We start from the raw sequence: 56,856 nt of genomic DNA on the forward strand, positions 1-56,856 counted from the left end.
TGGCGATGCCCGGTCCGAAGATGCCGAGGCCGAGCAGCGATAGCGCCGCGAGCACCACGGACATGGCCTCGTCGATCGTCGGCGTGACGCCGCCAAAACCGGCGGTGAATTGCGAGAAGAGGGTCGAGCCAATGCCGATGATGACCGCAAGGACCAGCACCTTGATTCCGGACGAGATGACGTTGCCGAGCACCCGTTCGGCCATGAAGGCGGTCTTGCCGAAGAGGCCGAAGGGGATGAGGACGAAGCCGGCGAGCGTCGTTAGCTTGAACTCGATCAGGGTGATGAAGAGCTGGATCGACAGGATGAAGAAGGCGAGCAGAACCAGCGCCCAGGCAAAGAGCAGGCAGGCGATCTGGATGAAGTTCTCGAAGAAGGCGACCCAGCCCATCAGATCGGAAATGGATTCGAGCAGGGGACGCGCCGCATCGAGCCCGGTCTGGGCGACACGGCCCGGACGCATCAGATCGGCTGCGGTGAAGCCGGTGCCCGAGGCCATCAGGCCGAGGCCGGCGAAGCTCTCGAAGACGATGCGAGCGAGGTTGTTCCAGTTGCCGATGATATAGGCGAAGACGCCGACGAAGAGGGTCTTCTTGACGAGCCGTGCGATGATGTCGTCGTCGGCGCCCCAGGACCAGAAGAGCGCGGCGAGCGTCACGTCGATGACGATCAACGTGGTGGCGATGAAGGCGACCTCACCGCCGAGCAGACCGAAGCCGCTGTCGATATAGTTGGTGAAGACCCCCAGGAAATTGTCGATGACGCCGGTGCCGCCCATGGATCGCTATTCCTCGTCTCTGGATGCGGCGCCGGACGGTGCGCGGCCGAGGAAACGGTCGCGGGTCTCAGCCCAGACCGCGAGACACTCGGCGTCGCGGACCGCAGCTTCGCCGAGTTGCTGGCAGCGGCGCTGTTCCGCGCGCAACGGATCGACGGCGGGCGCAAGCGCCGGAGCGGGGGCCGGCGGGACAGGCTCCTCTTCGCGCGTCAATTCGATCACCGTCGCCGTGATGGCGAAGGCGACGAAGATGATCGCTCCGATCCGCGCCAGCATCTTCCCCTCCATCGCTTTCTCCTTTCCGGCCATCGGCCGCGTCAGTTGTTGCCGGTGTTGAACATCTGTGCGTTGCCGGGCTGATAACCGCTGCCGGGCGTCAGGAAGCGCTCGCGTTGGACGCGCCCCTGTTCGGCTGCGGCCGCGCGCTCGGCGTCGGTCAGCGCCTGGGCGCGGCCGTTGGCGGCAATGACGGCCGTGAGGTCGGAGAGCTGCTGCGCCTGCAATGCGAGGAGCTGATTGCCGGCCTGGGTCGCCTGCAGCGCGCCAGTCGCGCCCTGGCTCTGGTCAACCAGCGCTTCCATCTGGGCGCGGTTGGTCGCGATATTGCCGATAACGCCAGCCTGGACGCGCATCGCGTCCTGCAGACCGCCAACGGTGTTTTCCCAGCGCGAGCGGGCATCGGCGACGAGCTGCTGCTCGGAAGTGCTCAGGTCGATATTGGCGTATTTCTGCTGGAAGGCCTGGTCGATCTGCTGGACGTCGAAGGCGATGTTCTGCGCCTGCTGAAGCAGGGATTGCGTGCGCCCGACCGCCTGCTGCAATTGCTGCAAGGAGGAGTAAGGTAGGCTTGTCAGGTTGCGCGCCTGGTTGATGAGCATCTGCGCTTCGTTCTGCAGCGATGTGATCTGATTGTTGATCTGGTCGAGGGCGCGTGCCGCCTGCAGCACGTTCTGCGCATAGTTGGTGGGATCGTAGACGATCCATGCCGCCGAAGCCGGTGGCGGCAGTACCATCGGCAGCACCGCGACCGGCGCGGCGATGAGCGCGGCGGCAAAGCGGGCCGCGCGCGAACGGGATTTACGTGTCTTCATGGTCAGTCTCCTTCTGGTGCTGGGGGGTGAGATTGCTGAGATCGGGAATGAGATCGGCCGCCCAGTCGGCGCCGCGCTCGCGCAGCCAGGCGGCGAGGAAATCCGAGCGGCCATGTTCGGCAAGGATGCGGGCGATCGCGGTCTGATCGGACTTGGCGGAGGTGGCGCAGAGCGCCAGCGCCACTTCGCTCAGCCCCAGCTCGAAGAGCCGGTTTCCGCGCCGCGACTGGCAGTAATAGTCGCGCTTGGGCGTGGCGCGCGCGAGGATCTCGATCTGGCGATCGTTGAGGCCGAAGCGCCGGTAGATGGCGGTGATCTGCGGTTCGATCGCGCGCTCGTTCGGGAGGAGCAATCGTGTCTGGCAGCTCTCGATGATGGCGGGCGCGATCGCCGAACCGTCGATGTCGCTGAGGCTTTGCGTGGCGAATACGACGGAGGCGTTCTTCTTCCTGAGCGTCTTCAGCCACTCGCGCAGTTGACCGGCAAAGCCCTCGTCGTCGAGGGCCAGCCAGCCCTCGTCGATAATGATGAGCGTCGGCGAACCGTCGAGCCGGTCCTCGATGCGGTGGAAGAGATAGCCCAGGGCCGCGGGCGCCGCGCCCGTGCCGATCAGACCCTCGGTCTCGAAGGCCTGGACGGTCGCCTTGCCGAGGTGCTCAGACTCGGCATCGAGCAGCCGTCCATAGGCGCCGCCGACGCAATAGGGCCTGAGCGCCTGCTTCAGGTCATTGGATTGGAGCAACACGGCAAGGCCGGTGATCGTGCGTTCCCCGACCGGCGCCGAGGCAAGTGAGGTGAGCGCTGTCCACAGATGCTCCTTCACCTCCGGGGTGATCTTGACGCCTTCGCGCATCAGGATCGCCACCACCCAGTCGGCCGCCCAAGCCCGTTCAGCCGTCTCTTCGAGACGCGAAAGCGGTTGCAGCGAGACGCTCTGCTCGTCGCCTTCGGTCAGGCCACCACCGAGATCGTGCCAGTCGCCGCCCATGGCGAGCACTGCGGCGCGGATGGAGCCGCCGAAGTCGAAGGCGAAGACCTGGGAACCGGCGTAGCGGCGGAACTGCAGCGCCATCAGCGCCAGCAGCACGGACTTGCCCGCGCCGGTCGGGCCGACGACGAGCGTGTGTCCGACATCGCCGACATGAAGGGAAAACCGGAACGGGGTCGAGCCCTCGGTCTTGCCGAACAGCAGTGGGGGCGCTGCAAGGTGCTCGTCCCGTTCCGGCCCCGCCCACACGGCACTCAGGGGGATCATGTGGGCGAGATTGAGCGTGGAGATCGGCGGCTGGCGGACATTGGCGTAGACATGTCCGGGCAGCGATCCAAGCCACGCATCGACGGCGTTGATGGTCTCGGGCATCGCGGTAAAGTCACGGCCCTGGATAACCTTCTCGACCAGACGGAGCTTCTCGTCGGCGACGCGCGGATCGGCGTCCGACACCGTCACCGTGGCGGTGACATAGGCGATCCCGGCATAATCCGCGCCGAGCTCCTGTAGGGCGACGTCCGCATCGGCGGCCTTGTTCGACGCGTCGGTGTCGACCAGCACCGAGGCCTCGTTGGTCATCACCTCCTTGAGGATTGCCGCGATCGACTTGCGCTTGGCAAACCACTGGCGCCGGATGCGGGTCAGCAGCTTAGTCGCATCGGTCTTGTCCATGAGAATGGCGCGAGTCGACCAGCGATAGGGAAAGGCGAGCCGGTTGAGCTCGTCGAGCAGACCGGGCGTGGTCGCCGTCGGGAATCCGGTGATCGTCAGCACGCGCAGATGCTCGTCGCCGAGCCGTGGCTCCAGTCCGCCGGCGAGCGGCTGGTCCGCGAGCAGCGCGTCCAGGTACATCGGCGTCTCGGGGACGCGGACACGATGGCGTTTGGTCGAGACGCAGCCGTGCAGATAGGTCAGCGCCTCGGCGTCATCGAGCCAGCGGCATTCGGGCATGAAGGCTTCGACCAGGCGGAGCACGCGGTCGGTGCGGTCGGCGAAGCCGGTCAGGATCTCATGCGGATCGACACCCTTGGTCTCGCGGCCTTCATAAAGCCAGCTCTCGGCGCGGGCGGCGTCCTCGGCCGGCGGCAGATAGGTGAAGGTCAGAAAATAGCTCGACTCGAAATGCGTCCCCGCTTCCTCGAAGCTTGCCTTGCGCTCGGCGTCGACCAGCGCGGAGGCCGCATCGGGAAAGCGGCTGTCGGGATAGAGGTTCGAAGGATGGCGTTGCGCTTCGACGAAGATCGCCCAACCCGAGCCGAGACGACGGAAGGCGTTGTTCAACCTGCCGGCAACCGCGATCAGTTCGGCCGGGACCGCGGAATCGAGATCCGGCCCCCGGAAGCGCGCCGTGCGCTGGAAGCTGCCGTCCTTGTTGAGGACGGTGCCCTGGCCGACCAGCGCCACCCACGGCAGATAGTCGGCGAGCCGGGTATTGCGGTTTCGGTATTCGGCGAGGTTCATCATCGGCGCGCTCCCTTCACACGGTCAGATGCGCGGGAATGCGCAGATGGCGGCGGCCGACCTCGACGAAGAGCGGATCGCGCTTGGCGGCCCAGACCGCCGCGAAGTGACCGATCGCCCAGATCGCGATGCCAACCAGCCAGAGACGCAGGCCGAGACCGACCGCGCCGGCGAGCGTGCCGTTCATGATGGCGATGGCGCGCGGCGCGCCGCCCAGCAGGATCGGCTCTGTCAGCGCCCGGTGGACCGGCACCGAAAAGCCGAGCAGTTCCCCGTCTTGGTCGGAAGCACCCGCCATCAGACCAGCGCCCCGCCGCCGAAGGAGAAGAAGGACAGGAAGAAGGAACTCGCCGCGAAGGCGATCGACAGCCCGAAGACGATCTGGATCAGGCGCCGGAATCCGCCCGAGGTGTCGCCGAATGCCAGGGAAAGACCGGTGATGATAATGACGATGACGGCAATGATCTTGGCGACCGGTCCCTCGATGGATTCAAGGATGGACTGAAGGGGCGCCTCCCAGGGCATGGAGGAGCCCGAGGCATGGGCGGCGGGCGCCGTCATCACGGCGATGACCGCCACCGACACGGCGGTCGCCAGTCTCTGACGGGTGTTATGCAGAATCTGGTTCATGGGAGCTTTCCTTTGCGGTTGCAGTGGGAAGGGGTGCGTCGGAGGTCTCGATTGCTGCGACGACGCGATAGTCGCCATCGGGCGCGAGCCCCTCGACACGGGCGAGTTCTGCGAGACGGCGCGCGGAGCCGCGTCCGGACAGCACGGCCACGAGATCGATGGTCTCCCCGATCAGGGCGCGCGGGACGGTGACGACAGCCTCCTGAATGAGCTGCTCGAGACGGCGGAGCGCACCAAGCGCCGTGCCCGCATGGATCGTGCCGATACCGCCCGGATGCCCGGTACCCCAGGCTTTGAGGAGATCGAGCGCCTCGCTGCCGCGAACCTCGCCGATGGGGATGCGGTCGGGCCGCAGGCGCAGGGACGAGCGGACGAGGTCGGAGAGCGAGGCGACGCCGTCCTTCGTCCGCATGGCGACGAGGTTCGGCGCGGCGCATTGCAACTCGCGCGTATCCTCGATGATGACGACGCGGTCGGCGGTCTTCGCGACCTCGGCCAGCAGCGCATTGGTGAGTGTGGTCTTCCCCGTCGATGTGCCACCGGCGACGAGGATGTTGGCGCGCGCGGCAACGCCGTCGCTCAGGGCCGATGCCTGCTCGACCGTCATGATGTCGGCGGCGACATAGTCGTCCAGCGTGAACACCGCGACGGCCGGCTTGCGGATCGCGAAAGCCGGCGCTGCCACGACCGGCGGCAGAAGCCCCTCGAACCGCTCTCCCGTTCCGGGCAGCTCCGCCGAGACGCGCGGGCTTGCCGTGTGGACCTCAGCACCGACATGGTGGGCGACAAGACGGATGATGCGTTCGCCATCCTCCGATGACAGATGCTCGCCCGTATCGGACAGACCTTCGGAGAGGCGATCTATCCAGAGCCGCCCGTCCGGGTTCAGCATCACCTCGACGACGCCCGGGTCTTCCAAGAAAGTCGCGATGGCCGGACCGAGCGCGGTGCGCAGCATCCGCGCGCCACGTGCGATCCCTTCGGAAGTGTGATGTGAGGCTGCCATTCGATCCCCGATTCCAGCGGGGACAAACAGGCGATCCCCATGCGGGGATGATTAAAAGAGCCTGATTTAGGGCCGATTCAACAAGGAATTAGCGTCGTAGTAGCGTAGCGTACAAAGACAGGAGAACGGCGGTGGTTCTGAGTTTCCTAGTATGGCGCAGGCAGACATGGAAGGTGACATGCCCACTCGGACACAGTCACCCACGGTGGCTTCTCCTGCTCGATTAGCCGAGCAATCATCTTGATGTCGAAACGGTTGAGACGCTGGAATCCGCGCTGAAAGCCTATGATGGCGCGACCCAGGTGGTCAGCCATGATCAGGCATTTCTGGATCGAATCGGCGTGGAGCGCCGGATCGTTCTCTGACGCACGGACGCCTGTGGCGAAAAGTTCGCACTCGTAACATCCATTATGCGGACATTCCGGCCACTCGCGTGGCGATGAAATTGACTTTTCTAACCTGACGGTCGATTCCGTTCGCATGGTTGAGAAGGACATCCATATAGTCGCCCGGTCAGCCGGTGTCCCCTTGGCGGGATGCCGGGATGACGATCACGCGACCTGACCACGCCGATTGCCAGCCTCGGCCTCGCCCTTTCGGACGAGGTGTTTTGGCGTGGAAAACGTGCCTCGTCCTCCCCTTTTTCTCTGAAGATGAACATGGCACAGAATATCTACGACAATCCCGATTTCTTCGCTGGCTACAGCCAGCTTCCCCGTCAGGTGCAAGGGCTGGATGGTGCGCCGGAATGGCCCGCCATCCGCGCATTGTTGCCGGAAGTCGCAGGCAAGCGCGTGGCCGATTTGGGCTGCGGCTTCGGTTGGGCATCTCGCTGGTTCCGCGAACAGGGAGCGGAAACGGTTCTGGGCATCGACCTGTCGCGGAAAATGATCGACCGGGCACTGGCCGACACGGACGATCCCGCTATCAACTATCGCATTGCCGATCTCGACACGCTCGAACTGTCAGATGCAGCCTTCGATTTGATCTATAGCGCACTTACCTTCCACTACGTACGCGATTTCGGGCTGCTGATGCGCACGCTCCATCGCGCGCTTACGCGCGGCGGCGATCTAGTCTTCACGATTGAGCACCCGATCTTCATGGCCGCAATCCATCCGGATTGGATTGAGGACGAGAACGGACGCAAGACATGGCCGGTCAACGGCTATTCGACAGAGGGCGAGCGCAGCACCAACTGGTTTCGCCGAGGGGGTGCTGAAGCAGCATCGGACACTGGCGACTACGATAAACACCTTGATCGGCGCGGGCTTCGCTCTGCGACGGATCGAGGAATTTGCACCGACATCGGACCAGATCGCGGCGATGCCAAAGCTGGCCGAAGAGATGGAGCGGCCAATGATGTTGATGGTTTCGGCATACAAGAGCTGATCTCGTTTCCGCCCGGGCCTACCGGCCGGGCGGCATGTTACCGAATGCCGTGAATGGCTCGAAGCAGACCTTCAGAAATCTGTTTCAGCTACGTCTTCAGGAATTTCCTGCCGGAGTTTCGGCCCCTTGGCGAGACGCCGGCCAAGCGTGGTGATGAATGTCTCGTATCGTTCCGCGGCCTTGGCGCGCGCTGCCTGGGCGGCCGGTTCTGGCAATGCCGGCGTGGTGTTGAGCCAGAATCGAACAAACACGGCCAGTGTTTCAACAGAGATACCGAGATCTCGCTCAAGACGGGTCATGCGGCGATCGATCTGATCCAGCCGCTTGGCAATGACGGCCTCGCGCCGTTCGGCATCGTCGGGCGACAGGAAGGAAGCGATCGCCGCCTCCGCGATCATCGACTGCGATTGCTCGCGGCGCGCTGCGTAATCTGCCAGCGTCGCCATAACGTCCGGATCGAGATAGACGGAGATCTGCGTCTTCTTCTTCCGAGTGGGCATCGGCTAGAGTTCCATTCCGTCCTTGGGGTCGAGCGAGACCTGCCGCGCCACTCGTTGCATCGTGCGGGTCATTCGGCTGTTGCGGGCGGCTTCTTCCTGATCGTCATCGAGGGGGGCTATCTCAAACTCGTTTTCGATTGGCTCCTTCTTCTCGACGGGCTGGACACGGTTGAGCTCCGGCTGGCGCCGTCGCTCGGACTCTGTGGTGTCCTCTTCGTCGCCAGCGCTGCCAGAATTGTCGGCGTGAAGCGTCGGCTTCGGCGGCAATGGTAGCGAGCTCCATTCATCATCTCCAGACTCGACAGGTTCTGCTTTGGACGGCGGCGGCAGAATGCGGTCCCGGAACCGCTGGTCCTCGTAGTAGCGAACCTTCTTCGCACGGATCGGCGATATGCCGGCGACCATGACGATTTCATCCGCTGGCGGAAGCTGCATGACCTCACCGGGCGTCAGTAGCGGCCGAGCCGTTTCCTGCCGCGACACCATCAGATGGCCGAGCCAGGGCGAGAGCCGATGCCCGGCATAGTTTTTCATCGCCCGCATCTCGGTCGCCGTGCCGAGGGCATCGGAGACGCGCTTAGCGGTGCGTTCGTCATTGGTCGCGAAGCTCACCCGGACGTGGCAATTGTCGAGGATCGAGTTGTTCGGCCCGTAGGCCTTCTCGATCTGGTTCAGCGACTGCGCTATCAGGAAACTCTTGAGTCCGTAGCCTGCCATGAAGGCGAGCGCGCTTTCGAAGAAGTCGAGGCGGCCGAGCGCGGGGAACTCGTCCAGCATCAGAAGCAATTTGTGCCGCGCGGTTCTGGATTGCAGGTCTTCGGTCAGCCGCCGGCCGATCTGGTTGAGGATGAGGCGGATCAGCGGCTTGGTCCGATTGATGTCGGACGGCGGCACAACGAGATAGAGCGTTGCCGGACGTTTGCCTCCGACCATGTCGGTGATCCGCCAGTCGCAGCGTCGGGTCACCTTGGCGACGACGGGATCGCGGTAGAGGCCGAGGAAGGACATGGCGGTGGAGAGAACACCGGAGCGCTCGTTGTCGGACTTGTTAAGGAGTTCGCGTGCCGCGCTGGCGATAACCGGATGCGGTCCGGCTTCGCCAAGATGCGCGGTCTTCATCATGGCGGCGAGCGTGGATTCGATCGGGCGTTTCGGATCGGACAGGAAGGCGGCAACGCCGGCGAGCGTCTTGTCCTTCTCGGCATAGAGGACATGGAGGATGGCACCGACCAGGAGAGCGTGGCTGGTCTTCTCCCAGTGATTGCGCTTTTCCAGAGAGCCCTCGGGATCGACGAGAATATCGGCGATGTTCTGGACGTCGCGCACCTCCCACTCGCCGCGACGAACCTCGAGCAAAGGATTGTAGGCAGAGGACTCGGGGTTGGTCGGGTCGAACAGCAGCACGCGGCCATGGCGGCGGCGAAAACCTGCCGTGAGCTGCCAGTTCTCTCCCTTGATGTCGTGGACGATGGCCGAGCCCGACCAGGTCAGCAGCGACGGGATGACCAGACCGACGCCCTTGCCCGACCGGGTCGGCGCGAAACAAAGCACATGCTCAGGTCCCTCATGGCGCAGATAGTCATCCTTGAGCTTGCCGAGGACGACCCCGTCGGGGCCGAGCAGACCGGCGGATTTCACTTCACCCGGCTTTGCCCAGCGGGCCGATCCATAGGTATCGACACTCTGAGCTTCGCGGGCGCGCCAGACCGACATGAGGATTGCAACCGCGATTGCGATGAAGCCGCCGGACGCGGCGATGATGGCGCCCTCGATAAAGATCGGCGGCGCATAGGCGTCATAGAAATACCACCACCAGAAGAAGGCCGGTGGATAGTAGATTGGCCAACCCCGGATCTCGAACCAGGGCGCGCCGAGTTGGGCTTGAAATCCAAGACGCCACGCGGTCCACTCCGTCGCCGCCCAGGTGGTGGTGAGGACGATCGTGAAGACGATGAGGATTTGCCCCCAGAGAATTTTCGTACCCAACATGGCTCAAGATCCATGCAAATACGGGTAGGCTGAGGGGCGCGAATGGAATCGACAAGCCGTTACCGTCTAAGGTCGCAGGAATGGCGGCCAATGGATAGACAACGGCGTGTTGAAGGTGGGAAGAAGCTCGTGAAGATGCGTCTTCTACGCGAGACGAAGCGGGCATTCGCTGCAGTCTTTCCAATGACTGCTTTTTCACCTAGTTTCTTGAAATCCGAGCGGTTACGTAGGCACCATCACCACACAATTTATTTAGATTTCGAGAGGTGTCGAGCATGCCCACTTGCTTAATCATCGGCGTGGGCACGGGCCTTTCGCGATCAACTGCGAGCCGCTTCGCATCCGAAGGATACGACGTAGGATTGATAGCTCGGAGAGCCGACGTCATCGCGCCGTTGTGCGCAGAGTTGAACGAAATGGGCATCCGAGCGGCCTGGAGTTGCGCCGATGCAGGCGACAGTGCAGAGCTCCTTGAAGCGATTGCATTTGTCGAAGGCTGCATCGGCGCGACTGACGTGCTGATCTATAACGCCTCCGTAATGCGCTCCGCACTACCGTTCGACCTGACGAGCGATGAGTTGCGTAGCGAGTTTGAGGTCAACGTTGTGGGTGCTTTCGTCGCAGCCCGTGCCGTCGCCCCGGCAATGACGAGGAAGGGTGTCGGGGCAATTCTCTTCACGGGTGGGGGGCTTGCGTTGGAACCATATCCTGAGTGGACTTCACTCGCAGTGGGCAAGGCAGCGCTTCGCAGTCTCGCCTTCTCGTTGTTCAAGGAACTATCGCCTCAAGGTGTGCATGTGTCGGTCGTCGCGGTGTGCGGGATTGTCGAACCAGGCGGGCCCTTCGATCCCGATCAGATCGCTGCAGAATACTGGCGACTGGCAACTGCATCAAAGGGAGTGGAGGACCGCGAGCTCATCTATCAACCCGATGGAACCGACCCGAACTATAACGACCCCGAACGCACCCACATGGCCACAACGATCACCCCGGCACATATCAAGGGGTAGCTCCCCGCGGCTCATCAAGCCAGCCGCTCGCTCAAGCCGCAGCATTCGCCAATTGAGCCCGAAGCTGCCGTCTGATCGTTTGCTGGCATAGCTCGCTTTGCTGGTTTAACGCCCCAGTCCCCGCTTGCGACCGAAGCTCCAATCGATGCCGCCATCGCCGCGCGCGACACCGGAGATGTGGCGGCCGAGATGCTTCTCCATCGAAGGCGTCCAGGGCACGAGCTGGAAGCCGAGCCCGTCGTCAATCATCGCGAAGCGCCCGGTGGCGAGCGTCAGGCGCTGGCGATAGGCCCCGGCGACGTGCTCACCGCTTCCCGCGCGCTGGAACGGTTGCCCTGTCTTCGCTGCCAGCTTCTCGCCGACTTCGTCCACCTCGCGCCGGCGGAGCGTGTCGATGAGATTGCGGCTGAAGACGATCCGTCGGCCCTGCCGCTCGGCGAACCCTTCCCCGATCAGATGGTCGGCCCGCCTCTCGAGGGCATTGCGCACCTCCGCTCCGAAGCCGCCTTGGGAGAGCGCGGCAGGCTCGCGCGCAATATTCTGCCGGTCGAGCCAGGTCGCGCCGGACGCGGTGACCTGCCGTTCGATGTCGAGATCGGAGCGGACCGCGAGCGCGACGCGGCGTTGGCCGCGGGAATCGTCATAGGCGCGCAGTTCAACGATCGAGCCTGGCGCGCTGTCGCCGGCGGCATTGAGATCGGCGAGCTTGACGTGATGGCTCCGCCCATCAATGCCGTCGACCACGGCATAGGCCGTGCCCTTGAGCTCGTCATCGAGCCCGCGCTCGACCAGGCGGCCGAGGATGGGGACGTCGAAGCTCTCGGCAGCCAGCACATAGTCCGCCGATCCGCGCTCGATGCCGCGCTCGGTCAGGGCGCGATGCATGCGCTTGATGATGTCGCCGCGCTCGCCGAGCTCGCGCAGTGTCGCCTCGGCCCTGTCGCCGATCATCCATTGACCGGGGCCGACCTGCTCGGCGAGGCCCAGTGTTTCCAGCTTGCGCAGCCGTCCAATCTTCAGCGCATGGAATTCGTCGGGTTGCTCACCCGGATTGGGTGCGAGATCGATGATTCCGGTGCGCCGACCGTCGCGCACGAGCTGACGGTCGAGTTGGGTCCAGCGCTCGGTCTCGATCTGGCTTTCGAGGGTGCGGCGAATATCGAGGTCGGTGCGCGGCCCTAGCTCCTGGGTGATGAGATCGCGTGCCCGGTCACGCATGCCTTCCTTGATGTAGTCGCGCGAGATGACGAGGTCTTCGCCATCGTCGCGTACGCCGCGCACGATCAGATGGACATGCGGGTGCTCGGTGTTCCAGTGATCGACGGCCACCCAGTCGAACTCGGTGCCGAGATCCTTCTCCATCTGCCCGACGAGATCGCTGGTGAAGGATCGCAGGTCGGACATCTCCAGCGCATCGTCGGGCGAGACGATGAAGCGGAAATGATGCCGGTCGTCCTCGCAGCGCTCGGTGAAGACACGGCCATCCGCTTCTTCCTCTCCCGGCCCGAACAGACGCGCCTTCTCCCCGTCCCGGGTGACACCATCGCGGCGCAGATAGTCGAGATGTGTGCCGAGCGGCGCGGCGCGCCCCGAATGGCGAACCACGCGCGCCTTGATGACCGCGCCGCGAGAGCGCGCGGTGATGAGACGATTGGCCTGGATACTGGCTCGCTGGCCGTGGCCGAAGCGCGAGCGGTTGCCGGATGTGACGCGCCCGGATCGTGACACGCTGCCGCCCGCCTTCTTCGCTGCTGCTAGCGCCTGGGCGATGAAGGGGCGCGCCGCTTGGGCGCGAGTCGAGCGGATGCGGCCAGGACGGACGCGGAACTCGCGGTCATCGGACATGGCATTGTTCCGCAATGTGCGGAAAAGGCAGGACATTCGGGAAGTTGAGTGCGCGGCGCACATTGCGGCGTAGCTGGACAATGTGCGGAACGCGCCAGAAAATCCAAACAAAACAACCGACCGACCGGCGCGCAATGTGCGCCCTTTTATCCTGCCATCGGTCGGTTGTGGTTCCTGCGGCTGCCCTTCGCACTCTCCATGACACGCCAGAGCCCGAAAGTATGCGATGAGAGCTGAAACGCGTCATCGCTCACCCCCAGTGTCATCCTGCGCCATGAAAATGGATTTGGGATGTGACTGATCCTCGGCACCGGGCTGCACCGGCATGGAAGCGGAGGTGCCGTCCGAGTGCTTCTCCGTGGCACTATCCGCGACTGTCCGGCGGTCAACTGAGCGCGGGACGAACAGCGGCGCTTCGCGCCAGTCGGGTGGCGGTGAGGGTACAGCCGGAGCGCCGGGCGATGGCACCGTTGCGCCCAGCGCCGGTGCAAGCAGAGCGACATAGGCGCGTGTTTCGGCGGGCAGCGGACGACCCGCTGCGAGGTGCTCGTCGTAGCGATCCGGCCCCGCATTGTAGGCCGCCAGCATCGCCGGGATCGTGCCGTAACGGTCGTACATCTCGCGCAGATAGGCCGCACCCGCCAGGATGTTGTCGCGCGGGTCGAAGGGATCGGAACCGAGCCGATGTCGAACCCGCAAATCATCCCAGGTCGCCGGCATGACCTGCATCAATCCCTGTGCTCCTGCGCGTGAGACCGCGCGCGGATTGCCAGCGCTTTCGGCATGCATGACGGCGACGATCCAGCGTTCGGGAATCCCGAACCGCTGCGCCGCCTCGGCGATATGGGCGGCGATGGGATCGCGGACTTCGTGTCGTCCGGTGGGCGTCGGCTGTGCGGCCGCGCCGCCGATTTCGAGCGCATTGATGACGAGGCCGGAAAGGAGAAGGAGGACGATGCGGCCGCAGGGAGCGCACCGCCGCAATGGTGCTGACGGACCGATGAGCGGCATCGATCAGTCCTGTTCGTCGCGCTTCTTCGGGCGCGTCCAGTGCAGGCCCCAGTCGCGTCCGTCCTCATCAGACTGGAACAGCCGGGCGCGCACCGGAATGGGAAAGGCGGGATCGTCGAGGACGACGGAGATGAACGTGCCGGCGCGGTCGCCGGTATGTTTCCAGCCGGCGCCGACTTCGGGGCCGGTCTCGTCGCCGAGATGGACGCGGTAGGCCGGCGCGTTCTCGCTGTCGGCATTCTCGGCCGTGACGAATGTAAGCTCGCAGTCGAAGGACAGCGAGCGCATGCGACCGCTATAGCCGTTTTCCGTGCGCGTGAATTGTCCGATCTGGGGCATGGTGAACTCCTTGGTTGGATGCGGTGGGATTGCTGGAAGGCGTGCGCCGTCACCGCGTCGGCGCGCGCCAGGCGAAGCGACCATCGCCGTCTTCGTCGGTGTAGAGAGGGATGGCCCGGCCGATGACGGTCGTCGCCGGAAGCGGTCCGAAATACCGCCCGTCGAGACTGTCGGGGACTTGCCAGTTCATGAGGAAGAGCTCGTCCTCGGCGACGATGCGACAGCCGCTCCAGACCGGCAGCGGCCGGTCGAGGCGATCACGGTCGCGCGCTTCACCCATCGCGATTCCGTCGACCGTGATGGTGCGGCCGATCCGGCATATGCGCTGTCCCGGCAGCCCGAGGACGCGCTTCAGGATCGGCGCGTCGCGGCCGATATAACCGCGCTCGACCATGAAGTCCTCGAGCGGCTCGGGCGGCATGACCGCGACGAGATCGGGGACGTCGAGATGCGCGGCAGGTTCGATGCGGTAGAGCCCGATCGGTGCGCTGGCCGACACGTTCCAGACGAGCTTCAGCGATGTCGGAACGATGGCGGCCGCGGCGACGCTCGTGGCGGTGAAGTAGGTCAGCATGACATAGCCGAAGCGGGTCATCGTTCGATCTCCCGCCGCTTGAGCCAGGCCTGGTGGCGCTCCTTCGTGTAGGGACGCGGTTCCTGGCCCGCGCTCATTCGGTGCGCCACATGGCGCCAGTGATCGGGCGCGGCGTCGCAGGGATCGACGTCCGCGGCTTCCACCGCGTCGATGTGCTGGAGCACCCTCTCGACCTTCGGCCAGCCTTCGATCTTGAGCAGGATTTCCCCGCCGGGACGCACGAAGGGTAGCGTTTGGTATGCGGCGCCGGGCTCGACGGCGCGCAGGATGTCGATGCGCGAGATGACCGTGCCGTAGTCGTTGGCCGCCCATCGCACGAAGGCGAAGACGGCGCCGGGACGGAAAGATACGACGCGCCGTCGGCGGTCGATGATCCGCTCGCCGGCCTCGCGGCCGAAGCGGATCCAGTATTCGATCCTGCCCTCGATCCAGGTCAGTTCGACATGCGTGAGTGCGTCGGAAGTATGGGCGGACGGCATCGGGCCGGTGCCGACACCGGGGGCTGTGGCGCCGGTCATGATGAATCTCCTTCGTCGTTCGGGAATTCGCGGGCGAGCAGGTCGCGCAACATGTCGGCGACGGTCACTCCTCGCTGGAAGGCGGCGATCTTGATGCGCCCGCGCAACTCGGGCGTGATGTCGATCGTCAGGCGCGCGGTGAACCTGGACGACATGCCTTCACGGGGAGCCGCATCGGCCGACCTGATCCACTGCTCGGGATCGCCCGGTCTCGCGGCGAAGGCGCGGCGGTTTGGGCGGTCGCTCATGGTGCGAGCCTTCCGATCTCGGCCGCGAGCGCCGCCACTTCCCGCGCGGCGATGCTGTCCGCGTCGCATTCGCAAACGAGGCGGCCGGACTGCGCGGCCGACGCAAAGATGACGCGCTGGCCGATGGTCGCGCGGAGCGCGGGCGGGTCCTGGTCGGCGAGCGCATCACCGGTCTCGCGCGCGATGATGGTTCGGGTCGGACCGCGGTTGAGGACGAAGCGCACGACCAGTTGCGGACGGAATATCCGTGCCTCCTCGATCAGGCGCAGGATCTCCGCCGAGGCCCAGCCATCGAAGGGTGACGGCTGAACGGGAATGAGGATGATGTCGGCGGCAAGTAGCGCCGAGCGCATCAGCCCCGCAACGCGCGGCGGACCGTCGATGACGACATGATCGGCAGTGCGGGCGAGTTCCGGCGCCTCGTGATGGAGCGTGTCTCGTGCGAGGCCGATGACGCCGAAGCCCCGCGGCAGGCCCTGATGGCTGCGCCGTTCCGACCAGTCGAGCGCCGATCCCTGTGGGTCGGCATCGATCAGGGTGACGGTGCTTCCGCCTCGCGCCCATTCACCGGCGAGATGCAGAGCGAGCGTTGTCTTGCCGACACCGCCTTTCTGATTGAGGAGCGCCGCGATCATGACGCGCCTCCCGAACCGTTTCGGGCAGGTGGATCGCTCGCGGCCCCAGCGTCGTCATCGCGTTCGGAGAACGCCGTATGCCGCCTCCGCTCATCCTCTTTTCGGCCCGTCGGAGAGCGGTTTTCCCCAGAAGGCGCGCTCCTACAAAAGTTAGATTCTTTGTTAGACTCTAAGTTAAGGCGTCGATTTTCGCTTTGTGCGGAAGAGGTTAGATGCGGTTTGGGTTCCTGATAGCACGATGGGTCGGTTCCCGATGGCACGATAGTCCGGGTTCCCGATAGCACGACGGCTTCCACAGCCTGTCCACAGGGCGCCGGCTCGAAGGCGAGCAGCGTGCGCCCGCCCGCTTCGATTTCGAGAAACAGCGTGTAGCCCGGCAGCGGTTGTCGCTGAATGATCGCGCGGAGCTCGAAGGCGAAGCGCTTGAATGGCGAGAGGCTCCCGGATTTGACGTAGAGGTGCCGGAGGTCGAACCGCCAGCCGCGCTTTTGTCGGCCGCCATGCTTGCGCACGATCCGGTAGAGCCAGCGTTCGATCCCGCCGGTCAGACTGAAATAGGCGCGGTCGATGGTGAGGACGAGTGCCTCGTCCAGCACCGCCTTGTAGAACCAGTCCGGCACGATGAGCTCGATTCCGTCCGGATTGCCGAACGCGTCGGCGCGCTCCGTCCATTCGTTGATCCAGGAGAAGCGATGCATGCGCCGACCGGTCGCTGGCGCATCGGATGTGCGTTCAATGCGGCTTCGAGGATTGGCCGGCGGCTGTCGCAAAGTGGTCGCGACCGTCGTCGATTGTAGCCGGTCGAGTGCGGCTCTCAGCCGGCGATAGTCGCGCGCGCCGGTGCCACGTCCGACGAAGGTCAGGATTTCGTATGGGGTGGTTGCGATCAGGCGCGACGTGCGAAAGCCGTTGTCGCGCGCCTCGACGATCTGGCTGGCCGCCCAGATCAGGATATCGGCATCCCAGATTGTGGCCATGCCGTGTTCCGGCACGGCTTCCACGCGGATGGCGATTTCGCCGGAACGGTATTCGATCGGCTCGACGCGGTGGGATTTGGATAGAGAGAAAAACGGATAGGCCATGAGGTCCTGCGCATCGCGCGGCGCGAGATCGCTCGGCAGAGCGCGGAACAGCTCAAGCTGCTCCCGTTCCGATCTGCGGGGCCGCGCCGTCATGGGAGTATTCAGCGGCTCTCGGCAGACGACGGATCGTCATGACGTTTGGCCGGAAGGACCGTGCCGACGCCGGGGTCGGAGGTGGATCGCTTGGCGCCACGCTCCGCCCAAGCCTGCAGGTCGTCGACGGAATAGACGACACGGCCACCGAGTTTGCGGTAGGCAGGACCGGTCCCGTAGGTGCGGTGCTTTTCGAGGGTTCGGGCGGAAAGGCTGAGAAAGCGCGCCGCCTCGGGCGTTCTCAGATAGCGCGGCGGGATGCCGGCGGTGGCTGCGGACATGATCGTGCCTCCGTGATCCTTGTTGGCGCCGCCGGATATCGGCGGAGCGTCAGGGTCACGGTGGCGGAGAAGAAAGGGCGTGGGGGAGTGCGAAGATTCGAAAGTACATTCGCACCCCGATGACCACTAGTTTCGGTCGGGACGGTGTCCGAGAAGAAGTCTGCGATAACCGCCCGCCACGAGGTCGAGGCCCGATCTCGTGCGACGCATCACGGTGTCGCGCAGTGGAGCGGATTTCCAGGTGATGGCGTTGACTGGCGCGGCGCCAAAGACAGCCTCGGCGATTTCCCGGTAGGTGGCTCCTGCACGTCGACCGTCGATTGCGCGGAGGCTCTCAATGAGGCGTTGTCTGCGTTGGGGCGTCAATCTCGTGTCGGGCGATATCCGGTGATGGAGGGCAGCATCGCGGAACCGAACAATCGCATCGACCCGATCCTGCATGAGCTGGTCGATGAGTGTAATAGCGGCCACCGATCCGTTGGGAGCTTTGCCGTCGAGGCAGATTGCTGAGAAGTGCTCGGTGCCGATCGCAAAGCGAATATAGAGACCTTCATCCGATGTTCGGGCATCGGCCGGATGGACTTTGAAAATCACCGTGGGCATGTTCGGGCCCGGTTGAGGGGCGAAGATCAGGACGCTCGGATCGACGGCAGGGCTCCAGAAGATGTCGGCATTGGGCGCGGACAAGTTCGGCGCTATCGGGAAAGCGCAACCCCCAGTGCGCCGTCAGCGCGGTCGCGGCGTGATCGTCCGCGGGATCGGAAGCCGAGACTTCCTTTTCGTATTCGGGATTGCGCCTGAGAAACTCCCAGGCGAGTTCGGAAGGATTCAGACCGTTCAGATATCGATAGTTCGTCGGCTCGCGCCAGTTCGTTTTCGCCACCATGCCGATTTCCTCCCCGACTCCACGCGGTGGTTCGCAGGTCGTTGGAAGATCGCGTCAAAATTGAAACTTGGATAGCCGGGCAACCGGCATATAGAGATGCGTTTTGCGCATCACCAGTCAGTGATAGGCGGATCGAAGAAGATCGCGGTAGCCGTTCTCGGTCATCCAGTGTGCGCGGGCGAGATGTGTCTGGTGAACGTGTTGAGCACGATCGGGCTGTTCTTCGGGGTCGAGTCCAAAGATGATGCGGACTGCTTCAGCCCAATGCGCGGCGTCGGCCTCCGCATCAAGCAAGCGAAGATATGTCGCAAAATGCGCACGATCGTATTCGGTCAGGTGTTCGCTGTGCGGCGGCTCGTCCAGAAAGTCAGCTTGCCCCATCTGTCCCCCAGTCCATTGGCGCGAGGCCTCGGTACATATGGTTAACGTAAATTGACAAAATTTGTAGTGGCGCGCCGAAAAACCGCTCCGCAAGATGTGGCGCATTGCGCCTGACACTTCCGTCGTCAGGCCAGCGCTTCCGACTTGTCAGGTTTCGTGGCATCGACAATCATCACTCCTTCTCCTCGGTCAGAGGACAGGAAGACGATGCCTGCTGCTTCGAGCGCCCGGCGAATCTGGTCGCACGTGCTCTCATGCACCTTGAGTCCATTGACGGATTCGAGGCGCTTGAGTGCGGTCAGCGAAACCAGGGCCTTCTCAGCGAGCATCTCTTGCGTCCAACCGAGCAATGCGCGCGCGGCCCGTGCCTGTCGGGCGGTGATCATGCATGATCACCTCCTACAGACCCCGGCATTCACGCCACTAAAACGACTATAATAGTCGCCTTGGGCTGATTTGAAAGCAAAAAAACTGTTTTGAATCGGGCAATCGGCGGTTGACGGCACATCTGATTCGGTCGGCACAAGAAAAGGTCCCGCCCGGACCTGCCGGGCGGGAATCTGTCCGGCTTCACTCGCCGTTGCGGCGGGTGGGACGGGACCAGATGAGGCTGTAACCTCCGTCCTCGTCGTCGAAGAGGTTGGCGTAGATCGGAGCGGTGAAGCTCGGATCGTCGAGCTTGAGGCCGAGATAGTCGCGGCCCTCGTTCGACTGCTTGGACCAGGCGGCTCCAATTTCGGCGCGGCCGACCAGGACGCGGTGGCTGGGAGCGTTCTCGCTGGTCTGGTTGGTTTCGGGAACGATGCGGACGTTCTTGGCCTGCACGTTGAGGGTGACAATCTCGCCGGTGAATTCGTTGCCGGACTTCTTGAAGGTGCCGATGGTCGCCATGGTAGTTCTCCTTGATCACTGGTTTCGAGCCCGCACCATGCGGCCTCGATGGCGATCGGAAGGGCCGGAGGCGATCGACGGCGCATCGCTTGCGACCGCAGCGTCAGCGGAGGATGGCGATCCGGCGGGTTTCTTGCCTCGCGAGGAATGGCGGCGTAGCCGGCAGGGGAAGAAATTTGACGGGCGCCATTGAGCCATAGGCGATCGAGGCGCAGCCGGTCTTCGGCCAGATCAGCCCATTGGAGAGGCCGTTTGGAGCGGTCGGCTCACAGGGATCGTTCAAGGAGAGAATGGCAGCTCTGAGTGCCCCGCTTTATGTCCGGCGAAGGCACGGAAATCGTCTTCGGCCCAGCAAGCCATTCCGCTCCGTATCCAGCCACACCGCCGGACACGAACCTACAGCCCACCCCCATGCATGTCTGGCTAAGCGAATCGGGACTGCACGCGCCATGCCGTCCGCGGAGGTGACCCACCATCGAAAACATCGATGCGTTCGGCACCGCGTCTACGCCTCGCTCAGCCTTCGATACGGACGCGGCACAAGACCTCAGCCCCTGTCCCGGCTTCGCCTGCAATGGCATTCAGATGCTGGCAGGCGTCTGTCCGGCAGGCCCGGGCGGGGTCATTGAGGTCACGCGCACGAACGCCGTGATGCCGACCGCCACCGCGCCGATCACGGAGAAGACGGTCTGCCAGGTCTCCGACGGCATGAGATGCTTGACGATGCCGTGGGTGGCGTGGAAGCCCGCAACGGCGGCAGGTGCGACGAAAGCGAGCGCTACGGAGAGTTTTACCCACATGGGCCGGGCGAACAGGATGAGGAACTGCGCAATGCCGAACACAAGGCCCGCGCCGACAAGTCCGACAAGGACGCTGCCCGGCAGGCCCGCGCCGGTCTGATAGGCCCACATTCCTGCCGCCACGCCGCCGAGCGCCGGCAACGCATAGATGGCGAGCGTGAACAGCAACCAGCAGAGGACTGCAATTGCAGTGATGGATCCGAGAATTGCAATAATCATGGTGGCATCTCCGTAAGATGAGGTTCGAACGGTTGCGCCTCCACCACCACCACGGCGCACAAGAACTATATCACAATTGTTGCTGAGCTGTGAGCCAGAAGGTCCGCTCCGAACCCTTTCAAGACATTCGGTGACATGCCGCCCGGCCGGTAGGACCGGGCGGCAACCAGATCAACTCTTGTATGCCGAAACCATCAACATCATTGGCCGCTCCATCTCTTCGGCCAGCTCTGGCATCGCCGCGATCTGGTCCGATGTCGGTGAAAACTCCTCGATCCGTCGCAGAGCGAAGCCCGCGCCGATCAGGGTGTTTATCGTAGTCGCCAGTGTCCGATGCTGCTTCAGCACCCCCTCGGCGAAACCAGTTGGTGCTGCGCTCGCCCTCTGTCGAATAGCCGTTGACCGGCCATGTCTTGCGTCCGTTCTCGTCCTCAATCCAATCCGGATGGATTGCGGCCATGAAGATCGGGTGCTCAATCGTGAAGACTAGATCGCCGCCGCGCGTAAGCGCGCGATGGAGCGTGCGCATCAGCAGCCCGAAATCGCGTACGTAGTGGAAGGTAAGTGCGCTATAGATCAAATCGAAGGCTGCATCTGACAGTTCGAGCGCGTCAAGATCGGCAATGCGATAGGTGATGGCGGCATCGTCAGTGTCGGCCCGGGCTCGGTCGATCATGTTTCGGGACAGGTCAAGACCCAGGACCGTTTCCGCCCCCTGTTCGCGGAACCAGCGGGATGCCCAACCGAAGCCGCAGCCCAGATCGGCCACGCTCTTGCCTGCCACGTCTGGCAGCAACGCGCGGATGGCGGGCCATTCCGGCGCACCATCCAGCCCTTGCACCTGACGGGGAAGCTGGCTGTAGCCAGCGAAGAAATCGGGATTGTCGTAGATATTCTGTGCCATGTTCATCTCCAGAGAAAAAGGGGAGGACGAGGCACGTTTTCCACGCCAAAACACCTCGTCCGAAAGGGCGAGGCCGAGGCTGGCAATCGGCGTGGTCAGGTCGCGTGATCGTCATCCCGGCATCCCGCCAAGGGGACACCGGCTGACCGGGCGACTATATGGATGTCCTTCTCAACCATGCGAACGGTATCGACCGTGAGGTTAGAAAAGTCAATTTCATCGCCATGCGAGTGGCCGGAATGTCCCGCTAAGCCGCCATATGCAGCGGTTCATTCGAACCGCCAGACCGGGATGCCGAGTTTCCTGGCCTTGTCGGCGAGGTTCTCCTGGATGCCGGTGCCGGGGAAGACCATGACCCCGATCGGCAGGACATCGAGCATCTGATCGTTGCGCTTGAAGGGCGCGGCGCGGCCGTGGTTCGTCCAGTCCGGCGCAAAGCCGATTTGAGTGACGTTGCGGTGATCGGCCCAGCGGGCGGCGATCTTCTCGGCGCCTTTCGGCGACTTGCCGTGCATCAGCACCATGTCCGGGTGCTTGGCATGCACCTGGTCGAGCTTGTCCCAGATCAGCTTGTGATCGTTGTAGTCGGCTCCGCCGGAGACGGCGACCTTCGGACCTTCGGGTAACAGCACCTCCCGGTTGGCGCGTTTGCGCTCCGCGATGAAGTCCCGGCTGTCGATCATCGCCGATGTCAGGGCGCGATGGTTGACGTGCGAGCCGGTGCGCGGTGACCACGGCGATCCTGTGGTGCGCAGATAGTGCTCGGCGGCGCTGTCGCGGAAGACTTCCAGACTGTCGCGCCGTTCGATGAGACCTTGGCCGGTCTCAATGAGGCGTTCGAGCTCGACCGCCTTGATTTCGGAACCGTCCTGTTCACGCTGTCCGCGCTTCTGGGCCTGCTCGTTGTCGTCGAGCTTGCGCTCGAGCCGGTCGGCCGCACGGTGGAACATGTTGACCGTCGACCAGAGCAGATCGTCGAGTTCGCCATCTAGGGCGGTATCCGCCATGGTGGCGATCAGGGCGTCGAAGATGTCGGAGACTGCGCCCGCGATGACATTGTCCTCCGGGACGAGGCGGGGGTCCGGACCGTGCCCGTCGTGGCAGTAGCCATGAAGTTCCAGTTCGTTCAGTGCGTGCTCGGTTGGCGAGGATTCGTGATGGGGTTCGAAGGTGTCGTCGTCGAGTGTCATCGGGTGGCTCCCTTTGTCGGTTGGCCGCGCCCGCCGCGGCCTTCATGGCGCCGAAAGACGGCGGGCGGGCCGGGCCTGCATCCTGGAGCGGCTGCGGAAGGACCGGAGCGTCAGCGGAGGATGGCGGAGGCCGGCGATTTTGCTTCGCGATGGAAAGCGGCCGTCAGGCCGCGCCGGAAAATCGTCGGCCGCAGCCATTGCCGGACCGGGCCGCCTGCTGTCCGGTCGCCCTCTGAAGAAGGCCGGGGCGCGGCCCTCTCCGGCATGCTCGGGGAGCCGTTGACGAAGGCTGCGACGTCACCGCCATAGCCCGCAGCGCTGCCCCGTTCAGGCGGACAGAACGGACTCCATGAACCTGGCGACATCCTGCGGCGCGAGTTGGACCCGGATCGACGCCCGGAAGGCGTCGAGACCACGCAGGCGCAGATCCTCGTTGAGATCGCCGAGCATCGGCGAAAGCGGCAGTGCCTCTATGCCGAGCGCATCGGCCCGTTCGACGAGTGTGTCCCGCGCGCCGTCGCCCGCCGGGTCGTCATCGCGGACGATATAGAGCCGGCGCAGCGTGTCGGGGAACAGGATGGCGGCAAGATGAGCTGCGGAGAGCGCAGACGCCATCGGCATCTCGGGCAAGACACAGCGCAGTGACAGCATGGTCTCGATGCCTTCGCCCGCCGCCATGACCTCGCCCGCCACGCCGAAACGCACCGCGTGGCCGAGCAGATCGCCCATTGCCCGTCGCGGTGTCTCGATCGGCGCCTTGCCGAACGTCGCTTCGCTGAACCCGTTCGGATCGAGCCAGGTGCGATGCGCGCCAGTCTGGTGACCATTCAGATCAGTGACCGACGCGATCAGTGCGGGCCACGTCTCTGTCGGGCTGTTCTCGTCAGGCCGGTAGTAGCAGCGCGGATGAAACCGCAGCGATCCGGTTCCGTGCAAAGCCGTAATGCCGCGGTTGCGGAAATACGATTCCGCGAGTGTGCCCATAATCGGCCGCGCCATCGAGAACAGGCGTTTCGCCGCCAGCGGCGAACCCGTTGGTGCGGGCGACGTCCGTCCCGGCGATGAAGCCGGCTCAGGCTCGGGATGCGGTAGGCTGAGAAACCGCCGCGCTTCGTCGGCCACGTCCCTGAACTCGGTCAAACCGCAGCTTTCGCGGATCACATCGAGGAGATCGCCGTGTTCACCCGTTGCGGCGTCTGTCCATTTGCCCGCCGCGCCCTTGCCGGATTCGGGGCCGGTCAGACGCACGAACATCGAACGCCCCTTGGTGTTGCGCACGTCGCCCACCATCCAGTAGCGGCCCTCGCGCCGTCCGTTCGAGAGATATTCGCGGCACACGGCCTCGGCCTGCCTGCCGAGACGATGTGCGAGGTCGGAAGCGTCGCGGGTCATCAGGCTGCCTCCCGCTCGGCGATGCGCTCGACCGGGAACCGCTCCAGCAGTCTCGCGAGGACGGCGGAGCCGGACGCATCGGTTGGGACGAACAGCCGGAACTTCCACGAGATGATCTCGCCGAAGAGGCCATAGGCCTTGAGGCGGTCGCGCATCGTGTCGGTGAAGCCGGTGAGCTCGATGCGGTTCGCGCCCATGACGCGGGCGCGACGAAGCTGAAGGCCCTCGGCGAGATCGAGGATCGTGCGACCCTCGGTCAGCGCGGCGAAGGCATCGTCCCCCGAGAGGCTGGCGGCGCCCGTCGTCGCCGCGTTCGCGGCCCAGGCCGGTGAGACCTTGCGGCCAATGATCCGCTCGCCATCATCGGTCTGCAGCCGGTAGACCCGCGTCGATTCATTGGGCAGGCGCTTCCAGATCGGCAGCAACAGCCCGGAAACGATGTGAACGGTGCTGTCGGTATATTCCGGGACTGCCGCAACTTCGGTGTCCCAGATGTGCGCAAACGTCTCGCGGTCGGTTTCGACCCAGTGCGTCTCGCTCATCATTGCGAGGGGCACCTTGGTGGATTCAATCGGTCGGATCAGGCGCACCCGGCGTTCGACGACACCGTCGTCGTCGATCACGCTGGTGGTCGGAACGCGCACGGCGGCCCGGCCTGATCGCTCGTTAACCAGCAGGGCGGCACGCGGATCGGCGAGATGGTCGAGCGCCTCGTCCAGCGCGACGGGATGGTTGCGTTCCCGCTGCGCGATGGTGAGCAGCGTGGTCTCCGCGCCGGTCGCCGGATGTGTATGGATCACCTGCCGGTCGGTGACGGTGAACTGCTCACCTCTCAGCGTTTCCAGCCCGACATCATAGGTGCCGCTGGCAATGGCGCCCTCGATCCGGGCGGTGAGGATCTGCTCGAAATGCGCGAACAGGATGTTTTGTAGATCGATGGTGAGCGCCAAAAGCCGGTTGAGGAAGGTGGTGATCGGCGGCAGTTCGTCCTTGATGCCGGTATCATCCATCAGCTTCAGACCAGTCGAGGTCTCGAAGGTCTGCAGCGAGCAGCCGTCGACCTTGCCGCCGACGATCATGAGATAGAGCCGGCGCAGCGCGTCGCGCGCATAGGCGCTTTCGAGATTGTCCTCGGCGCGGAACAGGCCCTGGCCGCCGGTCTGGCGCTGGCCGCGCGTGATCGCCCCGAGCGTGTCGAGGCGGCGGGCGATGGTGGAGAGGAAGCGTTTCTCCGCCTTCACATCCGTGGCGACCGGCCGGAAGAGCGGCGGCTGTGCCTGATTGGTGCGGTTGGTGCGCCCCAGGCCCTGGATCGCGGCATCGGCCTTCCAGCCCGGCTCCAGCAGATAGTGGACGCGCAGGCGCTGGTTCTTCGCCGTTAGGTCGGCATGATAGGAGCGCCCGGTGCCCCCGGCGTCCGAGAAGATGAGGATGCGCTTGAGGTCATCCATGAAGGCTTGGGTTTCGGCGAGGTTTGCCGATATCGCGCGGCCTTCGACGGCGAGGCGATCAGCGGTGGCGCCGACACCGGGCTTGCGGACGATGCGGCGTGAGCGGCCCGTGACCTCGGCGACCATGTCGGTGCCGAAGCGATGGATGATCTGGTCGAGCGCACCGGGGACCGGCGGCAGTGAGGCGAGCTTCTCGATGAGCTTGTCGCGCCTTGCGACGGCCTCGCGGCTTTCGACGGGCTGGCCATCACGGGTTACCGGGCGGGAACACAGATTGCCCTCGGAGTCGGTGAAGGGCTCGTAAAGCTGCACAGGGAAGGAATGGGCCAGATAGTCGAGCACATATTCGCGCGGTGTGATGTCGACCTGGACGTCATTCCAGTCTTCGGTCGGGATGTCTGCGAGCCGCCGCTCCATCAGGGCTTCCCCGGTCGAGACGATCTGGATGACGGCGGCATGGCCGGCTTCGAGATCGGCATCGATGGCGCGGATCAGCGACGGCGTCTTCATCGCCGTGATGAGGTGGTTGAAGAAGCGCTGCTTGGCGCTCTCGAACGCCGAGCGGGCCGCGGACTTGGCCTGCCGGTTCAGCGTAGCTCCACCGCTATCTGGGCTGCCGGTGACATTGGTTGCCTGCATGGCGGCATCGAGATTGTTGTGAATGATCGCGAAGGCGCCGGCATAGGCGTCGTAGATGCGCCGCTGCTCTTCGGTGAGCTGGTGCTCGACCAGCTCGTATTCGACGCCTTCATAGGACAACGAGCGGGCCTGGTAGAGGCCGAGCGCCTTAAGTTCGCGTGCCAGCACCTCCATGGCGGCGACCCCGCCATCCTCGATTGCCTCGACGAATTCAGCGCGTGTGGCGAAGGGGAAATCCTCGCCGCCCCACAAGCCGAGCCGCTGGGCATAGGCGAGATTGTGGACCGTGGTGGCGCCGGTTGCCGAGACATAGACGACGCGCGCATCGGGGAGCGCGTGTTGCAGGCGCAGCCCGGCGCGGCCCTGCTGCGAGGCGGCCTGGTCGCCGCGGTCGCCCTTCGATCCGGCGGCGTTCTGCATGGCGTGGCTTTCGTCGAAAATGATCACTCCATCGAAATCCTTTCCCAACCAATCGACGATCTGCCGGACACGCGAAACCTTCGATCCGCGCTCGTCGGAGCGCAGCGTGGCATAGGTGGTGAATAGGATGCCCTGCGGCAGACGGATGGGCGTACCCTGGCGAAAACGCGAGAGCGGTGTGACCAGGAGTCGTTCCTGGCCGAGCGCCGACCAGTCGCGCTGCGCATCCTCGAGCAGCTTGTCCGATTTGGACACCCAGACGGCGCGGCGACGGCCCTTGAGCCAGTTGTCGAGCAGGATGCCGGCGACCTGGCGGCCCTTGCCCGCGCCGGTGCCGTCGCCGAGGAACCAGCCACGCCGGAAACGGACCGCGTCGGCGGCGTCCTCCGCCGCAGCGGTGACGACATCGCAGGTGTCATCGACGGTCCAGACGCCGGCGAGATGCTGGGCATGGGCTTCACCGGCATAGATCACGCTTTCGAGCTGGGCGTCGGAGAGAGTGCCGTCGGCTACGAGCGTCGCTGGCAGATGCGGGCAATAGTCCGGTTTTGGCGGCGCAACAGAGGCCATGGCGGCGGACTGGACGAGCTTGGTGGGATGCGCCTGAGAGCCGGGAATACGGATCGACTGAAGCGCGTATTCTTCATAGATCGCATCGGTGAGGCGCCCGCCCTGCGGCGGGGTCCAGTCGAGTGTCTCATAGGTGAGCTCTTCGCCGCTCGGGTCGACAATCGAAAATGCGGATTTCAAACCGCTCGAACTGCCGGGCGCGGCGGAAGTCGAGCGCGGCGGGGTGACCCGTTGTCCGGAGATCGCCGGTAAGGAGACCGGCGCGCGGGGCGGTATGTCCGCCTCGATCCAGCCAAGCAGCGTCGCGACATCGGGGGCGATACCCCGCGATACCGGAAGGGCGGTGGGATCGTCGTCGGCGATTTTGTCGATCACCGTCAGCCGCGTATCGATGGTGGTGCCATGGCGCGCATAGACCGCGCCGTTGATCGCAGCGGTGAAGACCACGCGCCCGTGCTCCTGCAGGCGCGTGAAGGCGTCCCGCCATTTCGGCGTGTCGGGTGCGAAACTGGCGCCGGTGATGGCAACGAGGCGTCCGCCCGGCGCCAGGCGCGCCAGGGCGGAGGCAACATGACGATAGGCGGCATCGGCCATGCGCCCGGAGACATTGGCCATCGCCGAAAATGGCGGGTTCATCAGTACGACGCTGGGAACGGCACTGGCGTCCAGATAGTCGTCGATCTGGGCAGCATCGAAGCGTGTGACCGAAAGAGCCGGAAAGAGGGAAGAGAGAAACGCGCCGCGCGTCTCGGCCAACTCGTTGAGATGGAGCCGGCCCCCGGCGATTTCGGCGAGAATGGCGAGCGGGCCGGTGCCGGCCGAGGGTTCCAGCACGATGTCATCCGCGGTGATCGCGGCGGTGGTGGCCGCGGCGAAGCCCAGGGGGATCGGTGTCGAGAATTGCTGGAAGGCTTCGCTCTCTTCTGAGCGGCGGGTCTGCGAGGGCTGAAGGCCGGCGATCCTGGTGAGCAAAGGCAACGCGGCCGCCGGAGACCCGGCTTTGCGCAGTAGCGCCTTTCCGTATTTGCGCAGAAACAGGACGGCCGCACCTTCGCAGACGTCATAGGCGGTTTTCCAGTCCCAGGCGCCATCGGTATCGGAGCCGCCGAAGGCGGCGTCCATTGCAATGCGGAGCGCGGGCGCGTCGATGCGGCGGCCTTGTTCGAGAAGCGGAAGGAGTTGACGGGCGGCGCGGGCGAGCGCCGCCGCGGGAACGATCTCTGTCATGGGGAGAACCTCGGGAGAGCGGGAACGGGGCAAGCCGGGCAGCGCTCTCTCTGGACCGCACCGGCTCAAACCCGTCCCGGCAACCCTCTCCCTCTCAAGGCTCGGGCGGCCGATAGGCCTCGTAGGGATTGCCGTCGGCGGCCGCGCGCAACAGCGTCTGGAAATTGGCGCGGGCATGGTCGGGAATGCTCATGACTGGCCTCCCGCAAGAGTGTCGGCGAGCCATTCGCCGGTATAGGTCCACGCCACGGTCGCACCGGTTGCGAGGTCGAGGACATGGGCTCCGCCGCCGAACGCATCGATGCGCGGCCGCGAACAGGTATTGGCGTATTGGAAGCCCCATCGTCCGGTCAGTGAGAACGCGACCGCGCAGCGCTTGACGAACTGGATGACATGTTCCGGATCGCCGGTGACATCGTCGCGTATCCACAGGCGGGTGCCGCCATGCTCGGGCACGATCGAGAGATCGAAGCCTTCGGACGGCGGGTCTTCCGATGCGTTTTCTTCGGACAGACGGTTGTAGAGATCGAGCGCGCGCGCCGCGTTCTCGGGTGTTCTGACGTCAAGGACGCAGGAGAAGTGGGTGAAGTAGTCGGCCATGACAGGCTCCTGAAACGAAAAAGCCCGGTGCGGTGACCGGGCTCGAATTGCGGATTTGGGGGTGAGCGGCTAGTAGCCGAATCGCCACGACGGCCAGGCTTGGCCGTCGTCGGCGTGCTTAATGGCCTCGTTGAGATAGGCCGGATCGCCATCGACAAGGGTGGGATCGCGTACGGGGGTTTCGTCGATCACCGTGACGGCGCTGACGACGCCGTCCTCGACCTCGACATGGACGGGCACGAGGAACTGGAAAACGACGCGGCGTGTGGGATGAGCGTGTTCGCTATTCATGAAAGCGCCTCCTGAAACAAAAAGGCCCGGTGCGGTGACCGGGCCGGGTTGGGAATGATGGTGTGAGATGCGGGGCGGCCCTGGCCACCCCGCAGGAGCGGCTATTCGGCAGCCACGGTTTGCGGCGTGTCGACAGGCTCTTCCTCGCCGTCGTCCTCGTCGGAGAGGAAGGCCGGCAGAGCTTCGGCGTCGTCGCCCTCGGCATCCGAGGTGGTGCCATCGTCGATGGCGGGCAGACGCAGCGGTTCGGGCAACCAGCCACTGTCGGCGAGTAGCCGTTCGGCCTCCTTGGCCATGTCCGGCTTCTTCAGATGGTCGATGAGCTGTGCGGTTTCTTCGCCCTTGGCCTCGCGTACCGCTTCGAGGATGCGGGGCTTGGTCACCCGGCCGAAATAGTTGTCGACCGTCGGCCGCCATCCCGTCTCGACCATGTCGAGCCCGATGGCACGGGCGAGCCGGTCCGCCTCGTGAATACGCTGCTGAACGCCGCGCGCCGTCGGCCCTGCGCCATAGGGATTGGCCTTCTCGTAGAGCGCGTTGACGCCGAAGGAGACGCAATGGGCGAGGAGCGCCATGCGGCTCGCATCGTCGAGACCGTCGATCTTGGCCCAGAGCGCCTCGTCGTCTTCAAGGGGCAGGTCGGCCTTCCAGGCCTCGTGCCGGTCGTCGACGGTCTTGGCGGCGGCACTGTCTTTCAGGTCATCACCCTGGACGGGGAAATAGACCTGCCGGACGGAAGCCTCGAGGCATCCCGGTGACGAGACGTGCTGGAAGGCGTCGCGCACCAGCTTGTGGATCAGCGCGGTCATGGCGACTGAGGGGTTGTTGGCCAGCGCATCACGCAGCGCGAGTGAGCGATGCGCGGTCAGTTCGATCACCAGCCGCTCGGGCAGCGGCTTGATCGCATCGTCCTCCTCGTCCTGCGGCTCGGGTTCGCCGCCCACGGAAATGACGGTGCGCTGCACGGCGCCGGGATCGGATGCCGCATCGCCATCGCTTCCCGCGTCATCGTCGCCCTCGGACGCCTCGTCCTCGGGACGGACATAGCCACGCTCGACGGAAAGCTGTCCATCGTGGCGGATGCTGACAAAGGCGCCAGCGCGGCCGATCTCGGCAGGATCGTACTGCTTCGGCCGATCCTCGAAGGCGTCGAGCGCCACCTCGATATCGCCGAACCGTTCATCCACCTCGTCGGGCAATTCGTCGGCCTCGGCATATTCGGCCTCCAGACGGTCGAACTCCTCACGCAGGGCTTCGCGTGTGGCCCGTTCCTCGTCGGTGAGATCGACTGGCGTGCCGGTGAGCGCCCGCAAGCCGTTGGTATGGCCATAGGGGAAATCGGCTGCGACCGAGATCCATTTCCAGCCCTCCTCGGCGATGGCCTCCGCCTCGGCGGTGAGCTTCTCGCCGACCAGCCGTTCGAGCAGAGTGACATCCTCGATCCAGCCGCCATCATCCTCCTGGAAGAGATCGCGCAGGACAGTGCCGCCGGCCTCTTCATAGGCTTCGATGGTGACGAAGCGCACGCGCCGGTCCGAGGCCCGCACGGTGTTCTCGGTGAGCATGCGGCGGATCTGATAGGGTTCCTTCGACCAGCTATGCTCGATGGCCTCCCAGACCTGTTCCTGGCGGGCATGGTCGGTGGAAACCGTGAAGGCCATCAACTGATCGAGCGTCATGGCGTCCTCGGCGTAGAGGTCGAGGAGCTTTTCCGACACCGAAGCGAGCTTGAGGCGCTGCTTGACGGTGTTGACCGAGACGAAGAACCGCGCGGCGATGTCTTCCTCGCTCATGCCCTGGTCCCGGAAGGTCTGGAACGCGCGGAACTGGTCGAGGGGATGCAGCGCTGCGCGTTGGACGTTTTCGGCGAGCGAATCTTCCTCGGCCGAAATCTCGCTGTCCGCCTCGCGCACGTTGCAGGGAACCGGCGCGGTGCGGGCCAACCGCTTCTTCTTCGCCAGAAGTTCGAGCGCCCGGAATCGGCGGCCGCCGGCCGGAACCTCGAACATGCCGGTCTCCTTGCCGTCGGCGTCCGCCACCGGGCGGACGTTGAGATTCTGCAGAAGGCCGCGGCGGGCAATGTCCTCGGCCAGGTCCTCGATCGAGACGCCGGCCTTGATGCGCCGGACGTTGGACTGGCTGAGCACCAGCTTGTTGAAGGGGATGTCGCGCGAGGCGCTGAGGGTGATCTTCTTGGCTGCTGTCGCCATGGTGAGTTACTCCGCGACAGGCGCCGAGAGCCTCTCTCTCGGCTTGAAACCCGTCACGGAAAAAGGGCGCCGCCCTCTCACTCTCCCGCGCCTGGCCGGAGCCTTGCACGAAGGTGACAGCAAGACCGCCACGTCACCGCCGCGACCGATGTGCGGCCGCAGCTTGTTCCAGCAGATCTCCGCGTTCGACAATGTGGCCGGCCCGGCGCGCTGCCTCGGCATAGACCGATATCGGGAACATGGCCTGAAACAGGATGTCGCGTTCGATCCCGAGACCGAAAGGCAGGCGGACAGAGCTGAGTTCGGCAATGCTGCAGGAGCCCAGCTCCGGACATCCGAAACCGAGATCGGCAAGGCCGAACAGCGTGTCGCCGTCCGCCTCCATCTCGGTGATGAGCCAGGTGCCCGCGCCGACTGGATTGAAGAATTTCACCACGGGCACATGGTCGATATCCCTCTGCCTTCCATTAGTCAGCAGTTGGTCGCGAATGTCGTTGGTCAACAGGATCATGCCACCCTCCTGTCGCGAGGGGTCTCTACCGGGTTGGACTCCACCGCGTCGGGTGCGAACGCCAGAAGCCAGTCGGCGGCCTTGCCCGCCTGGCTGGCGGCGCGGACGATGGCGCGATTGTCCTCGCGCAGCACCTCGAGCCAGGAGGCGATGTAATCGGCGTGCCGGACGGTCGGCGTGATGCCGAGCGAGGCGCAGCAGAAGGCGGCATTGATTTCGGCGATCAACTCCTCGAAGGCGTATTTCTTCGTGCCGAAGGAGCCCGAGAAATCACGCCCCAGACGCGAGACATGGCCTGTCGCGTGACCGAGCTCGTGCAGCGCCGTGCGATGCCAAGTGATGGGTTCGAAATAGGCCTGTGGCGGCGGCACCTGCACATAGTCGTGGGCCGGCACGTAGAAGGCCCGGTTGCCGCCGATGCGGAAATCGATGCCCGTCGCGGCGATCAGCGCCTCGACGCGCGGTTCGATCAGACCCGTCGGCACGGGCGGCGCGGCGGTCGCCACATCCTCTGGCAGGTTCTCGCATTGATCGGTATTGAAGACTGTGAAGCGCTTCAGGAACGGGATTGCCTGGGCGTCCTCGCCGGTCTCGCGCGCCCGGCGTTTCTCGTCCTCCGGCACGAAGCGGTCGGCATAGACGACGGTGGTGCCGCGCTCGCCCTTGCGGACATTGCCGCCGAGCGACAGCGCCTGGCGGAAGGTCAGCCAACTCTGTCCGGAAAAGCCACGCTCGATGACCGCGCCCCAGAGCAGAAGGACATTGATACCCGAATACTGACGATCGGTGGAGGCATTCTTCGGTAGGCCAAGCGGTGCCTTCGCGGCGGCCGTTCCCCACGGCTGAACCCAAGGCAAGCGGCCGGCCTCCAGCTCGGCGATGATCTTGTCGGTGATTTCGGAATAGAGATTGGTCCGGTCGCGCCGGGCGCCGGATTTGCGGTTCGGTCTGGACATCGCGGGTCTCCGCGACGGGCGCCGGAGGCCTCTCCTCCGGTCCTTATCCCGTCACGGCAAACCCGTCCGCACTCTCACTCTCAAAGGGGGCGTTGCGGGGTCTCCCCGCAGAAGGGGGTGCGCCGGCAACGCAGTGCCGGCCAGGGGGAAGGCTTTCCCCTCCCAAGATTTCCGTCTGAAGAACAAATACGCCAGATGCTGCAGCGCCCCTTGCCGGACGGTTCATTGCAGATCGTCGCGCATGGCGAGAAAGAGGACCTCGCTTAGGGTGTCTGTTCCAGCCATCGGTTGACGGGGTTACTTAGACCCTTATCCAATTGTATTTGTCTTTCGCCTTGTATCCGCATTTCAGGCAGGTGGCATAGAGGTCCGGATTCTCGTTGGGGCCGTGGCCTGACCAATTGTCTTGCGACACTTCGGCGTACCGGGTGCCGCCGCAGGCGCCACGACAGATAATTTGCACGAGCCGGTTCCGCGGTGTTCGCTGTGCGTATTTCGGGATCGGCATTTTCGTAGTCCTGGCTCAATCGATGATCAATACTTATCTGGAAACAGAGCAGAAAGACACAGGCAAGATGATCGGCGCGACTTATTGGACGGCGGCGCTCGAAGGAGGTTAGAGAGACCGAATGTATGTCCAGGTCGCACAAGAGCTGGTGGAACCGGATAGCGCGCGGCGTTTCCTCGGCGAACGAACATGCTGCCGGTACTGCGGCGCGATCGGGCCGGGCATCTTCGGTAAGCAAACGAACGCCCATGCGCTTCCGGCCGCGCTCGGCAACCGGACATTGTTCTCACTCGATGAATGCAAAGCCTGTAACGATAAGTTCTCGGTCTACGAGGACGCCTTGTGCAAGGCCGTTGGCCCGTTCCTGACCCTTGGCGGTGTGCGGGGCCGGTCCGGTGTCCGCAAGACCGGACAGTCCCGATCGAATTCGAGGATGCGCCACACCACGCTTGACGGGAAACGGCAGCTCAACATCGCGTCCGAAGGCGATGCCGATAAGCTGGTGAGCGTAGATCAGGCGACGGGCCTGCTCAGCCTGACAGTGCCGGTCGAGGGCGACGTGTTCGTTCCCCGCTATGCCTACAAGGCCTTGGCCAAGATTGGCCTGTCGATGCTGCCTGCCGAAGAATTGCAAAGGTTCCGAAAGGCGATTGCCAGCTTGCAGAATCTGGACGCCGAGCCGAATGGCGGGCCTCTGAAGGTCGGATTTTCTTACGCCTATGTGGGCAATGCGCCGCCGGCGCTTGCCGGAACCTTGTTGCGGCGACGGGAGTATCACGCGCCCGTACCTTACATGCTCTTCTTGCTGATGGCGGGATCCGTCTGTTTCCAGATCTGGCTGCGGTCTGACGATCTGGATGCGCATGTGCCCGAGACCGGCCGGCTCGGCATCCGCTTCACAGCGCAGCTTCCAAAGCCGGAAGGGGACTACTTCCCAATTTCCTATAGCGATCCCCTGCAGTTCGACTGGTCAGAGCTGACCCCGAGATTGCAGCCTTTCGAGGCTTTCGAACTGACATTCAATCCTCAGACGACCGAGGGGAACCTCAGGCCGATACCAAGGGCGTAACCCTGGCGGGGGCCAAGTTGAGTGAAAACATGCCTCCGCTGGGTACAGGCCGGAAAAACGGACTGTCTTTGGGCCATCTCCCCGTGCGTCCGATATGCGGATGAAGCTGACCCGGACGAATGCCGTCTGAATATCCGAACCCCAGCGCTCCTAGCTTCTCAGATTGATCTTGGCGCAAGAACTGCGATCGGTCACGCACTACTTTCATTCTGTGAAGCGGCTAGTTCAGGAAATATCTCTTCAAGCCGCTCAAGGGCGGCGGATGCGATTTCGGGAGCATGGATGTGAACACCGATCTCTCCCCACGGGAAATCAGCATCCGTTGAGGCCGATGCCCAGTTCATACTCGTAACAATGAAGTCATCGGTGTCCCAAGCAAGGAACTTGCCGTGTAATGGAATCTTTTTGGTCTTCGCCAGCGCCAGTCCATTTGTCCGAGCATCTTGAGCCAGTGCTCGGGCGTGACGGTTTTTCAGGGGACCGCTGGGCTGCGTATAGAGTACGACGGCGTCGACGCCATCACGGCTGCTGGCGACCTCCCCCTGCATGAGAGCACCGGGGCGTGCGGTTGAACCGAGCCGATTGCTCCCGATTATGAACTTCTGCTTGGCGGAACTGCTGGCAGTTCGAATAAGTTGATCGTGCGCCTCGCCGGTGATGATCGAAAGACGGGCGTCTCCATCTTGACCAGGCATGCGCCTCAAGTCACGAGCCGTGAGCGCCATCTCCGTGGCTATTTCGTCCGCAAGGCCCCGCCGTCCCGTCAAACGCTGGAGCGCCGTTGCCACGTCTGCGACGGCGTGTTGATTGCGAACGATGACGCTGAGCTCGACGGCTTGGAATGGCGACGATAGCCAATTGCATGAGCCGACGACGGCAAGCCAGCCCTCTTCAGCAGTGTCAAGCAGCATCAGTTTGGCGTGCGAACCGGTAGTGCGCATGTGGACACGGAACCGCCCACGCATGTGAGGATTTTCACTGATTGTCTTAGCGATCTGTATGGCGGCGGTGGCGTTTCTGCGTTCGGTGTCGTCGTCCTTCTCTGCGCCCCACAACAGGTCGAAGGTCACGCCACGCGAACAAGCTGCCTGAATGAGGTCGACCAGTTCTCCAAAGCGTACAGCGTCAAGAAAGGTCGAGTGAATGATGACACGGCGATGCGCTTTGGCGACCAAGTTCTCCAAACAGGTTCGTTGCGCTGAACCGCCGATCACCAAATCATTCGGATCGAAAGCGCCAGTATGAGCGCGTGGCTCGTGGTCAGTATCTTCACGCGGCCCCGCATAGGTCACGGGCACGCGGGTCGTGCCAGGCGGCAAAGCTGCAGTTTCTTGAATGACTTGGCGAAGTTTGGGGCCAGCCGTTTCCGGCAATCCCTGTGGAACGCCATCGGTAACTCGAAACACCATGAATTCGTTGTCGCGCATTGTGGCGGTGCGTCCGTCGATGAGCGCGATCTGCTCATCCAGGCCACGGGTCGCGATGTCGGCGAGCCGGTTGAGGTTCGCCTCGTGCGAGACTGATGGACCACCTTCGTCAACCGTGATTGTTCGGACTTCGGCGCCGTCATTACGAGCAGCGTCGATCTTGTGTTGATTCATCAGTCGAATCTGCCGGGTAGGGAAGAAATCGCCGGTCGCCCACTCGATAACGAAACTGACCCGCCGGGAAATGCGTTTCGGAAAGAAGGGAAGGGGGTCGCCGCTGCTGACCGATTTGAAGCCATAGTCGCTTGCTCTGAAGGCGACTCCTCCGCCTGTGAAGGCGACTTCAACGAGCCGAAAACGCATCAGACGTGCAATGGAAGCGACAATTATCTGGTGCGGTAGGTTGGCTTCTTCCGCAAGCGCTCCGACTGATTTGGATTGCCGAGTGATCGACCAGAGCACGAGTTCATCGATTACGCTCCACGCGCGACCGCGATCGATCCCGACCTTGCAGCCAATGCGGAAGACAGGAATTGCAATTAGAACGGTCATGAGCGCGCACGCAAAACAGGCGGCTCGATAATCGATGCCATGGATATGCCATTGCGCTTTCGGGTGCTTAGATCCGTGATCGCAGCCAAGGTGTCATCGAGAAATGAAAGGCTATGAGTTTCGGCTTCGGGATTGACACCCCTGACGGCCTCTCGCAGGAACGAGAGGCTCCCAACCAGGAAGAGTTGCCACTTGGCACGACTAAGGGCGACGTTCATGCGTCGCCGGTCTCGGAGAAAGCCGAGTGCCCGTCCTCCCGTCATGGCGTTGTTTCGAACGAGCGACAGAATGACGACGTCGGCCTCGCTGCCCTGAAAGGAGTCCACTGTGCCGACAAACGCTCCGTTGCTTTGGGCTGACGCAAACTGCTTCAGATGCGCGAGGTCGCCAGCGAGTCCCGCACTGACGCGCTGGTGAAGCTTGTCGACCTGGGCCTTGTAGGGCGAGAGGATCGCGAGAGAAGGCGGGGTGTCGCTGTCATTCGCTCTCAGCAAACGGAGAACATCAATGACAGCGTCAACTTCGCTCGGATTGTGCCAGCGGGGCCGTGCGTGCTCGAAGGTTTCGGCGCGTCCGGTTGAACTGACATGCGGGAAGTCGACCACGACAACTGGTGAACGCGGCAGCGAGCCTATCTGGAGGATGGGCGGTGCTTCCTGTTCGGCGGACAAAGCACGATTTGCCTCTGTGACGAGCTTCCCACCGTAGAAGGCCTTCGAGACGATTTCGGCGATCGCTGGGTCCATTCTGCGTTGTTCGGTCAAGGTTGCAGCGATGGGGCGATGATCGGGATTGGCGTGCCCGCGCCGGACGTCCTCGTCAACGAATGTGCGGAAGGGTTCGAGAAGACGGAGCGCGATATCTGAAAGGGCCTTCAGACCCTCCGAGTCGGCCAAGATTGCCTCCAGCTCATCCAATTCGCCATCGCGAAGCAGTGGACCAATCATTTGCTCGGCGATGCCAAGTGTCTCGCTCACGAGACTGTGGTCGCTTAGGATCTTGATGAGGCGGTCAGCGTCGAATGGGGGCAATTGGTGATGATCGCCGATCAGCAGCCTACGACCGGAAAGCATCAGCGGGCCGACGAGCTCTGGCCCGATGGCCTTTGCGGCTTCTTCCACGATAACCCAATCAAACTGCTCCCGTGTTTCGACGAGCCGTTCTATGTCTGGTGAGTTAGCCGTCGAGACGACAATGTTAGCGCCATCAAGGACCAGGCTCGAGATAGCGCCTAAGCCCGATCTGTGATCGCGGTCGATGGAAGCCTTTGCCGTTTCGAATTTTGCGGCGGCGTCCCGGAGGGTCGAAACGCGGTCTCGAAAGGCCTGCGGCGCGTCGCGTACCATTGCGCTGGTGGAGAGGCGTTCGAGATATTCCAAGCTGGCGAGATGAATCTCCTCGTCGCTTGTCGGGCGTTGATCTGAAGTCGTGGACCGAACGACGAGAACATCGTTCATGTCTCCAGCGTTCAGAGTTTCTTTTATTTTTCCCAACAGGCCGTCGAGCGAATCATGCCCTTGAGCCGAGACGAGCATGCGACTCGAGCGATCCGCAGCGAAACGTCGGCGCACCACCTCTGTGGCCAGTTTCGTTTTTCCGACGCCGGGAGGCCCGACTACAAAGTAGGATGGCAGGGTCGCCCAAATGCCCGACAGGGCATCCTGCTTGGGTCGATCCAAATCGAGAAAGGTCGGGTCCTCGCGGTCTTCTTCAGTCAGTTCTTCGCGACTGGAGCGCCGGACCCGCCACGGGTCGGTTAGCATCTGGGAAAGGTCGATGCGCGTGTCCAGCGCCTTGATGTTCCGCAGGCGTCGCGCGATCACTTGTTCGGTGCCGGTGTCTCGTTCGGTACGCAGAAAATAAGGCCCGTCGTCTGGTAGTTCCTCGTCGATCTCGAAACGATAGGCGCGGCGCCCGCGATGATCGGTCGCCTCCAAGAAGCTAGCGACCACGTCACCAGCGCGCGTCGCTCCAAGACTCGCGGCCTGACTGATGCGCCATTTGGCGTCTGCGTCCGGATGCTCATCCTCGAACAGCCGTCTTAGGATCGTGGCGCTCTCGGACATCCCGATGCGTTTCGCGGTTCGATCGCGATCATTACCCGGCTCTGCTCGAAGAATGATGTATCGACGCCCGTCTTGCCGGCCTTTGTCGAGGATTTCGATCGGATAGACGTCGAGTGCCTTGACGACCGCTTCAACAATTTGAACCAAAAGCAAGCCGCGCCGGATCGCAGCGCTTTCATCTTGATCGCCGACTTCGTTTCCAGCTTCGGCAAAGGCGCTCCAATCGAGCGCCTGGGGTCCCAAGCGGCCGCGCGTCTCTTTGGCTTCGCGCGCGTTTGCAGCGACAATGACAGATTGGGCTATGTCATGCTCTTCTGTGTCGCCCAGACTGAAGATTTCGTCTCTGAGCGTGATCGCCTGGCACACGCCGATATCCCAGACGGCGGCGCCCTCGTCGCGGAATGCCCGCACGCGGTAGATCATGTTGTTGGTCACCAGCTTTAGCCATGTGTTCGCTGGATCAAACTGCCGCGGGAGGAGGAGGGTGGCACCGCCATCTATGTCGGCCTGCACCCAATCCAGTTGACGTCGATATTCGTCGATAGCAATTTCGCCGCCGGTCGCGTCGTAGACGGTTTCACCGAGACGCGACTGGTGATCAAATGTCAGAATGAAGGCGCCTGCATGGGCCGACGTTGCTCGACTGACGCCCGGAACTAGGTCATCGATGGCGCGTCCGATCGAGGCGGCGTCGAGTTGGTCCATCCGTGCGGGCGAGATGAGGCGCTTTAGCAGTACACGTTCTGCAACGTGCAGTTCGATTGGCGCATCGAGATCTGCACGCATCTGGATCTCGCCGGAGGAGCGAACCTCTGCCTCCAAGCATTCTGCAACGAGGAGACCCAACTGCCGCCAATCCTCGGCGAAGGAGTAGCATTCGGTGCGGTGGAGTGCTGCGGCAGCGCCGACCCTGGCGTGAGAGCGATCATCCGTATCGGCGGTTAACCAGAGGCTCCACTCGAAGCCGGTTAGTTGAAAGTCCGGTTCGTCTGCCCCCTCTGTCATGATCGAGGCTGCGGACAGTCGCCCATGCACTAGACCCTGGGCGTGGATGATGCCGAGAGCAGTGACGATGCGCTTCAGGTTGCGCCAAAAGAGCGCGCGTGGTCGCGGAGCGCCGAGACTTCGCAACCAGTGTTGTCGTGGCACGCGGCGTCGGCGCTCGCTCAACGGTTGGCCGACACGGTTAAGAACCACGCCGAAATCCTCTTCGTCCTCAACAAACTCAAGGACGTCGACGATTACATCTCGCGCTCCAGCGTAGGACATAACGCGCTGAACCTGGCGCGTCTCATGCAGCCAGAGTTGGCGCAGATCGTCATCGACGGCTTCGCCGGTCTTTTTCCAGAGCTTCAGTGTGCGAGCCGCGCCCGACGCACGATCCTCGACCTCGAAGAGGGTAGGAATAAGTGCGTTCCTGTCGCCCGCAGCAACACCGTCGCCGACAAAGTCGAACCTGTCATCCAGGGATGCTTTTTTCTTTCTCGTTTTTCTTACGCCCATCGTCCCGCCGCTCCACTATTCGGAATTTTCAGCTTCGGCTGTGATGAATGTACGGCTGCACGAAACCGAACCAAGAACGAATGGGTCGCGAAGCGGTATCTGAAGTTCTCAAAACCCAATTCTCAGTTTCCTACGACCTGAAGACCTCCATCGCGCCGCAAGACCCCGACAGGCATAGGGGCGATCTCAGTATCGTTGACGAGAACATTCGAACCTTTCGGCCCGAGATCAATATCGATACGCCGGCCGCTCTGCGATGGGGTGCTATGCAAACGGCGGCATAAGAGGTCGGCGAGGGCAGGGTCCTCGACCGCGCAAATAATCTGACGTCCGTCGACGCGCAAAGCGGCGAGGACCTCCACGAGCTGCAGTGCTCTGAAATCGTCGATATGCTGGACTGGGTCGTCGAGAAGCAGCGATCTCAAAGGTGTCCAGCCGCGAGAAAGATGAACGGACAACAGGAACGCCAAGCCGGCGGCTCGGCGCTGGCCGCTGCTGAAGACAAATTGCGGATTGAGCCCGTCGCCGACCTTGAGGCTAAGGAATCGGCGTACATCGCCCCGGATGCTATAATCGATGGTGCGCCAATCGGCGTGAGGACGCAGACGCTGGTACAGCTCGTTAAGCAACGGACTGATTTGAGCGAGACGTTCGTCGATTATCTCTGCGCTCACGCGTTTTACGCTTCGTTCGATTTCACGGGCTGCCGTTGCAGCGCTCTGCGATTGGCTGACGGCGTCGGCAAGGCTGTCGATTTCGGAGCGCAGCCCGGCGATGTCTGATTCGATCGATGAAATGCGGGATACGGATTGAGACGCATCCAGGACGTGCAGGGCACGTTCCAGATCGATCAACAGATCCCGTTCACGACCGATTTCCCTTTCGAGACCATCGACGTCACTGATAAACTGATGGTCCAAGTCATTCAGATCGAAGAACTCGACATGTGCTTCTTCCTGCGCCCTAAGTCTTTGCTCCGCCTCGGTGTGGGAGCGGACCATTTCCTCGGCGGCATCGAGATCGAGTGACGGTTGTCGCGCGGCTTCCCTAGCTGCGGCGAGAGCGTCTCGGGCCGCTTGGACGCCGGATGAAAGAGTTGCGATGCGCCGGCGTGCGGCTTCTAAACCGGCCGAAAACTCCTCGGAAGTTCTGTGTGCCGCACACAATGGGCAGTGGTCTTCATGTAGACCCAGGCGCTCGCCATGCTCTACTAGAAGTGTGAGGGATGCCGCGACAGCGTCGGCGTCTTCTTCCTGTGTGAGCCGACGTTCGGCTTCGGTAACGGCAGCGTCAGCATCATCTTTGGCCTTTTGTGCGGAATCTCGACCGGTGAGCGCCGCTCGTCGTTCGTCGACCGCTTCCTGGCTATTGAACGTCTTTTGTTCAATCTCAAGCTCGCGTGCCAATTGCAGCGCTTCGCTCATATGCGCGAGCCGGGTCCGTCGGTCGGCGAGGGCGGTTCGCCCACTCTCGAGCTGGGACGTGACGTCCGACGATACGTTCGATATCGCGGTGGAAACTGTTTGCAGTGCGGCCGCTAGATCGCCCGATCGGCTCAGGGCAGCTTCGGCCTCTGACTGTTGCGCGATGCGATCTGACAGCCTTGATCGTGCAGCCTCGTATATCTCTTCATTGCGCGCATGCGCTTTGTCCGCAGCGGCTACGACTTCCTTGGCTTTGGCTGCCGATTCCGTGTCCTCGACCGCTCCCAGCGCTGAGCGGACCAGATCAAACCGCTCGGTTTCGGTCAGGTCTAGACTGAGAGCGGCAATCCATTCGTCTCGAATGATGGATGTTCGCGTAAGTTGCCTGAGCGCGTCATCCGGCGCTGCGCCGGCGCATAAGGCGGCGTGGATTTCCTCGACCGAACGATCGGCACCGCTTTCTCTGGAACGCGTGATCGTAAACGGCTTGTCCTCATCGGAAAGGAACGAGACGGTGACATAATGTGCGTCAGGTTTTCCGGCCCCTCTCCACCACAGATAATCGCTGAGGCTTTCTTTCGCCGCTTTTTCGACCGTGTATTTTTCGATCGATCCCGTAATCGCGAACTCGACGGCGTCGCAAAGCGTGCTTTTGCCGACACCGTTGCGTCCGGTAATGATCGTGAAACCGCTACCGAACTCGACGCGCACCTTGTCGCGAAAACCTCGAAAGCCGCAGAGTTCCAGAAAGTCGATCCTCACGAGTCTTCTCCGAGAATTCGCGCGACCTCGATGCTTGAAGTATCGCCCAAGAATGCTGTTACAGCTTCTGGCGGCAAGTCCTTCAGTCTGGCGCGAAGTCGGTCGTTGAAATTTGACGCGCCCAAGGACGGTTTGGAACGAACGGAAATCAGCGGCAGCAACGCCCGCTCGACATCGTCGACGGTGCGGACAGACTCGCGCGCGATCTTGCGCGTGAGCTCAAAGTCTTCCTCTATCGTCTCGATGGCGCGCGTTTGGTCGGGAGCCGACTCAGCGGTGAGAAACAGGGAATAAACGTTCCAGGCTTTTGCTCCGGCCGCGCGCAAGGCAGCCGAATGCCGCGCGAGAACATGTTTTTGTCTCGTCTCCCATTCGTCAAGCAAAGCGCGGGCAGAGTCGAAAACATGCACAAAGCCCATGAGGGCGGCGCTCTCAAAGCATGTGACCGGCGACGACGTGCCGGTTGAGACCCAAGTATCATATTGGGCATCCCTCAGGACGATTTCGACTTGCGTTGGAATATCCATCAGATGTTCAGCTCCGCCCGCGCGCTTGGTAGGTCCACCCATGTCCCGGCAGCTCCAGGCCGCACAACGTCGCCAGCGCGTCCGCCACGCACGACGTTGCTGGGAACACCGAGATCGGTAGCGCCCACGGCGACCACAATGTCCGCTGTGATCGCCGTCGGGGGCTCTATGAAGCGGGCGCGAAGCGAGCCCAGGATGCGATCGGCGCCGTTGATGACGCGTATCATGCGTCCGTTCAAATCGTACCCGCCCGCCCGCTCGACAGCGCCCGCTCGCCGGAGCAGAAGATGGAAAAATCCGAGTGTTTCGCCGTTGCCGGGACGGATCCGAGTGGCGGGTTCGGCGCTTGAAACGCCCTCGGCGTCTCTTCGCCATGCATAGAGAGTCTCGCTGTCAAATTCCTCCATGATGAGCCAGTCGGGATTGCAGGGAGCGCCGGTGGCTTCCTCGATAGCGTCTTTTCCGGCGGCGAGAACTTGCCGCAGATAACTCGTGGAATATGCGCGTCTTAGATCATCAAGGACGTCGGCGCCGGATTCCTGCACATGCTCGAAGACCACATTCTCGGCATGAGCGATATTCCAAAGATCGGGAGCTTTATCTTTCAGGGCGTCGGTGGGAGAGAGATCGACGACCGTGACGGATAGCGGTTGCACGTCGACGAGTGCTGTGCCGAGCACCGCATTTAGATAGTCCCAGTCCGACCAGAAGCCGACGACCAGGAGGTCTTTTTGCCTCAGGTTTGCCGCCATCCAGGTTTTGCTCTTGTCTATGCGCGCGGCAATCGTCTGGTCGGCAAGCTGCGATGGCGCCCAGACGGTAGAATTTCGGTCCCGATTCTCGCAACCGTGGAACTTGAGCAGCGGGCCTCGATGAGTGGCGTCGACCATGGCCTCGTCGCCATCCAAAGATCCCCGAAATTCGGAACCATAATCCCAGGCCCGCCTCTCAATAAGCGTGTCATAGTTGCTGGAAATACCGGCAACGGCGGCTCGTGTGATCAGGAAGTCCGCGATGGCGGCGTGGCCGGCATTTGACGGCCGTACGAAATCCGGCCACGGGACCAGATGCTCGATGAATACGGATTTCAATGTGTTCAGGCCGGCGAAATGCTCCGCGAGGGCCTCCAGATCTTGACGCAGTGCGAGGTCGCAGTTCGGATCGGACTCAAGGCGATATTTGTCAAAGCATTTTTCTGCAACCGCTCGCGCGGAGGGCAGGTTGCTTGGCGTTGCCATCGATAGACCGGCTCCACAAACCACGAGCAGGCGCCCGGCGTTCATTGATGCGAGTAGTCTTGTTGTTGTCTCCGGACTCAAATCTGCTCCCCCCGGACAGCATGAAATCTATTTGGTGCCTCCACGGCGAGCGGCCTTTTCCGTCGAACTCCGAGCAATATCACCCAGGTGTTGTATGATTATTGGCGGCCGAGATGGAAGTCTCACGGTCAGTTCTAGCTTGCCGCCGATTGCTTCGACATAGCTGCGCAACGTCGAGAGGTACATATCAGCTTGTTTTTCGATCTTGGAGACCGATGGTTGTTTTATCTTGAGAACATCGGCAACTTCATCCTGCGCCTTTCCGGCAAGTTTGCGCAGTTCTTGAAGGCCTTCGATTTCCTGCTTGAGTTCGTCGGCGCGGGCCGCCACTTCCTGCTGATGATCTTCAGGAAGGGTCGCGATAATCTTATGTATGTCTCTGCCCATCATGATCGGTCCTTTTTCGCAGACGCCAGCCTATCCAAGTGTGCGGAAAACCGCTTGTCTGACGAGGATAATCGCCCTTCCTTTCGAGTCGAAAGCCCCTCGCCACTGGCCATCATGCAGGTTGACCTGCTTTGGCATATAGCCTCCAAGCTATATTTTGTCAAGAGCTGTGGGCAGTCGGTCAGTTGCCGCCCTCCGCGCAAGGCGCGTTGTCAGGTTCATGGCGACGTATGGGGTAGGCGCCGACAAGCCTTCTCTATGGCAGGAACGGCACCAGCGACATGTAGCGCCAGGTTGCCTTGCAGGTTCACTGCATGGTCTTCCCTCTAAAGGCTCTCCCAACGAGCGGAGCGGTAAGTTCCAATTAGCGGGACATTGACTTCCAATCAGCCGACACGGATAGTTCCAATTGCCGGAGACTCGGAGATTGGATGTTCAAGCGGTTTGTAGAGCGTCGGGCAGAGGAAGCCCTTTCGGATACGCCCGTGGTTCTCATTGTGGGGCCACGCCGGGCGGGCAAGACGACGCTGGTCAAGAAGATGGGGGAAGCTGGCCGCAGCTACATCACGCTGGACGACCAGACCGTGTTGGACGCTGCCCAGTCCGATCCGACCGGGTTTATCCGCGGACTGGACATTGCCATCATCGACGAGATCCAACGCGCCCCGAACCTGTTGCTCGCGATCAAAAAGACAGTCGACGAGGATTACCGTCCCGGCCGTTTTCTTCTCACGGGCTCGGCCAATGTCCTGACCCTGCCGCGGATCGCCGACAGCCTCGCCGGCCGGATGGAAACGCTCCAGATGCTGCCGCTGGCGAGGGCCGAGATCGAGGGCAAGAAACCGACCTTCCTGGAACGCCTGTACGAAGGAAAGCTGCAAAACCAGCGCAACGCAATCATTGGTGACGATCTCGTCAGCGCCGTCTTGCTCGGCGGATTTCCCGAGGCGATTGCACGACAAACCGAGCGGCGAAGGCAGGACTGGGCACGGTCCTACCTCACCTCGATCCTCACCCGCGATCTCAGGGACATCGCGGATGTAGAGAAACTGACTGAGCTTCCGAAATTCGTGCGCCTGCTGGCAGAACACTCGAGCCAGTTGGTCAATTATTCGCAATTCGGGGCCGGCATCAATGTCAGCCACAAGACCGGGCAGCGCTATGTCGGATTGCTCGAACAGGTTTTTCTGATCGCGACGCTGCAACCCTGGTTCACCAATGCGCTGAAGCGCATCGTCAAGACACCGAAGCTGCATTTCCTCGATTCCGGCCTGCTGGCGAGTGCGCGCGGCCTGACCTTCGACAGGGTGAAGGCGGATCGCGGGACGTTCGGCGCCCTGCTGGAAAGCTTCGTGTTCTCGGAAGTGCTCAAGCTGATGACGGCCTCGGACCAGCGGCTGACGCCGCATCACTTTCGGGACCGGGATATGCGCGAGGTCGACATCGTGCTGGAGCGTGACGACGGGATGATCGCCGGCATCGAGGTGAAGGCAAGCGCTACGGTTAAATCCGGCGACTTCGCCGGATTGCGTGCACTGGCGGAGGCTTGCGGAGACCGTTTCGCTTTCGGCACCGTGCTCTACGACAGCGCGGATGTCGTGCCGTTCGGTGACAAACTGGCAGCAGCGCCACTGTCATCGCTGTGGGGTTGAGGTCTATTCGTATGAGAAAGACGAAGGAGAGAACTGGGCAATTTTCACGACATTTCATGTCTAGGCCGTCGGCAACACTGAGGGTTGGGATTTGAGGGCGCCGGATGCAACGTCATCATCGGGCGGGGCCGACGCAGCGCTAGACGGCTTCGAATACCAGATCGGCGTGTCGGTGCTGACGGCCCTCAGATTGATGCTGATCACGAAGTCGGCCGCCCAGATTACGCTCGAACCTGCAATCGAAGAAGATCTGGAGTCCGACCTCGAACCGGCAACGCCGGGCCGTGTCCAGCCGAGCGCCAATATGTCCGACGGCTACAAGCTCGTCGTTCAGATCAAACTCCGTAATACGGGTCCTTGGTCGATCGCCAGTTTCAAGGCACTGCTCAGGCATGGAAAGAAGCGCCGACCGGCAAGGCACCATCTTGATGACTCCGGCACGCGCTACTTGTTGGTTACCAACGCCGACACCACCGGCGTGACGCGCGATCTGATGGTCGGTGGGTTAGAAGAATGGCCAGAGGAGCACACCTTTCCGGCCAGCCTCTCGTCGACTTTACCCCATTCACCAGCGGGTCGAATTGCCATTTGGGGTGTTCTCAGCGAACGCCTTCTTGATCTCGAGATAAACGATATCCTCGGTTCGTTGCTGCGCGTGCCCAAGAGCCGGCAAACTGAATGCCGTGCGCGGCTTAGGGATGAGGCGCTTCGGCGCATGCGCGGGACGAGCCCAGGCGTATGGACGCGAGAGGATCTTCTGAGCGTCATACGCGGTTGCGGTGGGTATCTGGCCAGCGCTCCGCAGCTCGAGTCATTCGTGCCGCCGACCAATTTTGGCGACTTGGAAAATCTGCTTGAGCAGCGGAATGCCATCGTGATTTCAGGACCTTCTGGTACGGGCAAGACCTGGACAGCGTTGGCGCTGATTGACCGGGCGCGGCAGCGGCCGTCTGCGCCTGAAATCATACAAGTCAATGTGAACAATGGCCCTTCGAGCACAAGGACCCTTACGGACACTGGACCAAAGCTCTTTTACGTCGAGGATCCATGGGGGCAATATAGCCTCCGGGGCGGTGCCGACGAATGGACGGAACAGCTTCCCAGGCTGTTGCGGGAAGCACATGGCGGGCATCAGTACGTCGTCACCTCGCGATCTGACATGCTCGGTCAGGCAAGAGCTGACCAAGGCCTCAAACGCTGGTCAGTAGTTCTGGATGCGGATCAATATCGCGATGGGGAACTCGCAAGGATTTACGATAAACGCCTTGAGCAACTGGCGAGCGAGCGTCAGGCCAAGGCGATGGAGTTCCGAAAGGATGCGTTAGACGCGCTCGAAACGCCATTTGAGGTCGATCTGTTTTTTACGCATCTGGCTGACGGCCCGGAGGCAGATGAGGTGGATCAGGCGTTCTACCGCCGGATTTTAGGGCTGGCACATCGCGATGCAGTCGAAGACGTTGTCGTTGCTTATTTAAAAGCCAGTGATCAAACTGGGACGGCGGCGGTCGTTTGGGCGTTGCTTGCGGCGCGATCACAATTCGATCGCAGTCAGCTTATTGGCCTTAGTCGGAAACTGCGGCTCATCGAGCCCGCTTTCATCGACGGGCTGGAGAAGCTGGTAGATCGGCTGGTCGCCACGCGGCATCTGCGTCAACCGGGCCAGACCGTTAGCTTCTCGCATCCGAGCGTACGCGCAGGTTTCGAAATATTCATACTGGAGACCTGGGGGCGCAGCGAAGCTGCCTTCATGGCGATGATTTCGGCCCTGACCCAAATGACCGGTTCGCATCGGGGCTGGGCACTTGAAACTGCAGCCCGTGCGTTCAAAGCAATCATCGATCTCATTGCCGGCGCTGAAAAAATCGACGCGGAGTTCGAGGCCGACCCTGCCAGCCGCGCGGCGATCGATGGATGGCTCGAGGAGAGCCTCGTCGATCCTCAAAGTGAATTTCGCTCTGTGCTGCAACTGAGCTCCGATGTGGGTCGGCAAACGTCGGCTCCTTCGGAACTTGCACGTTGGTTCATCAAGGGCATTCGACGCGGCGGACAGTTCTTCCTCGACACGTGGAAACCTCCGACTTTCGATGATGAATGGTACGAGCGGGTCTCGGCTGACCCACGGACGTTCACAATCGCTGACCGCTTTGTTCGTGAGCAACTTCCACAGGACCGGGACGGCTTCGGCAATGACTTCGCAAGCAAACTTGATCGACTTGCGAGCGATCTGACACCCGCATTCGTTGCGGCGTCACACAAGCTGGTCACCTCCGGCTTCGACAGAAACGTCAGCGCTGTGGCGGTTGGCGCGGTGCGGGACTTGGATAGTTACGAGAGTGTGCTCAATGCCGCGCTTGACGAATTTGCGAGTCTTAAACGGTATTATGAGCGGGAGGGCAACGAACAATGGCGCGCGATCAGAGACGGCGAATGTGATGAGGCTCACGAGGAAGGCTACCAGTCACATCACGAAGATGACGGGTATGCCGCCGGAATTTTCGTAGAGACTTATGTGCGGCAAATTCGATTCCTTGGCCGCTGGCAAACCTTGGCAGATCATCGTCGCGTATCTGAAATGGGCCGCGCATGGGCCGACGATGTCAGAAAAGCGGGCGGGCCGGTCTCGTTGGAAGAGATTCGGGCCGTCATCGCTACTACGCAGACCAGCGATGACGAGGAATATGCCTGGGAAGCAGCGTGCGAACACTGGAAACCTTCGCTGGCGCCGGACCTTGAACAACGTATCCTGTCTAGTCCTGATGACGAGGATGTACGCGCCGCGCTTGTTTATTGCGCTTTGATAAAGGCGCCTGCCACGCTGACGTTCTGCTTTGAACAATTGTCGACAGCGCCCGCGTTGTTCGTCCAGATCTTGGTGGACATGCATGGGACGAGCCGTCGGATTTCTGGAAAGAGCCGCGCGCTTCGCCTGAAGCCTGTTCTGATATCGCTTCCAAACGCTGGCACTGAAATATTCGAGGCGCTTCCCGTCAAGGACAAGCCTCCGGGTGCTGTTGGCGAAACAGCCCTGGCGTTACTGAGCGCAGCTGCCACAACGGCGCCGCCCTTTGTCCTCGCCAAGATCGTACCGGTAATGATTGCCAGTGGCGCCACTTCTTCGGCTGCTATTCGCCGTTGGCTTCTCGAAACAGAGGACTTTCAGCTCTCCAAGGCAGCCGCGGAGGCCGCAATTGCCATCAACGACGATGCCTTGGCTTGGCTTGCGCTCGGACATGCACGGGCGGATGCTCGCGAGGCGGTCATCGAGTATCTTTCGTCTACGCTACCAGATCCTCTGCCGAAGCGAATACTGGACCTTTCGCTAGATCCTGGTAGTCGTGTCCGTCGGACCCTGGTTCGCGTTCTTGCAGATCGGCCACATCCAGCGCATCAACGTGTGCTGGTCCGACTGATGAACGATGACTGGTCCGACGCTGCAGCATTCTACAACGAACCGCCATCCTATCCTATTGCCCGCGAGGCGATAGGCGGGCTCGCTGCCTATGGCAGCCTGACGGATGAGATTGGGGAAGCGCTATTGAATCTGGCCGAGCGCACAGATGATCGCTCGCTTGGCATGAAGGCGCTGAACACATCCGCGCAATGTTGCGGTCCAGCGATCCGAAAAAAGATTTGGGACCTGGCCCTCATCAACCAGGCCCGCTGGGTACGTGTCGACGCAATTGACGCCTTGACCGTTGCGGACGTTGTCGAAACCGAAATCCTCGATGCAATAGATGCCAAGCTCATATTAAGACTGCCACCGCCGTTGGCCGCGTCTGCCTGCGTATTGCTTGCGGTGCATGGACAGGTCGATGCTGTCGTCGGCACGATGGAGCGGATTGCGCACTCAACAAAGCGCCGCGCGCTGTTGTTGCTAGGTGCTTTCGGACTTGCCGACCGTGACCGTGAAGCGGCTACCGGGCTACTTGCGTTGCTTGAAAAAGGCCATGCTGCGAGTCGGCTTCTCGATCTAGCCGATGGAGAACAGCTGCCGGCATCTGCACTCAGCGACTTGGGGCATATCCGCATCAGAAAGGTGGTCCAGGAATGGCTCAATGAAAAAATCGCCAAGGAGTGAGCCTATCGCCGACGCCATAGGAAAATCGGAGATATCGCGTGACGCCGCCACCTAAGAATGAGAGACCGGCGATGAAGGCCTTCGATCTGTTAGCCTTGGTGGCCAAATATGCTCAGCAGAACAATTTAGCGCTCAACGACCCGGCTTTGGTCGACAAATTCTTTGCTGACGCGGCTCCCAGTCTGAAGACGGCTTTGGCTGATCTTACCCTTATTCATGGCGCACGAACGGAACGCATGTTCGAGGCGATGGTGCTCAGCCTCGGAAAATTCCGACTATTGAAAACAGAGGATATTGGACGAGTCCACGCCGCGACGAGTTTTCGAGCGCCCGATTTTCGGGTTGTGCTCGACGATGGCGAACAATGGCTCATTGAGGTGAAAAACGTCCGATGCGAAGACCCGAAGAGGCAGCGGACGTCGATGTCCGCAACGTACCTCACCTCCTTGCAAGCCTACGCTGATGCAGTGTGCGTGCCATTGCGCCTCGCTATCTACTGGTCTCGCTGGAACCTCTGGACGGTGATTGCGCCTAAACCGTTTCTGCGGTCCGACGGTGGCCTTCGGATTACTATGACGGAGGCGATCATGGCCAACGAGTTCGGCCGTCTCGGCGATGTGTCGATCTGCACCAGGCCACCGCTGCGGCTCGTTCTCGGCGCCGCTACAGATAAGCCCCGCACCCTAAGCGCCGAGGGGCTGGCCGAATTCATCATCGGATCCGCTAAGGTCTATAGCGGCGATGTGGAACTGGCTGATCCTCGGGATCGCCGCCTGGCTGAGATACTCTTCCTGTACGGCGAGTGGCCGGTGGACGGTCCATTCGCCATCATGGGAGATGACGGCTTCGCGGGAGTCGAGTTTGTAGCCAACCCCGAGGAGCCCTCCGATCAAGGTTTTGATGGGATTGGATGGGCGAGCCGGATCTTTACGCGGTATTTCGCGACCAGAACGGTGGACGGAGACCAGGTCATCCAGCTCAACGGCAGGGCGGTGCCCGAGTGGTTCGCACCGCTCGCCGCTTGGGATTTCAAGAGTAGCCGGCTTCCGCTTTGGCTTTTCCAGCAACAGCCTTCAACTGAAGCGTTGATCGGGAGCTGAACGGGAAGGAGGGCAGTTGCCCGAAGCGCCACCTGAATTTGCAGAAGAATAGAAGGAGCGCCGATTGCAAAAAGACAATTCGGTTCTGACGACAGCCCAAAGGCAGAAGCTGAACGCGAAATAGCTTTGCGCAGTCGGTCAATCGCCGCCCTCCGCGATTCCTTCGGCGCGAAGGAGATCACCCACGTTCCTGTGGCCTATCCGGCAACGAGCAATCACGCGATCGAAGGAGACCACGCGCCCGTTGCGGCCCGCTTCGGTGATGCAGACGGCGGCGTGATGGAGGGCGACGCGAACGAGGGCGGCTTTCGCTGCGCCTCCACCAGGCCCGTAGAGTTCCGGTGCATTGAAGTCTGACAGGCGGATTTCGATCCATTCGTCTGGATCGGCAGTCTTGCCCACACAGAGGCTGTCGCCGTCTCCGACATAGCGGACTATGCCGGAAATTTCTGCGCCGGCCTGTGTCGGTAGACGGCCTTCGCAGGGGTCAGCCAGTGCCGGTGTCGATAGGCAGGCAGCAATCGATGCCGCGAAGATGAGATGCCCGGACGTCACGCCGCTCGCCTCTTAGGCCGGCTGGCCTTCTTTTCTGCGAGCAGGGCACGGACAAACTTGTCCCATTTCGCCATGCCTGCGCGCTTCTCGGGCATGTAGTTCCACCGATCATAGTTCTTTGAACTGACGTCTTGGAGGGCGTGATTCTGAAGGCGGTCTCGTATCTCTTTCGGGACGCCCGCCTTGCCGGCGAGCGTCTTGAAGGTCCGACGCAAGTCGCGGTTCGTGACGTAAGGGATGACGCCGCGGTCACGCTGGCGCCAGACAAAGCTATAGAGTGTGCCATGGCTCACAGGCTTGGAGGCGTCCTTTGCGGACGGGAAAAACCATCCATGCTCATTCGGCTTGATGGACTCGATGAGTTCCGCCGCCAGCGAAGGAACGGGCACCGCATGCGGTTGGAGGTTCTTTGTTGTCGACCAATCTATGATCCGTTCTTCTGCGTCCCACTGGTCGACGTGCAACCTGGCAATTTCTTCAACGCGCTGCCCCGTGAGCATGAGGACTTGCATCGCGCGTAGATAGGAAGGTGTCACCGGCGTATCGGGGCATTCGAGCCAGCGATAGAGTTGCACGAACTCCTCTTCGGTCAGCCAGCGTGTCCCCTGAACCTTTGGTTCGGTAGGGATGCCGGAAGCGGGATTGAACGGAATTCGGAAGCGGCGAGGGGAGGTGTTGCGGTAGTCGTTGTCCGACTTCATTCCCCAACTGTAAGCCGCATGAATATAGCATCGGACGTGGTCGGCCATCGAACGGGCGCCGCGTTCGTAAATCGGGCGAATAAGCTCAACGATTTCCTCGGGCTCAATTTCTCGTGCAAGCCGGTTGCGACCGAGTGTGTCGGCGATCTTGTTGAGCCCTTTTTCTGTCTCCTTCCAGGATGGTTTTCCCGCATCCCGAAGATTGGCGACATATCCTTGGAACAAGTCGGCGACCGTTCCGGGGCGGGTATCAGTCGCGATTTTGATGCTGCGGCCCTTCTGAATGACGTTGGCGAAATCGCGGGAAAATATCTTGCGTGCTTCCCGCAGCGACATCGAGGGATAGGCGCCGATCTTCTTCTTTGTTCGTTTTCCGTCACGCCACTGCTGAGCCATCCAGTCGGCGGTGACGCGGGTCGGCATGGGCTTCAGTACGAGTACGAGCCGACCTGTTCCGCGTCCTTCGCCGTCCGCCAGGTTCTCTTGTTTTTGACGCTGCTCGACGCGTTTCAATGCATGTTGGATTGAGCGATCAGTCAGGGCGGGCACAGCAATTTCTCCTACTTCCATACTGGGATCGGTGAGGAGAAACCGGGATCGGTTGCTGGGATCGGGAAGCCGTTTTCTACCCCTATTACCACCCCCAATTTGCCATTACCGCCCCCAGTGCGCAAGAGGAATAATCGCCACAAATCATAGTGTTTATGCGGTATTGTATGTGATCGAGTGTGATCCAAATGGCCGAGTGGGGTGGTTGTGCACGAGGATCAGCGCGCTGGCGTTGAGATGCAGCGCGCGCTTGACGACTTCGCGCGGATAGACCGGCACGTGATCGACGGTGCCGCGCGCCTGTTCCTCGTCGGCGATAAGCGTGTTGCGGCGATCCAGGTAGAAGACGCGGAACTGTTCGATATCCCGGTGCGCCATGGCCGTATGGCAGTATTCCAGCAGCGCATCCCAGCTGGAGACGATGGGGCGCCGGGCGACGCGCGACCGCGCGAGCCGGTGGGCGGCGGCCTCGACCACTTTGAGTTCGCAGATCACGGCCTCGCCGACACCCGGAACGGTGCAAAGCTGGTCGGAAGGGGCGGAGATGACCGCGTTAAAGCTGCCGAACTGTTCAAGCAGGGCATGGGCCAGCGGTTTGACGTCACGCCGGGGGATGGCGCGAAAGAGCACGAGTTCAAGCATCTCGTAATCCGGCAGCGCGTCGGCGCCGCCGGAGATGAAGCGGTCGCGAAGGCGCTTGCGGTGGTCGCGAATGTAGGAGGGTTGTTTGCCGGACGCGTTCGCGGAGACGGGCACCTCGTCGCTGTCGAAGAGCGGCAGGGACATTTCCTTGAAGGCGCGCGAGTCGTCGGACATGGGCCCGAAGGTGACGCGGGAAGGTTAGTGAATGGTTAATGCCGGAAGAGAGGCCCCGGGTCAGGCCCGGGGCGGGGCTTTGCGCTGGCGCAACGCCATCCCGGATCTGATCAGGGATCTCATGCCGTCAGAGTTCCGAAGGTCAGACCCGTGGATGAGGTTTGCGCTTTAGCTTTTCATCGAGTCCCAGAAACCCTTCACCGATTTGAAGAAGCTCTTGGTTTCGGGATTGTTGTCCTCTGACAGCGTGTCGAATTCCTTGAGGATTTCCTTTTGCCGCGAGGTCAGGTTGACGGGTGTTTCCACCGCCAGTTCGATGAACATGTCGCCGTGACCGCCGCCGCGCAGGGCGGGCATACCTTTGCCGCGCAGGCGCATTTGCCGGCCCGATTGCGAGCCCTCGGGGATCTTGACCCGGCTGCGGCCGCCGTCGATCGTGGGGACCTCGATATCGCCGCCGAGCGCGGCCTTGGCGACCGAGACGGGCACGCGGCAGAAAAGGTTGGTGTCCTCACGCTCGAAGATCTTGTGGGGCGCAACTTCGATGAAAATGTAAAGATCGCCTGCGGGGCCGCCGCGCATTCCGGCCTCGCCCTCGCCGGCGAGGCGGATGCGGGTGCCGGTTTCGACGCCTGCGGGGATGTTCACCGAAAGCGAACGGTCCTGTTGCGTGCGGCCTTGGCCGCCGCAGGTGTTGCAGGGGTTCTTGATGATCTGGCCGAGGCCCGAACATGTGGGGCAGGTGCGTTCGACCGTGAAGAAGCCCTGTTGCGCACGGACCTTGCCCATGCCCGAACAGGTCGGACATGTCGTCGGTTCGACGCCGCCTTCGGCCCCGGACCCGTCACAGGAATCGCATTTGACCGAGGTGGGCACGTTGATGGTCTTTTGCAGGCCGCGGTACGCTTCGTCCAGATCGACGCGCAGATTGTAGCGCAGGTCAGCGCCACGCGCCGCGCGCTGACGTCCGCCGGGACCGCCACGGGCACCGCCGCCCATGAAGTCGCCGAACAGGTCGTCGAACACGTCGGAAAACGCGCTGGCGAAATCGCCCTGACCGGGGCCGCCTGCCCCGCCGAACCCGCCACCGGGCCGCGCGCCGGCACCTGTACCGCCTTCGAAGGCCGCGTGGCCGAAACGGTCATAGGCCGCCTTCTTTTCGGCGTCCTTCAGGATGTCATAGGCTTCGCCCGCTTCCTTGAATTGCTTCTCGGCGTCGGGGTTGTCCTTATTGCGGTCGGGGTGAAGCTCTTTGGCCTTGGTGCGGTAGGCTTTCTTGATCTCGTCGGCATTGGCGCCCTTGGACACGCCAAGAACCTCGTAATAATCGCGTTTGGCCATCGGATGTCTCCTTTATATCGGAGAGCAGGGGGCACGGATGCGCCCCCTGCCTGTCCGTTTGACGCTTAAGCGCGTTTATCGTTGTCGAGGTCCTCGAAATCGGCGTCGACGATGTCTTCGTCGTCTTTGCCCATTTCGTCGGCGCCCGCAGGCTCGTCATCGCCGTCTTCCTGGCTGGCCTTGTAGATCGCCTCGCCCAGTTTCATGGCGGCCTCGGTCACGTTCTGGATGCCGGCCTTGATCTTGTCGGCTGTGGCATCCTCTTTCTCGAGGTCGTCCTTGAGGGCCGAGATGGCCAGTTCGATGGCCTCGATGGTGGACGGATCGACCTTGTCCGAATGCTCTTCCATCGACTTTTCGGTCGAGTGGATAAGGCTTTCGGCCTGGTTGCGGGCCTCGACCAAGGCGCGGCGTTCCTTGTCCGCGTCGGCGTTGGCCTCGGCGTCCTTGACCATCTTGTCGATGTCTTCCTCGGACAGACCGCCCGATGCCTGGATCGTGATTTTCTGCTCCTTGTTAGTGCCTTTATCCTTGGCCGAAACAGAGACGATGCCGTTGGCGTCGATGTCGAAGGTCACCTCGATCTGGGGCATACCGCGCGGTGCCGGCGGAATGTCCTCGAGGTTGAACTGACCCAGAATCTTGTTGTCCGCCGCCATCTCACGCTCGCCCTGGAAGACGCGGATCGTCACGGCCGACTGGTTGTCTTCGGCGGTAGAGAAGATCTGCGACTTGTTGGTCGGGATCGTGGTGTTGCGGTCGATCAGGCGTGTGAAGACGCCACCGAGGGTCTCGATGCCGAGCGAGAGCGGGGTCACGTCGAGCAGGACGACATCCTTGACGTCACCTTGCAGAACGCCGGCCTGAATGGCGGCGCCCATCGCGACCACCTCGTCCGGGTTCACGCCCTTGTGCGGCTCCTTGCCGAAGAACTTGGTCACTTCCTCGACGACCTTGGGCATACGGGTCATGCCGCCGACGAGAACGATCTCGTCGATGTCGCCAGCCGAGATGCCCGCATCCTTGAGCGCGGCCTTGCAGGGCTTGAGCGAGTTGGTGACGAGGTCATTCACCAGGCTTTCCAGCTTGGCGCGGGTCAGTTTCATGACCATGTGCAGCGGTGAGCCATCGGAGCCCATCGAGATGAACGGCTGGTTGATCTCGGTTTGCGACGAGCTGGAAAGCTCGATCTTGGCTTTCTCGGCCGCCTCTTTCAGACGTTGCAGCGCCATCTTGTCCTTAGTCAGGTCGACGCCGTGTTCCTTTTTGAACTCGTCGGCAAGGTAGTTGACGATGCGCATGTCGAAGTCTTCACCGCCGAGGAACGTGTCGCCGTTGGTGGACTTCACTTCGAACAGGCCCTCGTCGATTTCGAGGATGGTCACGTCGAAGGTACCGCCGCCAAGGTCATAGACCGCGATGGTGTGCGTGTCTTCCTTGTCGAGGCCATAGGCCAGTGCGGCCGCGGTCGGCTCGTTGATGATGCGCAG

The 56,856-nt window shown here is 62.3% G+C and carries 51 protein-coding genes (2 of these 51 only partly in view); 6 read left to right on the forward strand and 45 right to left on the reverse strand.

From position 1 onward, the window contains the following. The 7 genes in view from trbL to trbB are tightly spaced (at most 29 nt apart) and all read right to left on the reverse strand, a layout consistent with a single transcriptional unit that may run on beyond the window. A protein-coding gene (gene trbL, locus FIU86_RS19320; RefSeq protein ID WP_152476607.1) for a P-type conjugative transfer protein TrbL crosses the window boundary here: on the reverse strand, positions 1 to 778 show its 5' portion. The gene continues 572 nt to the left of window position 1, outside the view; only the first 778 of its 1,350 coding nucleotides appear in the window; the start codon lies at positions 776 to 778; its stop codon lies beyond the left edge, outside the window. 6 nt (positions 779 to 784) lie between these two features. Beyond that, positions 785 to 1,066: a putative entry exclusion protein TrbK-alt gene (trbK-alt, locus tag FIU86_RS19325; protein ID WP_152476609.1), complete on the reverse strand. Its 282-nt coding sequence runs from the start codon at positions 1,064 to 1,066 to the stop codon at positions 785 to 787. Positions 1,067 to 1,095: 29 nt separating this feature from the next. Then, the gene (trbJ, locus tag FIU86_RS19330) at positions 1,096 to 1,869 is read right to left on the reverse strand and encodes a P-type conjugative transfer protein TrbJ (RefSeq protein ID WP_152476611.1); all 774 of its coding nucleotides are present in this window, start codon (positions 1,867 to 1,869) and stop codon (positions 1,096 to 1,098) included. Continuing rightward, positions 1,856 to 4,321 carry a conjugal transfer protein TrbE gene (gene trbE, locus FIU86_RS19335; RefSeq protein ID WP_152476613.1) on the reverse strand — a complete coding sequence of 822 codons (2,466 nt, stop codon included), beginning with the start codon at positions 4,319 to 4,321 and terminating at the stop codon, positions 1,856 to 1,858. The genes trbJ and trbE overlap by 14 nt, the downstream gene beginning before the upstream one ends. A 13-nt stretch (positions 4,322 to 4,334) precedes the next feature. After that, on the reverse strand, positions 4,335 to 4,616 hold the full coding sequence (locus tag FIU86_RS19340; RefSeq protein WP_152476615.1) for a VirB3 family type IV secretion system protein: 282 nt from the start codon (positions 4,614 to 4,616) through the stop codon (positions 4,335 to 4,337). After that, the gene (locus FIU86_RS19345) at positions 4,616 to 4,948 is read right to left on the reverse strand and encodes a TrbC/VirB2 family protein (protein WP_152476617.1); all 333 of its coding nucleotides are present in this window, start codon (positions 4,946 to 4,948) and stop codon (positions 4,616 to 4,618) included. Before FIU86_RS19345 ends, FIU86_RS19340 begins: the two co-directional genes overlap by 1 nt. Further along, positions 4,929 to 5,954: a P-type conjugative transfer ATPase TrbB gene (gene trbB / locus FIU86_RS19350; protein ID WP_152476619.1), complete on the reverse strand. Its 1,026-nt coding sequence runs from the start codon at positions 5,952 to 5,954 to the stop codon at positions 4,929 to 4,931. Before trbB ends, FIU86_RS19345 begins: the two co-directional genes overlap by 20 nt. A 659-nt stretch (positions 5,955 to 6,613) precedes the next feature. On the opposite strand from trbB, the gene FIU86_RS19355 reads away from it, so the two are divergent. Continuing rightward, a complete protein-coding gene (locus FIU86_RS19355; RefSeq protein ID WP_254703894.1) occupies positions 6,614 to 7,399 on the forward strand; it encodes a bifunctional 2-polyprenyl-6-hydroxyphenol methylase/3-demethylubiquinol 3-O-methyltransferase UbiG in 786 nt (261 codons plus the stop codon). Between the two features lie 18 nt (positions 7,400 to 7,417). On the opposite strand, the gene FIU86_RS19360 is transcribed toward FIU86_RS19355, so the two are convergent. Together FIU86_RS19360 and FIU86_RS19365 are read right to left on the reverse strand one after the other, a co-directional pair. Next, the gene (locus FIU86_RS19360; protein ID WP_152476621.1) at positions 7,418 to 7,846 is read right to left on the reverse strand and encodes a ribbon-helix-helix protein, CopG family; all 429 of its coding nucleotides are present in this window, start codon (positions 7,844 to 7,846) and stop codon (positions 7,418 to 7,420) included. Positions 7,847 to 7,849: 3 nt separating this feature from the next. After that, complete coding sequence (locus FIU86_RS19365) at positions 7,850 to 9,835, reverse strand: conjugal transfer protein TraG (RefSeq protein WP_152476622.1); 1,986 nt, start codon at positions 9,833 to 9,835, stop codon at positions 7,850 to 7,852. A 275-nt stretch (positions 9,836 to 10,110) separates the two neighbouring features. Between FIU86_RS19365 and FIU86_RS19370 the strand changes: the two genes are divergently transcribed. Then, entirely contained in the window at positions 10,111 to 10,845 is a 735-nt protein-coding gene (locus FIU86_RS19370) for an SDR family NAD(P)-dependent oxidoreductase (protein WP_152476624.1), read from the forward strand. 105 nt (positions 10,846 to 10,950) lie between these two features. On the opposite strand, the gene FIU86_RS19375 is transcribed toward FIU86_RS19370, so the two are convergent. From FIU86_RS19375 to FIU86_RS19485, 25 genes are all read right to left on the reverse strand, one after another. After that, positions 10,951 to 12,690, reverse strand: coding sequence for a VirD2 family relaxase/mobilization nuclease (locus FIU86_RS19375; protein WP_152476626.1), 1,740 nt, complete (start codon positions 12,688 to 12,690; stop codon positions 10,951 to 10,953). Positions 12,691 to 12,933: 243 nt separating this feature from the next. Further along, a complete protein-coding gene (locus tag FIU86_RS19380; protein ID WP_152476628.1) occupies positions 12,934 to 13,701 on the reverse strand; it encodes a lytic transglycosylase domain-containing protein in 768 nt (255 codons plus the stop codon). A gap of 3 nt (positions 13,702 to 13,704) precedes the next feature. After that, a complete protein-coding gene (locus FIU86_RS19385) occupies positions 13,705 to 14,040 on the reverse strand; it encodes a DUF736 domain-containing protein (RefSeq protein WP_152476630.1) in 336 nt (111 codons plus the stop codon). 49 nt (positions 14,041 to 14,089) lie between these two features. After that, positions 14,090 to 14,635, reverse strand: a complete 546-nt coding sequence (locus tag FIU86_RS19390) for a S26 family signal peptidase (RefSeq protein ID WP_152476633.1) — start codon at positions 14,633 to 14,635, stop codon at positions 14,090 to 14,092. Then, a complete protein-coding gene (locus FIU86_RS19395) occupies positions 14,632 to 15,153 on the reverse strand; it encodes a DUF2840 domain-containing protein (protein WP_152476635.1) in 522 nt (173 codons plus the stop codon). The genes FIU86_RS19390 and FIU86_RS19395 overlap by 4 nt, the downstream gene beginning before the upstream one ends. Then, complete coding sequence (locus tag FIU86_RS19400) at positions 15,150 to 15,401, reverse strand: hypothetical protein (protein WP_152476637.1); 252 nt, start codon at positions 15,399 to 15,401, stop codon at positions 15,150 to 15,152. The genes FIU86_RS19395 and FIU86_RS19400 overlap by 4 nt, the downstream gene beginning before the upstream one ends. After that, positions 15,398 to 16,036, reverse strand: a complete 639-nt coding sequence (parA, locus tag FIU86_RS19405; protein WP_152476639.1) for a ParA family partition ATPase — start codon at positions 16,034 to 16,036, stop codon at positions 15,398 to 15,400. Before parA ends, FIU86_RS19400 begins: the two co-directional genes overlap by 4 nt. After that, positions 16,033 to 17,211 carry a replication initiator protein A gene (locus tag FIU86_RS19410; RefSeq protein ID WP_152476641.1) on the reverse strand — a complete coding sequence of 393 codons (1,179 nt, stop codon included), beginning with the start codon at positions 17,209 to 17,211 and terminating at the stop codon, positions 16,033 to 16,035. The genes parA and FIU86_RS19410 overlap by 4 nt, the downstream gene beginning before the upstream one ends. 8 nt (positions 17,212 to 17,219) lie before the next feature. Next, positions 17,220 to 17,492: an AlpA family transcriptional regulator gene (locus FIU86_RS19415; RefSeq protein WP_152476643.1), complete on the reverse strand. Its 273-nt coding sequence runs from the start codon at positions 17,490 to 17,492 to the stop codon at positions 17,220 to 17,222. Between the two features lie 126 nt (positions 17,493 to 17,618). Next, complete coding sequence (locus FIU86_RS22725; RefSeq protein ID WP_254703895.1) at positions 17,619 to 18,095, reverse strand: DUF2285 domain-containing protein; 477 nt, start codon at positions 18,093 to 18,095, stop codon at positions 17,619 to 17,621. Further along, positions 18,043 to 18,378 carry a DUF6499 domain-containing protein gene (locus FIU86_RS22730; RefSeq protein WP_216647192.1) on the reverse strand — a complete coding sequence of 112 codons (336 nt, stop codon included), beginning with the start codon at positions 18,376 to 18,378 and terminating at the stop codon, positions 18,043 to 18,045. The genes FIU86_RS22725 and FIU86_RS22730 overlap by 53 nt, the downstream gene beginning before the upstream one ends. A 117-nt stretch (positions 18,379 to 18,495) precedes the next feature. Then, positions 18,496 to 18,759, reverse strand: coding sequence for a DUF2285 domain-containing protein (locus FIU86_RS19425; RefSeq protein ID WP_152477245.1), 264 nt, complete (start codon positions 18,757 to 18,759; stop codon positions 18,496 to 18,498). 125 nt (positions 18,760 to 18,884) lie between these two features. Beyond that, positions 18,885 to 19,145 (reverse strand): helix-turn-helix domain-containing protein, encoded by a 261-nt coding sequence (locus FIU86_RS19430; RefSeq protein WP_152476647.1) that lies wholly within the window; start codon positions 19,143 to 19,145, stop codon positions 18,885 to 18,887. Between the two features lie 184 nt (positions 19,146 to 19,329). Beyond that, positions 19,330 to 19,650, reverse strand: a complete 321-nt coding sequence (locus tag FIU86_RS19435; RefSeq protein ID WP_022698286.1) for a DUF736 domain-containing protein — start codon at positions 19,648 to 19,650, stop codon at positions 19,330 to 19,332. Between the two features lie 581 nt (positions 19,651 to 20,231). Beyond that, positions 20,232 to 20,669, reverse strand: a complete 438-nt coding sequence (locus FIU86_RS19440) for a hypothetical protein (RefSeq protein WP_152476649.1) — start codon at positions 20,667 to 20,669, stop codon at positions 20,232 to 20,234. A 118-nt stretch (positions 20,670 to 20,787) separates the two neighbouring features. Continuing rightward, positions 20,788 to 21,573, reverse strand: a complete 786-nt coding sequence (locus FIU86_RS19445) for a bifunctional 2-polyprenyl-6-hydroxyphenol methylase/3-demethylubiquinol 3-O-methyltransferase UbiG (RefSeq protein ID WP_254703896.1) — start codon at positions 21,571 to 21,573, stop codon at positions 20,788 to 20,790. A gap of 269 nt (positions 21,574 to 21,842) precedes the next feature. Beyond that, a complete protein-coding gene (locus tag FIU86_RS19450) occupies positions 21,843 to 22,763 on the reverse strand; it encodes a DUF2493 domain-containing protein (RefSeq protein ID WP_152476650.1) in 921 nt (306 codons plus the stop codon). A gap of 327 nt (positions 22,764 to 23,090) precedes the next feature. Continuing rightward, positions 23,091 to 24,155 (reverse strand): toprim domain-containing protein, encoded by a 1,065-nt coding sequence (locus FIU86_RS19455; RefSeq protein ID WP_152476652.1) that lies wholly within the window; start codon positions 24,153 to 24,155, stop codon positions 23,091 to 23,093. Further along, on the reverse strand, positions 24,155 to 28,462 hold the full coding sequence (locus FIU86_RS19460) for a strawberry notch family protein (RefSeq protein WP_152476654.1): 4,308 nt from the start codon (positions 28,460 to 28,462) through the stop codon (positions 24,155 to 24,157). Before FIU86_RS19460 ends, FIU86_RS19455 begins: the two co-directional genes overlap by 1 nt. Before the next feature lie 94 nt (positions 28,463 to 28,556). Beyond that, entirely contained in the window at positions 28,557 to 28,655 is a 99-nt protein-coding gene (locus tag FIU86_RS22900; protein WP_254703897.1) for a DUF6117 family protein, read from the reverse strand. Further along, positions 28,652 to 29,062, reverse strand: a complete 411-nt coding sequence (locus FIU86_RS19465) for a hypothetical protein (protein ID WP_152476656.1) — start codon at positions 29,060 to 29,062, stop codon at positions 28,652 to 28,654. The genes FIU86_RS22900 and FIU86_RS19465 overlap by 4 nt, the downstream gene beginning before the upstream one ends. 69 nt (positions 29,063 to 29,131) lie before the next feature. Beyond that, on the reverse strand, positions 29,132 to 29,353 hold the full coding sequence (locus FIU86_RS19470; protein WP_152476658.1) for a hypothetical protein: 222 nt from the start codon (positions 29,351 to 29,353) through the stop codon (positions 29,132 to 29,134). A 101-nt stretch (positions 29,354 to 29,454) separates the two neighbouring features. Beyond that, on the reverse strand, positions 29,455 to 31,563 hold the full coding sequence (locus FIU86_RS19475) for a ParB/RepB/Spo0J family partition protein (RefSeq protein ID WP_152476660.1): 2,109 nt from the start codon (positions 31,561 to 31,563) through the stop codon (positions 29,455 to 29,457). Between the two features lie 133 nt (positions 31,564 to 31,696). Further along, complete coding sequence (locus tag FIU86_RS19480; RefSeq protein WP_152476662.1) at positions 31,697 to 32,074, reverse strand: DUF2958 domain-containing protein; 378 nt, start codon at positions 32,072 to 32,074, stop codon at positions 31,697 to 31,699. Further along, positions 32,071 to 33,030, reverse strand: coding sequence for an ArdC family protein (locus FIU86_RS19485; protein ID WP_152476664.1), 960 nt, complete (start codon positions 33,028 to 33,030; stop codon positions 32,071 to 32,073). The genes FIU86_RS19480 and FIU86_RS19485 overlap by 4 nt, the downstream gene beginning before the upstream one ends. 629 nt (positions 33,031 to 33,659) lie before the next feature. Between FIU86_RS19485 and FIU86_RS19490 the strand changes: the two genes are divergently transcribed. Then, the gene (locus tag FIU86_RS19490; protein WP_152476666.1) at positions 33,660 to 34,607 is read left to right on the forward strand and encodes a hypothetical protein; all 948 of its coding nucleotides are present in this window, start codon (positions 33,660 to 33,662) and stop codon (positions 34,605 to 34,607) included. Positions 34,608 to 34,798: 191 nt separating this feature from the next. Here the strand turns inward: FIU86_RS19490 and FIU86_RS19495 are convergent, their stop codons facing one another. From FIU86_RS19495 to FIU86_RS19520, 6 genes are all read right to left on the reverse strand, one after another. Then, complete coding sequence (locus FIU86_RS19495) at positions 34,799 to 36,586, reverse strand: phospholipase D-like domain-containing protein (protein WP_152476668.1); 1,788 nt, start codon at positions 36,584 to 36,586, stop codon at positions 34,799 to 34,801. Continuing rightward, positions 36,583 to 40,155, reverse strand: coding sequence for a DEAD/DEAH box helicase (locus FIU86_RS19500; RefSeq protein WP_152476670.1), 3,573 nt, complete (start codon positions 40,153 to 40,155; stop codon positions 36,583 to 36,585). Before FIU86_RS19500 ends, FIU86_RS19495 begins: the two co-directional genes overlap by 4 nt. Positions 40,156 to 40,277: 122 nt before the next feature. Next, a complete protein-coding gene (locus FIU86_RS19505) occupies positions 40,278 to 42,341 on the reverse strand; it encodes an AAA family ATPase (protein ID WP_152476673.1) in 2,064 nt (687 codons plus the stop codon). Beyond that, entirely contained in the window at positions 42,338 to 42,868 is a 531-nt protein-coding gene (locus FIU86_RS19510; protein ID WP_152476675.1) for a hypothetical protein, read from the reverse strand. Before FIU86_RS19510 ends, FIU86_RS19505 begins: the two co-directional genes overlap by 4 nt. Next, entirely contained in the window at positions 42,868 to 44,106 is a 1,239-nt protein-coding gene (locus FIU86_RS19515; RefSeq protein ID WP_172977559.1) for an SIR2 family protein, read from the reverse strand. Before FIU86_RS19515 ends, FIU86_RS19510 begins: the two co-directional genes overlap by 1 nt. 108 nt (positions 44,107 to 44,214) lie before the next feature. Next, positions 44,215 to 44,577 (reverse strand): XRE family transcriptional regulator, encoded by a 363-nt coding sequence (locus FIU86_RS19520; protein ID WP_254703898.1) that lies wholly within the window; start codon positions 44,575 to 44,577, stop codon positions 44,215 to 44,217. A gap of 428 nt (positions 44,578 to 45,005) precedes the next feature. Here FIU86_RS19520 and FIU86_RS19525 point away from each other — a divergent pair, with 428 nt between their 5' ends. From FIU86_RS19525 to FIU86_RS19535, 3 genes are all read left to right on the forward strand, one after another. After that, a complete protein-coding gene (locus FIU86_RS19525; protein ID WP_152476679.1) occupies positions 45,006 to 46,226 on the forward strand; it encodes an ATP-binding protein in 1,221 nt (406 codons plus the stop codon). 91 nt (positions 46,227 to 46,317) lie between these two features. Continuing rightward, positions 46,318 to 50,304, forward strand: a complete 3,987-nt coding sequence (locus tag FIU86_RS22905; protein WP_254703899.1) for a hypothetical protein — start codon at positions 46,318 to 46,320, stop codon at positions 50,302 to 50,304. 71 nt (positions 50,305 to 50,375) lie between these two features. Next, a complete protein-coding gene (locus tag FIU86_RS19535; protein ID WP_152476680.1) occupies positions 50,376 to 51,404 on the forward strand; it encodes a hypothetical protein in 1,029 nt (342 codons plus the stop codon). 138 nt (positions 51,405 to 51,542) lie between these two features. Here the strand turns inward: FIU86_RS19535 and FIU86_RS19540 are convergent, their stop codons facing one another. The 5 genes from FIU86_RS19540 to dnaK all read right to left on the reverse strand — a co-directional run. Next, positions 51,543 to 51,959: a nuclease gene (locus FIU86_RS19540; protein ID WP_152476682.1), complete on the reverse strand. Its 417-nt coding sequence runs from the start codon at positions 51,957 to 51,959 to the stop codon at positions 51,543 to 51,545. Continuing rightward, the gene (locus FIU86_RS19545; protein WP_254703900.1) at positions 51,956 to 53,230 is read right to left on the reverse strand and encodes a site-specific integrase; all 1,275 of its coding nucleotides are present in this window, start codon (positions 53,228 to 53,230) and stop codon (positions 51,956 to 51,958) included. Before FIU86_RS19545 ends, FIU86_RS19540 begins: the two co-directional genes overlap by 4 nt. 132 nt (positions 53,231 to 53,362) lie before the next feature. Next, positions 53,363 to 54,025 carry a RadC family protein gene (locus FIU86_RS19550; protein ID WP_152476684.1) on the reverse strand — a complete coding sequence of 221 codons (663 nt, stop codon included), beginning with the start codon at positions 54,023 to 54,025 and terminating at the stop codon, positions 53,363 to 53,365. A 168-nt stretch (positions 54,026 to 54,193) separates the two neighbouring features. Further along, positions 54,194 to 55,366 carry a molecular chaperone DnaJ gene (dnaJ, locus tag FIU86_RS19555; RefSeq protein WP_152476686.1) on the reverse strand — a complete coding sequence of 391 codons (1,173 nt, stop codon included), beginning with the start codon at positions 55,364 to 55,366 and terminating at the stop codon, positions 54,194 to 54,196. A gap of 65 nt (positions 55,367 to 55,431) precedes the next feature. Continuing rightward, a protein-coding gene (gene dnaK, locus FIU86_RS19560; protein WP_152476688.1) for a molecular chaperone DnaK crosses the window boundary here: on the reverse strand, positions 55,432 to 56,856 show its 3' portion. It continues 492 nt past the right edge of the window; 1,425 of the gene's 1,917 nt are visible here — the last part of the coding sequence; the start codon falls outside the window, past its right edge; its stop codon occupies positions 55,432 to 55,434.

Source organism: Roseovarius sp. THAF9 (genome assembly GCF_009363715.1).
Taxonomy (GTDB): Bacteria; Pseudomonadota; Alphaproteobacteria; order Rhodobacterales; family Rhodobacteraceae; genus Roseovarius.

Bases quoted from the DNA above. Each gene is read 5' to 3' on its own strand.
- trbK-alt (WP_152476609.1), bottom strand. From the start codon at position 1,066: ATGGAGGGGAAGATGCTGGCGCGGATCGGAGCGATCATCTTCGTCGCC.
- trbJ (WP_152476611.1), bottom strand. From the start codon at position 1,869: ATGAAGACACGTAAATCCCGTTCGCGCGCGGCCCGCTTTGCCGCCGCG.
- trbE (WP_152476613.1), bottom strand. From the start codon at position 4,321: ATGATGAACCTCGCCGAATACCGAAACCGCAATACCCGGCTCGCCGAC.
- FIU86_RS19340 (WP_152476615.1), bottom strand. From the start codon at position 4,616: ATGGCGGGTGCTTCCGACCAAGACGGGGAACTGCTCGGCTTTTCGGTG.
- FIU86_RS19345 (WP_152476617.1), bottom strand. From the start codon at position 4,948: ATGAACCAGATTCTGCATAACACCCGTCAGAGACTGGCGACCGCCGTG.
- trbB (WP_152476619.1), bottom strand. From the start codon at position 5,954: ATGGCAGCCTCACATCACACTTCCGAAGGGATCGCACGTGGCGCGCGG.
- FIU86_RS19355 (WP_254703894.1), top strand. From the start codon at position 6,614: ATGGCACAGAATATCTACGACAATCCCGATTTCTTCGCTGGCTACAGC.
- FIU86_RS19360 (WP_152476621.1), bottom strand. From the start codon at position 7,846: ATGCCCACTCGGAAGAAGAAGACGCAGATCTCCGTCTATCTCGATCCG.
- FIU86_RS19365 (WP_152476622.1), bottom strand. From the start codon at position 9,835: ATGTTGGGTACGAAAATTCTCTGGGGGCAAATCCTCATCGTCTTCACG.
- FIU86_RS19370 (WP_152476624.1), top strand. From the start codon at position 10,111: ATGCCCACTTGCTTAATCATCGGCGTGGGCACGGGCCTTTCGCGATCA.
- FIU86_RS19375 (WP_152476626.1), bottom strand. From the start codon at position 12,690: ATGTCCGATGACCGCGAGTTCCGCGTCCGTCCTGGCCGCATCCGCTCG.
- FIU86_RS19380 (WP_152476628.1), bottom strand. From the start codon at position 13,701: ATGCCGCTCATCGGTCCGTCAGCACCATTGCGGCGGTGCGCTCCCTGC.
- FIU86_RS19385 (WP_152476630.1), bottom strand. From the start codon at position 14,040: ATGCCCCAGATCGGACAATTCACGCGCACGGAAAACGGCTATAGCGGT.
- FIU86_RS19390 (WP_152476633.1), bottom strand. From the start codon at position 14,635: ATGACCCGCTTCGGCTATGTCATGCTGACCTACTTCACCGCCACGAGC.
- FIU86_RS19395 (WP_152476635.1), bottom strand. From the start codon at position 15,153: ATGACCGGCGCCACAGCCCCCGGTGTCGGCACCGGCCCGATGCCGTCC.
- FIU86_RS19400 (WP_152476637.1), bottom strand. From the start codon at position 15,401: ATGAGCGACCGCCCAAACCGCCGCGCCTTCGCCGCGAGACCGGGCGAT.
- parA (WP_152476639.1), bottom strand. From the start codon at position 16,036: ATGATCGCGGCGCTCCTCAATCAGAAAGGCGGTGTCGGCAAGACAACG.
- FIU86_RS19410 (WP_152476641.1), bottom strand. From the start codon at position 17,211: ATGACGGCGCGGCCCCGCAGATCGGAACGGGAGCAGCTTGAGCTGTTC.
- FIU86_RS19415 (WP_152476643.1), bottom strand. From the start codon at position 17,492: ATGTCCGCAGCCACCGCCGGCATCCCGCCGCGCTATCTGAGAACGCCC.
- FIU86_RS22725 (WP_254703895.1), bottom strand. From the start codon at position 18,095: ATGCCCACGGTGATTTTCAAAGTCCATCCGGCCGATGCCCGAACATCG.
- FIU86_RS22730 (WP_216647192.1), bottom strand. From the start codon at position 18,378: ATGGTGGCGAAAACGAACTGGCGCGAGCCGACGAACTATCGATATCTG.
- FIU86_RS19425 (WP_152477245.1), bottom strand. From the start codon at position 18,759: ATGGGGCAAGCTGACTTTCTGGACGAGCCGCCGCACAGCGAACACCTG.
- FIU86_RS19430 (WP_152476647.1), bottom strand. From the start codon at position 19,145: ATGATCACCGCCCGACAGGCACGGGCCGCGCGCGCATTGCTCGGTTGG.
- FIU86_RS19435 (WP_022698286.1), bottom strand. From the start codon at position 19,650: ATGGCGACCATCGGCACCTTCAAGAAGTCCGGCAACGAATTCACCGGC.
- FIU86_RS19440 (WP_152476649.1), bottom strand. From the start codon at position 20,669: ATGATTATTGCAATTCTCGGATCCATCACTGCAATTGCAGTCCTCTGC.
- FIU86_RS19445 (WP_254703896.1), bottom strand. From the start codon at position 21,573: ATGGCACAGAATATCTACGACAATCCCGATTTCTTCGCTGGCTACAGC.
- FIU86_RS19450 (WP_152476650.1), bottom strand. From the start codon at position 22,763: ATGACACTCGACGACGACACCTTCGAACCCCATCACGAATCCTCGCCA.
- FIU86_RS19455 (WP_152476652.1), bottom strand. From the start codon at position 24,155: ATGACCCGCGACGCTTCCGACCTCGCACATCGTCTCGGCAGGCAGGCC.
- FIU86_RS19460 (WP_152476654.1), bottom strand. From the start codon at position 28,462: ATGACAGAGATCGTTCCCGCGGCGGCGCTCGCCCGCGCCGCCCGTCAA.
- FIU86_RS22900 (WP_254703897.1), bottom strand. From the start codon at position 28,655: ATGAGCATTCCCGACCATGCCCGCGCCAATTTCCAGACGCTGTTGCGC.
- FIU86_RS19465 (WP_152476656.1), bottom strand. From the start codon at position 29,062: ATGGCCGACTACTTCACCCACTTCTCCTGCGTCCTTGACGTCAGAACA.
- FIU86_RS19470 (WP_152476658.1), bottom strand. From the start codon at position 29,353: ATGAATAGCGAACACGCTCATCCCACACGCCGCGTCGTTTTCCAGTTC.
- FIU86_RS19475 (WP_152476660.1), bottom strand. From the start codon at position 31,563: ATGGCGACAGCAGCCAAGAAGATCACCCTCAGCGCCTCGCGCGACATC.
- FIU86_RS19480 (WP_152476662.1), bottom strand. From the start codon at position 32,074: ATGATCCTGTTGACCAACGACATTCGCGACCAACTGCTGACTAATGGA.
- FIU86_RS19485 (WP_152476664.1), bottom strand. From the start codon at position 33,030: ATGTCCAGACCGAACCGCAAATCCGGCGCCCGGCGCGACCGGACCAAT.
- FIU86_RS19490 (WP_152476666.1), top strand. From the start codon at position 33,660: ATGTATGTCCAGGTCGCACAAGAGCTGGTGGAACCGGATAGCGCGCGG.
- FIU86_RS19495 (WP_152476668.1), bottom strand. From the start codon at position 36,586: ATGACCGTTCTAATTGCAATTCCTGTCTTCCGCATTGGCTGCAAGGTC.
- FIU86_RS19500 (WP_152476670.1), bottom strand. From the start codon at position 40,155: ATGGGCGTAAGAAAAACGAGAAAGAAAAAAGCATCCCTGGATGACAGG.
- FIU86_RS19510 (WP_152476675.1), bottom strand. From the start codon at position 42,868: ATGGATATTCCAACGCAAGTCGAAATCGTCCTGAGGGATGCCCAATAT.
- FIU86_RS19515 (WP_172977559.1), bottom strand. From the start codon at position 44,106: ATGGCAACGCCAAGCAACCTGCCCTCCGCGCGAGCGGTTGCAGAAAAA.
- FIU86_RS19520 (WP_254703898.1), bottom strand. From the start codon at position 44,577: ATGATGGGCAGAGACATACATAAGATTATCGCGACCCTTCCTGAAGAT.
- FIU86_RS19525 (WP_152476679.1), top strand. From the start codon at position 45,006: ATGTTCAAGCGGTTTGTAGAGCGTCGGGCAGAGGAAGCCCTTTCGGAT.
- FIU86_RS19535 (WP_152476680.1), top strand. From the start codon at position 50,376: ATGAAGGCCTTCGATCTGTTAGCCTTGGTGGCCAAATATGCTCAGCAG.
- FIU86_RS19545 (WP_254703900.1), bottom strand. From the start codon at position 53,230: ATGGAAGTAGGAGAAATTGCTGTGCCCGCCCTGACTGATCGCTCAATC.
- FIU86_RS19550 (WP_152476684.1), bottom strand. From the start codon at position 54,025: ATGTCCGACGACTCGCGCGCCTTCAAGGAAATGTCCCTGCCGCTCTTC.
- dnaJ (WP_152476686.1), bottom strand. From the start codon at position 55,366: ATGGCCAAACGCGATTATTACGAGGTTCTTGGCGTGTCCAAGGGCGCC.